This is a genomic window from Sinobaca sp. H24, from assembly GCF_023845525.1.
Genome location: NZ_JALBWT010000030.1, coordinates 1 through 55,725, shown reverse-complemented (window position 1 = coordinate 55,725; position 55,725 = coordinate 1). Strand labels below are relative to the sequence as shown.

60 protein-coding genes and 9 pseudogenes (1 of these 69 only partly in view) are annotated in these 55,725 nt (G+C 45.0%); 53 read left to right on the top strand and 16 right to left on the bottom strand.

Going from position 1 to position 55,725, the window contains the following annotated elements; genetic code table 11:
• The 6 genes from MMY81_RS25500 to MMY81_RS25475 form a co-directional block, all read left to right on the top strand.
• Positions 1-1,766 carry the 3' portion of a sigma-54-dependent Fis family transcriptional regulator gene (locus MMY81_RS25500; RefSeq protein WP_252315030.1) on the top strand. 82 nt of this gene lie to the left of the window's left edge, so 1,766 of the gene's 1,848 nt are visible here — the last part of the coding sequence; its start codon lies beyond the left edge, outside the window; the stop codon is at positions 1,764-1,766.
• A 174-nt stretch (positions 1,767-1,940) separates the two neighbouring features.
• Complete coding sequence (locus tag MMY81_RS25495; RefSeq protein ID WP_252315029.1) at positions 1,941-2,507, top strand: DJ-1/PfpI family protein; 567 nt, start codon at positions 1,941-1,943, stop codon at positions 2,505-2,507.
• Between the two features lie 18 nt (positions 2,508-2,525).
• Positions 2,526-3,557, top strand: a complete 1,032-nt coding sequence (locus MMY81_RS25490; RefSeq protein WP_252315028.1) for an amidohydrolase family protein — start codon at positions 2,526-2,528, stop codon at positions 3,555-3,557.
• Entirely contained in the window at positions 3,550-4,251 is a 702-nt protein-coding gene (locus MMY81_RS25485) for an iron-sulfur cluster assembly protein (RefSeq protein ID WP_252315027.1), read from the top strand. Before MMY81_RS25490 ends, MMY81_RS25485 begins: the two co-directional genes overlap by 8 nt.
• 25 nt (positions 4,252-4,276) lie before the next feature.
• Complete coding sequence (locus MMY81_RS25480; RefSeq protein WP_252315026.1) at positions 4,277-5,302, top strand: NAD(P)-dependent alcohol dehydrogenase; 1,026 nt, start codon at positions 4,277-4,279, stop codon at positions 5,300-5,302.
• A 148-nt stretch (positions 5,303-5,450) separates the two neighbouring features.
• Positions 5,451-5,663, top strand: a complete 213-nt coding sequence (locus tag MMY81_RS25475; protein WP_120193854.1) for a hypothetical protein — start codon at positions 5,451-5,453, stop codon at positions 5,661-5,663.
• A 41-nt stretch (positions 5,664-5,704) separates the two neighbouring features.
• On the opposite strand, the gene MMY81_RS25470 is transcribed toward MMY81_RS25475, so the two are convergent.
• The 4 genes and pseudogenes from MMY81_RS25470 to MMY81_RS25455 all read right to left on the bottom strand — a co-directional run bounded on the left by MMY81_RS25470 (position 5,705) and on the right by MMY81_RS25455 (position 9,803).
• Entirely contained in the window at positions 5,705-6,070 is a 366-nt protein-coding gene (locus MMY81_RS25470) for a SpoIIAA family protein (protein ID WP_252315025.1), read from the bottom strand.
• A gap of 224 nt (positions 6,071-6,294) precedes the next feature.
• Positions 6,295-7,314 carry a glucose PTS transporter subunit IIA gene (locus MMY81_RS25465; RefSeq protein ID WP_252315034.1) on the bottom strand — a complete coding sequence of 340 codons (1,020 nt, stop codon included), beginning with the start codon at positions 7,312-7,314 and terminating at the stop codon, positions 6,295-6,297.
• 75 nt (positions 7,315-7,389) lie between these two features.
• Positions 7,390-8,330 (bottom strand): annotated as a pseudogene (locus MMY81_RS25460) (PTS transporter subunit EIIC); the annotation flags it as partial.
• Between the two features lie 147 nt (positions 8,331-8,477).
• Positions 8,478-9,803 carry a 6-phospho-alpha-glucosidase gene (locus MMY81_RS25455; RefSeq protein ID WP_252315024.1) on the bottom strand — a complete coding sequence of 442 codons (1,326 nt, stop codon included), beginning with the start codon at positions 9,801-9,803 and terminating at the stop codon, positions 8,478-8,480.
• Positions 9,804-9,952: 149 nt separating this feature from the next.
• On the opposite strand from MMY81_RS25455, the gene MMY81_RS25450 reads away from it, so the two are divergent.
• Positions 9,953-10,765: a MurR/RpiR family transcriptional regulator gene (locus tag MMY81_RS25450; RefSeq protein ID WP_252315023.1), complete on the top strand. Its 813-nt coding sequence runs from the start codon at positions 9,953-9,955 to the stop codon at positions 10,763-10,765.
• 39 nt (positions 10,766-10,804) lie between these two features.
• Here MMY81_RS25450 and MMY81_RS34535 read toward each other — a convergent pair whose 3' ends face one another.
• On the bottom strand, positions 10,805-11,386 hold the full coding sequence (locus MMY81_RS34535; protein WP_308215477.1) for a phospholipase D-like domain-containing protein: 582 nt from the start codon (positions 11,384-11,386) through the stop codon (positions 10,805-10,807).
• Positions 11,299-12,261, bottom strand: a complete 963-nt coding sequence (locus MMY81_RS25445) for a phospholipase D-like domain-containing protein (RefSeq protein ID WP_308215476.1) — start codon at positions 12,259-12,261, stop codon at positions 11,299-11,301. Before MMY81_RS25445 ends, MMY81_RS34535 begins: the two co-directional genes overlap by 88 nt.
• Before the next feature lie 168 nt (positions 12,262-12,429).
• Here MMY81_RS25445 and MMY81_RS25440 point away from each other — a divergent pair, with 168 nt between their 5' ends.
• The 3 genes from MMY81_RS25440 (at position 12,430) to MMY81_RS25430 (ending at position 14,105) form a co-directional block, all read left to right on the top strand.
• The gene (locus tag MMY81_RS25440; RefSeq protein ID WP_252315022.1) at positions 12,430-13,287 is read left to right on the top strand and encodes a YusW family protein; all 858 of its coding nucleotides are present in this window, start codon (positions 12,430-12,432) and stop codon (positions 13,285-13,287) included.
• A gap of 261 nt (positions 13,288-13,548) precedes the next feature.
• Complete coding sequence (locus tag MMY81_RS25435) at positions 13,549-13,734, top strand: hypothetical protein (RefSeq protein WP_252315021.1); 186 nt, start codon at positions 13,549-13,551, stop codon at positions 13,732-13,734.
• An 11-nt stretch (positions 13,735-13,745) separates the two neighbouring features.
• Entirely contained in the window at positions 13,746-14,105 is a 360-nt protein-coding gene (locus MMY81_RS25430) for a flavodoxin family protein (RefSeq protein WP_252315020.1), read from the top strand.
• A gap of 43 nt (positions 14,106-14,148) precedes the next feature.
• On the opposite strand, the gene MMY81_RS25425 is transcribed toward MMY81_RS25430, so the two are convergent.
• A complete protein-coding gene (locus MMY81_RS25425) occupies positions 14,149-15,897 on the bottom strand; it encodes an amidase (RefSeq protein WP_252315019.1) in 1,749 nt (582 codons plus the stop codon).
• Positions 15,898-16,167: 270 nt separating this feature from the next.
• Here MMY81_RS25425 and MMY81_RS25420 point away from each other — a divergent pair, with 270 nt between their 5' ends.
• Positions 16,168-16,632 carry an NUDIX domain-containing protein gene (locus MMY81_RS25420; protein WP_252315018.1) on the top strand — a complete coding sequence of 155 codons (465 nt, stop codon included), beginning with the start codon at positions 16,168-16,170 and terminating at the stop codon, positions 16,630-16,632.
• Between the two features lie 41 nt (positions 16,633-16,673).
• Here the strand turns inward: MMY81_RS25420 and MMY81_RS25415 are convergent, their stop codons facing one another.
• The gene (locus MMY81_RS25415) at positions 16,674-17,033 is read right to left on the bottom strand and encodes a SpoIIAA family protein (RefSeq protein WP_252315017.1); all 360 of its coding nucleotides are present in this window, start codon (positions 17,031-17,033) and stop codon (positions 16,674-16,676) included.
• A gap of 103 nt (positions 17,034-17,136) precedes the next feature.
• Positions 17,137-17,295, bottom strand: coding sequence for a hypothetical protein (locus MMY81_RS25410; RefSeq protein WP_170146933.1), 159 nt, complete (start codon positions 17,293-17,295; stop codon positions 17,137-17,139).
• Between the two features lie 146 nt (positions 17,296-17,441).
• Here MMY81_RS25410 and MMY81_RS25405 point away from each other — a divergent pair, with 146 nt between their 5' ends.
• The 4 genes and pseudogenes from MMY81_RS25405 (at position 17,442) to MMY81_RS25390 (ending at position 22,025) form a co-directional block, all read left to right on the top strand.
• A complete protein-coding gene (locus MMY81_RS25405) occupies positions 17,442-17,999 on the top strand; it encodes a DUF4256 domain-containing protein (protein WP_252315016.1) in 558 nt (185 codons plus the stop codon).
• Positions 18,000-18,255: 256 nt separating this feature from the next.
• On the top strand, positions 18,256-19,473 hold the full coding sequence (locus MMY81_RS25400) for a LysM peptidoglycan-binding domain-containing protein (protein WP_252315015.1): 1,218 nt from the start codon (positions 18,256-18,258) through the stop codon (positions 19,471-19,473).
• 173 nt (positions 19,474-19,646) lie between these two features.
• Positions 19,647-20,943, top strand: a pseudogene (locus MMY81_RS25395) (acetamidase/formamidase family protein).
• Positions 20,944-21,047: 104 nt separating this feature from the next.
• On the top strand, positions 21,048-22,025 hold the full coding sequence (locus MMY81_RS25390) for a ring-cleaving dioxygenase (protein ID WP_252315014.1): 978 nt from the start codon (positions 21,048-21,050) through the stop codon (positions 22,023-22,025).
• Positions 22,026-22,395: 370 nt separating this feature from the next.
• Here MMY81_RS25390 and MMY81_RS25385 read toward each other — a convergent pair whose 3' ends face one another.
• The 4 genes and pseudogenes from MMY81_RS25385 to MMY81_RS25370 form a co-directional block, all read right to left on the bottom strand.
• Positions 22,396-24,024: an L-lactate permease gene (locus tag MMY81_RS25385; RefSeq protein WP_252315013.1), complete on the bottom strand. Its 1,629-nt coding sequence runs from the start codon at positions 24,022-24,024 to the stop codon at positions 22,396-22,398.
• A gap of 35 nt (positions 24,025-24,059) precedes the next feature.
• Positions 24,060-25,021 (bottom strand): annotated as a pseudogene (locus tag MMY81_RS25380) (L-lactate dehydrogenase).
• 161 nt (positions 25,022-25,182) lie between these two features.
• Positions 25,183-26,028, bottom strand: coding sequence for a TVP38/TMEM64 family protein (locus tag MMY81_RS25375; RefSeq protein WP_252315012.1), 846 nt, complete (start codon positions 26,026-26,028; stop codon positions 25,183-25,185).
• A gap of 120 nt (positions 26,029-26,148) precedes the next feature.
• Positions 26,149-26,934: an SDR family oxidoreductase gene (locus MMY81_RS25370; RefSeq protein WP_252315011.1), complete on the bottom strand. Its 786-nt coding sequence runs from the start codon at positions 26,932-26,934 to the stop codon at positions 26,149-26,151.
• A 173-nt stretch (positions 26,935-27,107) separates the two neighbouring features.
• Here MMY81_RS25370 and MMY81_RS25365 point away from each other — a divergent pair, with 173 nt between their 5' ends.
• The 11 genes from MMY81_RS25365 (at position 27,108) to MMY81_RS25320 (ending at position 32,846) form a co-directional block, all read left to right on the top strand.
• Positions 27,108-27,455 carry a lmo0954 family membrane protein gene (locus tag MMY81_RS25365; protein ID WP_252315010.1) on the top strand — a complete coding sequence of 116 codons (348 nt, stop codon included), beginning with the start codon at positions 27,108-27,110 and terminating at the stop codon, positions 27,453-27,455.
• 12 nt (positions 27,456-27,467) lie between these two features.
• The gene (locus tag MMY81_RS25360) at positions 27,468-28,079 is read left to right on the top strand and encodes a PspA/IM30 family protein (protein WP_252315009.1); all 612 of its coding nucleotides are present in this window, start codon (positions 27,468-27,470) and stop codon (positions 28,077-28,079) included.
• A gap of 62 nt (positions 28,080-28,141) precedes the next feature.
• Complete coding sequence (liaF, locus tag MMY81_RS25355; RefSeq protein WP_252315008.1) at positions 28,142-28,864, top strand: cell wall-active antibiotics response protein LiaF; 723 nt, start codon at positions 28,142-28,144, stop codon at positions 28,862-28,864.
• Complete coding sequence (locus tag MMY81_RS25350) at positions 28,861-29,907, top strand: sensor histidine kinase (RefSeq protein WP_252315007.1); 1,047 nt, start codon at positions 28,861-28,863, stop codon at positions 29,905-29,907. The genes liaF and MMY81_RS25350 overlap by 4 nt, the downstream gene beginning before the upstream one ends.
• The gene (locus tag MMY81_RS25345) at positions 29,900-30,538 is read left to right on the top strand and encodes a response regulator (RefSeq protein ID WP_252315006.1); all 639 of its coding nucleotides are present in this window, start codon (positions 29,900-29,902) and stop codon (positions 30,536-30,538) included. Before MMY81_RS25350 ends, MMY81_RS25345 begins: the two co-directional genes overlap by 8 nt.
• A gap of 66 nt (positions 30,539-30,604) precedes the next feature.
• Complete coding sequence (locus MMY81_RS25340) at positions 30,605-31,072, top strand: ROK family protein (protein ID WP_252315005.1); 468 nt, start codon at positions 30,605-30,607, stop codon at positions 31,070-31,072.
• A gap of 27 nt (positions 31,073-31,099) precedes the next feature.
• Entirely contained in the window at positions 31,100-31,306 is a 207-nt protein-coding gene (locus MMY81_RS25335) for a hypothetical protein (RefSeq protein WP_252315004.1), read from the top strand.
• On the top strand, positions 31,252-31,497 hold the full coding sequence (locus MMY81_RS35850) for an ROK family protein (protein WP_374562822.1): 246 nt from the start codon (positions 31,252-31,254) through the stop codon (positions 31,495-31,497). Before MMY81_RS25335 ends, MMY81_RS35850 begins: the two co-directional genes overlap by 55 nt.
• A 152-nt stretch (positions 31,498-31,649) precedes the next feature.
• Positions 31,650-31,937: a hypothetical protein gene (locus MMY81_RS25330; RefSeq protein ID WP_252315003.1), complete on the top strand. Its 288-nt coding sequence runs from the start codon at positions 31,650-31,652 to the stop codon at positions 31,935-31,937.
• A gap of 94 nt (positions 31,938-32,031) precedes the next feature.
• Complete coding sequence (locus MMY81_RS25325) at positions 32,032-32,244, top strand: hypothetical protein (protein ID WP_252315002.1); 213 nt, start codon at positions 32,032-32,034, stop codon at positions 32,242-32,244.
• Between the two features lie 452 nt (positions 32,245-32,696).
• Complete coding sequence (locus MMY81_RS25320; RefSeq protein WP_252315001.1) at positions 32,697-32,846, top strand: hypothetical protein; 150 nt, start codon at positions 32,697-32,699, stop codon at positions 32,844-32,846.
• Between the two features lie 41 nt (positions 32,847-32,887).
• Here MMY81_RS25320 and MMY81_RS25315 read toward each other — a convergent pair whose 3' ends face one another.
• Complete coding sequence (locus MMY81_RS25315) at positions 32,888-33,247, bottom strand: hypothetical protein (protein ID WP_252315000.1); 360 nt, start codon at positions 33,245-33,247, stop codon at positions 32,888-32,890.
• Positions 33,248-33,310: 63 nt separating this feature from the next.
• On the bottom strand, positions 33,311-33,535 hold the full coding sequence (locus MMY81_RS25310; RefSeq protein WP_252314999.1) for a hypothetical protein: 225 nt from the start codon (positions 33,533-33,535) through the stop codon (positions 33,311-33,313).
• A 200-nt stretch (positions 33,536-33,735) separates the two neighbouring features.
• On the opposite strand from MMY81_RS25310, the gene MMY81_RS25305 reads away from it, so the two are divergent.
• The 24 genes and pseudogenes from MMY81_RS25305 (at position 33,736) to MMY81_RS25205 (ending at position 52,223) form a co-directional block, all read left to right on the top strand.
• On the top strand, positions 33,736-33,888 hold the full coding sequence (locus MMY81_RS25305; protein ID WP_252314998.1) for a hypothetical protein: 153 nt from the start codon (positions 33,736-33,738) through the stop codon (positions 33,886-33,888).
• A 196-nt stretch (positions 33,889-34,084) separates the two neighbouring features.
• Complete coding sequence (locus MMY81_RS25300) at positions 34,085-34,264, top strand: hypothetical protein (RefSeq protein ID WP_252314997.1); 180 nt, start codon at positions 34,085-34,087, stop codon at positions 34,262-34,264.
• Positions 34,265-34,274: 10 nt separating this feature from the next.
• A complete protein-coding gene (locus MMY81_RS25295; protein WP_252314996.1) occupies positions 34,275-34,595 on the top strand; it encodes a PAS domain S-box protein in 321 nt (106 codons plus the stop codon).
• Entirely contained in the window at positions 34,592-34,819 is a 228-nt protein-coding gene (locus MMY81_RS25290) for a hypothetical protein (RefSeq protein WP_252314995.1), read from the top strand. Before MMY81_RS25295 ends, MMY81_RS25290 begins: the two co-directional genes overlap by 4 nt.
• Before the next feature lie 49 nt (positions 34,820-34,868).
• Positions 34,869-34,973 carry a sigma 54-interacting transcriptional regulator gene (locus MMY81_RS35845; RefSeq protein ID WP_374562800.1) on the top strand — a complete coding sequence of 35 codons (105 nt, stop codon included), beginning with the start codon at positions 34,869-34,871 and terminating at the stop codon, positions 34,971-34,973.
• A gap of 1 nt (position 34,974) precedes the next feature.
• Positions 34,975-35,115 (top strand): sigma 54-interacting transcriptional regulator, encoded by a 141-nt coding sequence (locus MMY81_RS35840; protein ID WP_374562820.1) that lies wholly within the window; start codon positions 34,975-34,977, stop codon positions 35,113-35,115.
• An 11-nt stretch (positions 35,116-35,126) separates the two neighbouring features.
• On the top strand, positions 35,127-35,558 hold the full coding sequence (locus tag MMY81_RS25285; protein WP_252314994.1) for an AAA-type ATPase lid domain-containing protein: 432 nt from the start codon (positions 35,127-35,129) through the stop codon (positions 35,556-35,558).
• Positions 35,559-36,000: 442 nt separating this feature from the next.
• A pseudogene (locus MMY81_RS25280) lies at positions 36,001-37,143 on the top strand (acyl-CoA dehydrogenase family protein).
• Between the two features lie 11 nt (positions 37,144-37,154).
• Positions 37,155-37,682, top strand: coding sequence for an AMP-binding protein (locus tag MMY81_RS25275; RefSeq protein ID WP_252314993.1), 528 nt, complete (start codon positions 37,155-37,157; stop codon positions 37,680-37,682).
• A complete protein-coding gene (locus MMY81_RS25270) occupies positions 37,630-38,781 on the top strand; it encodes an AMP-binding protein (protein ID WP_252314992.1) in 1,152 nt (383 codons plus the stop codon). The genes MMY81_RS25275 and MMY81_RS25270 overlap by 53 nt, the downstream gene beginning before the upstream one ends.
• Before the next feature lie 28 nt (positions 38,782-38,809).
• Positions 38,810-39,276 (top strand): annotated as a pseudogene (locus MMY81_RS35835) (3-hydroxyacyl-CoA dehydrogenase family protein); the annotation flags it as partial.
• A 12-nt stretch (positions 39,277-39,288) separates the two neighbouring features.
• A complete protein-coding gene (locus tag MMY81_RS35830) occupies positions 39,289-39,642 on the top strand; it encodes a 3-hydroxyacyl-CoA dehydrogenase family protein (protein ID WP_374562818.1) in 354 nt (117 codons plus the stop codon).
• Between the two features lie 17 nt (positions 39,643-39,659).
• Complete coding sequence (locus tag MMY81_RS25260) at positions 39,660-40,439, top strand: enoyl-CoA hydratase/isomerase family protein (RefSeq protein WP_252314991.1); 780 nt, start codon at positions 39,660-39,662, stop codon at positions 40,437-40,439.
• A 12-nt stretch (positions 40,440-40,451) separates the two neighbouring features.
• Positions 40,452-40,913 carry a PaaI family thioesterase gene (locus MMY81_RS25255; protein WP_252314990.1) on the top strand — a complete coding sequence of 154 codons (462 nt, stop codon included), beginning with the start codon at positions 40,452-40,454 and terminating at the stop codon, positions 40,911-40,913.
• A pseudogene (locus tag MMY81_RS25250) lies at positions 40,858-41,717 on the top strand (3-hydroxyacyl-CoA dehydrogenase family protein). The gene MMY81_RS25255 and the pseudogene MMY81_RS25250 overlap by 56 nt, the downstream one beginning before the upstream one ends.
• Positions 41,714-42,852 (top strand): annotated as a pseudogene (locus MMY81_RS25245) (acyl-CoA dehydrogenase family protein). Before MMY81_RS25250 ends, MMY81_RS25245 begins: the two co-directional pseudogenes overlap by 4 nt.
• The gene (fabG, locus tag MMY81_RS25240) at positions 42,852-43,628 is read left to right on the top strand and encodes a 3-oxoacyl-ACP reductase FabG (RefSeq protein ID WP_252314989.1); all 777 of its coding nucleotides are present in this window, start codon (positions 42,852-42,854) and stop codon (positions 43,626-43,628) included. The pseudogene MMY81_RS25245 and the gene fabG overlap by 1 nt, the downstream one beginning before the upstream one ends.
• An 11-nt stretch (positions 43,629-43,639) precedes the next feature.
• On the top strand, positions 43,640-44,827 hold the full coding sequence (locus MMY81_RS25235) for a thiolase family protein (RefSeq protein WP_252314988.1): 1,188 nt from the start codon (positions 43,640-43,642) through the stop codon (positions 44,825-44,827).
• A gap of 36 nt (positions 44,828-44,863) precedes the next feature.
• Positions 44,864-46,834 carry a TRAP transporter permease gene (locus MMY81_RS25230; protein ID WP_252314987.1) on the top strand — a complete coding sequence of 657 codons (1,971 nt, stop codon included), beginning with the start codon at positions 44,864-44,866 and terminating at the stop codon, positions 46,832-46,834.
• Positions 46,835-46,914: 80 nt separating this feature from the next.
• Positions 46,915-48,032 (top strand): annotated as a pseudogene (locus MMY81_RS35825) (AMP-binding protein); the annotation flags it as partial.
• Entirely contained in the window at positions 48,030-48,509 is a 480-nt protein-coding gene (locus MMY81_RS35820; protein WP_374562816.1) for an AMP-binding enzyme, read from the top strand. The pseudogene MMY81_RS35825 and the gene MMY81_RS35820, both read left to right, overlap by 3 nt.
• A 24-nt stretch (positions 48,510-48,533) precedes the next feature.
• A complete protein-coding gene (locus tag MMY81_RS25215) occupies positions 48,534-49,538 on the top strand; it encodes a TAXI family TRAP transporter solute-binding subunit (RefSeq protein ID WP_252314984.1) in 1,005 nt (334 codons plus the stop codon).
• A gap of 224 nt (positions 49,539-49,762) precedes the next feature.
• Positions 49,763-51,148: an acetamidase/formamidase family protein gene (locus tag MMY81_RS25210; RefSeq protein ID WP_252314983.1), complete on the top strand. Its 1,386-nt coding sequence runs from the start codon at positions 49,763-49,765 to the stop codon at positions 51,146-51,148.
• Positions 51,149-51,281: 133 nt separating this feature from the next.
• Entirely contained in the window at positions 51,282-52,223 is a 942-nt protein-coding gene (locus MMY81_RS25205) for a 2-hydroxyacid dehydrogenase (protein WP_252314982.1), read from the top strand.
• Between the two features lie 45 nt (positions 52,224-52,268).
• Here MMY81_RS25205 and MMY81_RS25200 read toward each other — a convergent pair whose 3' ends face one another.
• The gene (locus MMY81_RS25200) at positions 52,269-52,658 is read right to left on the bottom strand and encodes a hypothetical protein (RefSeq protein ID WP_252314981.1); all 390 of its coding nucleotides are present in this window, start codon (positions 52,656-52,658) and stop codon (positions 52,269-52,271) included.
• 236 nt (positions 52,659-52,894) lie between these two features.
• Here MMY81_RS25200 and MMY81_RS25195 point away from each other — a divergent pair, with 236 nt between their 5' ends.
• From MMY81_RS25195 to MMY81_RS25185, 3 genes and pseudogenes are all read left to right on the top strand, one after another.
• Positions 52,895-54,256 carry a sodium-dependent transporter gene (locus tag MMY81_RS25195; protein WP_374562794.1) on the top strand — a complete coding sequence of 454 codons (1,362 nt, stop codon included), beginning with the start codon at positions 52,895-52,897 and terminating at the stop codon, positions 54,254-54,256.
• A 298-nt stretch (positions 54,257-54,554) separates the two neighbouring features.
• On the top strand, positions 54,555-55,520 hold the full coding sequence (locus MMY81_RS25190; protein WP_252314979.1) for an AAA family ATPase: 966 nt from the start codon (positions 54,555-54,557) through the stop codon (positions 55,518-55,520).
• Positions 55,517-55,725: pseudogene (locus tag MMY81_RS25185) on the top strand (DUF58 domain-containing protein); the annotation flags it as partial. The gene MMY81_RS25190 and the pseudogene MMY81_RS25185, both read left to right, overlap by 4 nt.

Here is a 55,725-nt window from a genome sequence, read left to right as displayed (position 1 = left end):
TGAACTCATTACATTTCGAAGAATTGAGACAATCGCATAGAGAGCTGTTGGATGTTGCTTCTCCTGTCGTCAATGATCTGCATGAAATCGTAGGAGGGACCGGCTTTCTTACGATTCTGACTAGTGAAAATGGAGTGATTTTAGAAGTGCTCAATGATACAAGTACGAAATGGTTTACGGAAACGTACCAACTTCGGCAGGGACGTATATGGCGAGAAGAAATAATTGGCACAAGTGCGATAAGCCTTGTTGTCCATACTGCTGAGCCCCATCAGGTCGTAGGAGAAGAACATTACTGGAAGCTGCTTCATAATATGACCTGCTCTGCTTCGCCAATTACAACCAGCGAAGGGCTGATCATTGGTATTTTAAATGTGTCAGGGCCTGTACAGGAAGTACATGGGCACACCCTTGGAATGGTGCTGGCAGCGGCTAAAGCTATTGAAAGGCAGATAGAACTCAATCATACAACGCTGGAAATAAGCAAAACCAATCAAACGTTAAATGCTCTTTTGAATGTAGTGGAAGATGGGGTGTTATTAATCGATCAGGCTAAGAGAGTGGTAGAAGCCAATGAAGCTGCTCGTACTATTCTTCAGTCTAAGGACAAGATATTGGGCCGGTCCGTCTTTGAACTGCTGGAGCATCCCAAACTACGTGAAGCGGCAGCGCAGTCCATTTCTTTGAAAAATGAAGTGATGACAGCTAAATCAACAAATCGTTCCTGTATTGTACAGGTAAAGCCAACGAACATCGCCAACGACAATTCCCCGCTGGTTGTCACATTTCGGGAGGTCCGACATATCAGGCAGCTGGCCAAAACTCTTCAGCCGCCGGAAGCTTATATTTCCATGAATGAACTTCGCGGCACGAGCAGGGGAATCGAAATAACGAAAGAAAAAGTGAAAAAAATTGCTGCTTCCGACGCTACTACCTTAATTATAGGGGAAACAGGAACGGGAAAAGAAATTGTTGCTCAAAGCATCCATAATATGAGTGATCGTCAGGGCGGCCCCTTTATTGTGATTAACTGTGCCGCACTGCCGCGTACTCTACTGGAAAGTGAACTGTTCGGCTATGAATCGGGAACATTCACAGGGGGAAGCAAAGAAGGAAAGCCGGGGAAATTTGAAATTGCCAACGGCGGTACGATCTTTTTAGATGAAATTGGGGAAATGACTCTGGATATGCAGGTGATTCTCCTAAGGGTGCTGCAGGAACAGCGTGTGACCCGCCTTGGTGGAAACCGCTCGGATCCCGTTGACATCCGGGTGATTTCTGCTACTAATAAGCCGCTCAAGCAGGCAATAGCGTCCGGGGAATTTCGGGAGGACTTGTACTACAGGCTGAATTTATTAAGAGTGGAAATACCACCGCTTCGGGACAGAAAAGAAGATATTCCGGAACTCGTGCAGTGGTTTATGCATAAACATTCGAAAGGCATTGAAGAAGAAAAAACATTCAGCCGGGAGGCTATGGAATTTCTAAATAATCATTCCTGGCCGGGGAATATCCGTGAGTTGGAAAATATTATAAAACGCAGTCTGATTATGAGCGTAGAAAACAATATTTCAAAAATAGAACTGTTGGATATTATAGGAGAAGACCTGGAGGATAATGAAAAAATAGAAAGTGTAGATGATTATCAAAGAGAAGCATTTTGGAAAGCATTTCATCAGGCAGATGGCAATCTGAGTAAAACAGCAGACATTTTAGGGAAAAGTAGAGCCACGATATACAGGTGGCATAAAAAATATTCTAACTAAAATGTCTTATAATGAGATGTTGATGTAAAAAAATGAGAAAGAAATGACTCGAAAATAAGAAAAATATCCCGACATAAGGTTATTTTATTTTGGCACGGGTCTTGCATTATAAAAAGAATAATAACGCTTCCAATATTTTTGTAAGCGTTATCAAAAATAATGGGAGGGATTGTAATGTCGAAGAAAGTACTCATTGTCACTGGAGATGCTGTCGAAGCCTTGGAAGTATTTTATCCCTATTATCGTTGTTTGGAAGAAGGAATAGAAGCAGAGATTGCGGCACCGAAACAAAAGAAATTAAATACCGTTATTCATGATTTTGAAGACTGGGATACGTATACGGAAAAACGTGGCTACGGAATTGAGTCTCATTTGGCTTTTGAAGACGTGAAGGTGGAGAAATATGATGCGTTAATTATACCGGGAGGCCGGGCGCCGGAGCATATTCGGATGCATGAGCCGCTTCTGAAAATTGTCACACATTTTTTTGAAACGGATAAACCCATTGCAATCATGTGTCATGGAAGCCTTTTGCTGACGCCGATTGCCGACGTTGTCAAAGGCAGAAAGATGACCGCTTATCATGCATGCAAACCGGAAGTGGAAAGTATGGGAGCAGAGTATATAAATGAAATGGATTATGTAGACAAGAATCTCATATCAGGACACGCCTGGCCCGATCTGCCGGCGATCATGAGAGAGTTTATGAAACAGGTAAAGCAGGCCCCCGTCACATCCTAAATTTATGGAGGGATTATTATGTATCGTACCAAAAAAGGAGAAGAAATATTTGTTATTGATGCGCATATTGCATTGTGGGATGCCAGCGACCAGAATCAGCGAAACGAGCACGGCAGAGAGTTTATCGACTGTTTCTATGACTACCATCGCAATCTGACGCCTCCAGAATATCATTGGAACCGGGAGGACTTTTTGAAATACAGTGATAAAACACTCGTTAATGACGTATTCAACCGGGGCTATGCGGATATGGCTATTTTTCAGCCGGTCCCGTTAACCGATTTTTACAAGGAACCGTTTGGCAGCCTCGAAAAGAATGATAAGCTGGCCCAACAATATCCGGGACGCTTTATTGGCAACGGCAGTTTTGACCCTCGGGATAAAGAGAAAGGGCTGGAAGTACTTGAAGAAGAAGCCAAAAAATATAATCTGAAAGGTGTAAAGCTATATACAGCCGAATGGCGGGGAGATTCAAAAGGATATAAACTGTCAGATCCGTGGGCAGTTAAATATTTAAAAAAGTGTGAAGAATTGAATATTAAAAATATTCATGTCCATAAAGGGCCTACGGTAACACCGCTTAACCGAGACGCCTTTGATGTAGCAGATATTGACGAAGCCGCCAGCACGTTTCCAAACTTGAATTTTATCGTCGAGCACGTAGGACTGCCAAGATTGGAAGACTACTGCTGGATCGCAACTCAGGAGAAAAATGTATACGGGGGATTGGCTGTAGCGATGCCGTTTGTTTTTGCGAGACCGAGATATTTTGCCCAAATTATCAGCGAGCTGTTGTTCTGGACCGATGAGAACCGGATTCTATTTGGAAGCGATTATGCTATCTGGGAGCCGGGCTGGCTGATTGAAAAATTTATGGATTTTGAACTGCCGCAGGATATCGTGGATGAAACAGGGGCGGTGCTGGATCTGAATGTGAAAAGAAAAATACTCGGGGAAAATGCAGCACGGCTGTATGATATCGATATTTCAAAACAAAAAGAAATTATTCAAAAAAGCCCGACTGCTTCAAGAGGTGAGCCGATTGCTTAAAATCAATGAAGTATATACGTGTCTGGATAATGTATATGACCCGGAACTGGATCAATCACTTGCATCACTCGGTTTTGTGGAAAATGTTGATGTAAAAGAGCAGATAGTGAAAGTTGATTTTAGGCTGCCGACCTACTGGTGTTCTCCGAATTTCGCTTATATTATGGCAGAAGATATTATCAAGGAAATAAAAACACTTTCCTGGGTGAAAAACGTGAAGGTAGAACTGGTTGACCATTCGGAGGCAGACAAAGTAAGCCTTGGTGCTACAACAGGCCTTTCTTTTGATGAAATGTTCCCGGATATGTCAGATGGGAGCGGGCTTCAGGAAGTGCGTGATATATTCAAGCGCAAAGCTTTTTATGCCAGACAGGACCGATTGATCCGCTATCTGCTGAAAAACGGCTGGACCAAAGAGTCGATTCTGTCTATGGATCACGACGTGTTAAACGCATTAGCCGAAGACGATAAGCAGACACGGGAACTGGCAGAACGCTATGTGGATATCCGCCACTATTTTCAGCTTGGCCCTGAGAATCGAGTGATGACTACTCATGAGGGCAAGGTCATAGACAGGCAGCAAATGGACTCTTACCTGCTGCACACCCGAAAAGATCGAATGACGATGGAGTTCAACAGTCACTACTGCCAGGGGCTTCTCCAGACGAGATATGATTCAAAGCGCTTAGCATAATACTATTCCGGGAGTGATAAAACCAATGAAAGCATGGAGACTAAAAGAGTTTAATCAACCTCTAGTACATGAAGAAATAGAGGATCCCGAAATTACCGCTCCGACGGATGTGATTATTAAAATAGGAGGAGCCGGTGTCTGCCGAACGGATCTGCACTTAATTGAAGGCATATGGGACCGTGCGCTGGAAACGCCGCTGCCTTTTACTATCGGTCATGAAAATGCCGGCTGGGTGCACAAAGCGGGGTCAAGTGTTACGATGTTTGAAGTGGGCGACCCGGTGATTGTCCATCCGGTCGCAAGCTGCGGCAAATGCCTGAGCTGCAGGTCCGGTGAGGATATGCACTGTGACAATCTGGTGTTCCCTGGGTTAACCGCAGACGGCGGATACGCGGAATATTTAAAAACATCAGAGCGGGCATTGATTAAACTGGAAAACGGGGTAGAACCAAAAGACGTTGCTCCTCTAGCTGATGCAGGAATCACCGCCTACCGTGCGGTTCAAAAAGCTGCTCCTTTTGCCAGGCCGGGAACGAAAACCCTGCTGATCGGTATGGGCGGCCTGGGTCATATAGCGGTTCAGCTGATGAAGGAATTTGGTGCAGGTGATATTATTGCACTGGATACAAATGAAGAACGGCTGAATATGGCAATGGAATATGGAGCCGACGAAAAAATTCTCGCAGATGGAAACCATTTAGAAGCAGTGCGTCATCTAACAGAGGATATCGGACCTGATATTATTATCGACTTCGTAGGAGAAGATGATACCCATAAAGAAAGCATGGAAATGCTGAAAAAAGGTGGCCATTACTTTGTAGTAGGCTATGGGGGAGCACTCCATGTCCCGTCTCTTGATGTGATTAACAATGAGTTAAACATTATTGGAAGCCTGGTCGGGAACTACACACAGCTATATGAATTAATGAAGCTTCATGCGAAAGGGAAAGTGAAGCTTCATTCTACCTCTTATCCAATGAGTGAAGCGAATGAAGTGCTGCAGATGCTTGAAGAAGGGAAGATAAATGGCAGAACAGTACTGGTGCCATGAGAATAATGTGATTTGCAATAAGCTGTTTTCAGAAACTTTGAAGACAGCTTATTTTTTTCTGTGTACAGTCTGAATATAAAATAAATAAATTTTTTCTTGAAATAGAACAAATGTTCGTATATGCTGTATAAAAAGGAGGAAGGCAAAAATGGATTCTGTCATGATGAAAGGGTACCGCCTGAGAAAAGACGGCTCCTACCCGATGATTGTATCGAACAAAGCCATTATTCCCCATGCGAAACATTACGAATTCGACGAAGTACTGATAGCGGTCAGCCGCGAAGATCTGGAGCATCTGCAGTTTTCAATGGAGCGGGACAACTTTTTTAAAAAGCAGAGCCGGACGTATCTGTCGTTGTAAAAAGCAAGAAACAACACAGCGGGACCTCCGCTGTGTTATTGTTATTCGCCTTGCTCTTTGATCCACGCCCAGGCAGCCCTCATGTCAGCTTTATCAAAATGCTTCACGGTAATGCCGGGAAGGATATTACCGGCATTTACAGCAGTCTCCATCCACTTTTTATCGCTTAGCACTGCAAATTTCTGAAACTGTCCCCAGCGTTTGGCATCAAACATATTGCCTTCGATAAGTCCTTTAAGAGTCGTTTTATCAACATCGTTAAAAATAACGAATCCGTTAAACGGCTGATCACTGCCAAACTGCTTTTCTACGAACGCATCGAGGTTTCTTGCATCTTCTCCGGTAATCGTTCCTTTTACTTCCACAGCCACCGTGTGTTTATCTTCGCTCGGAAGAAATGTAAACATCGTATCATCTCCTCTATTTTATTAGTCTGCTTATTACAGGCGTTTCCCTCAAGAAAAATAACCAAACACCGAAAGCGAGTAACGATCGAAAAAAAGTATAATGAAGAAATGGCGGAAGTGAATGTAAAAGAAACGATAACGAGTATAGGATAAAAGAACATAACCGCAGCAAAGACCCCTTCCAGAAGTACGCAGCTTCTAGAAAGGGTCTGTTTATTTTTTCGTTATTGTACTGGTTCAATAGACAAAAATACGTTGTTTCCTGCCTTGACGAAAGAGGGAGGATTAGAAGCTCCAATGAAAAATTTATCTCCATTTAATAAGATGATAGGAGTAACAGGATCATACCCCTGATTTTTAATAAAAGTAAGATCCATTTCAGCTAAGAGATCCCCTTGCTGAACATGCTCTCCTGCAGCCACATGAAGAGTAAAGCCTTTACCGTTTAATTCTACTGTATCAAGGCCCATATGAATCAGAAATTCTGCCTGCGTGTCGGAGCGGAGGAGAATAGCATGACTCGTCGGAAAAACCTCTACAATAGTTCCGTCAACAGGAGAAACAACCTGGCCGTCTGTTGGTTGAACAGCCATGCCATCCCCCATCATTTTTTGTGAAAACACATTATCGGGTATATCTTCTAAAGCAACAATAGTTCCGGTTAACGGAGAAATAATCGTGCTGCTTTGCAGGGCAGAATCAACAGCCGCTGCAGGTTCTTCCTGATGGGAGTCAGCTGAATCATCATGTTTTTCTATAATTGAAAGGATTTGGTTTTTTAATGTGTCAGATGTTGGGCCAAAAATAGCCTGCACCCCTGAACCGACTTCCAGTACGCCTGCAGCTCCAAGTGCCTGAAGTCTCGTTTTATCAACAACTCCTTTATTATGGACGCCAACACGAAGTCTGGTAATGCAGGCATCCAGGTTGTTAATATTCTGCTCTCCGCCAAGGGCAGCCAGTACTTCCTGCGCCTTTCCACCGGAATGAGCTTCTTTTGATCTGGACTGATAATCCTGTTTAGTGTATATTCGATTGGATTCTTCGCCGCCGCGGCCCGGAGTCAGCAGATTCCATTTCTGAATAGACCAGCGGAAGACAAAATAATACGTTAGAGCAATAGGAAGGCCTATTAAAGGCACGTACCACCATGGTTCTCCTACACCCGGCAGAACACCGAATAAAATGAAATCGATAATGCCTGAACCGCCGGCGTAGCCAACATTTACGTCTAGGATATACATAGACATAAAGGAAAGACCTGCCATCAAAATATGAAATACATAAAGCAGTGGAGCAACAAATAAAAATGTGAATTCTAATGGTTCAGTAATACCAGTGAGAAAAGCTGTAGCTGCGGCAGTAAATAAAAGACCGCCGACGGCTTTTTTGTTTTCAGGTTTAGCCATATGGTACATAGCAAGTGCCGCAGCAGGAAGGCCGAAAAGAACGAAAGGAAATTTTCCTGCCATAAAGCGTCCGGCTGTTATTTCCACAGCTTCATTCATCTGCCTGTCCGCCAGCTGTGCCATGTACATAGCGGTGTCTCCTGATACTACGGAGCCGGAAAGGGTAGTATACATTCCACCGACTTCAGAGAAGCGAATAGGAATATAAAAAATATGGTGAAGGCCAAATGGTATTAATCCACGTTCTACAACGCCATAGATAAACATATAAAAAGGAGGTGTATTTTCTCCTGATAAAGAAGCGCCTAATGAATAAATGGCGTCTTGAATAAGAGGCCAGACAAGAGAAAGAATCAATGCTAGTCCTATCGAATAAGCTGCTGTAATAATAGGCACAAAGCGAGCGCCTCCGAAAAAAGAAAGTACCTCCGGCATTTTAAAGTCATGGTATTTGTTATAAAGGGAAGCGGCTAGAAAACCCATTACAATCCCCCGAATACTCCTACCTGAAGCGTAGGGACCCCGAGTTCAAGAACGTAGCCGGGCTCTGATATATTATCAGTAGATATGCCCAGTACAATACCGATAACAGTATGCATAATCATGTAGCCGACTAATGCCGAAAGAGAAGCAGCAGCTTTACCACCTGTCCAGCTTCCGGCAATGCCGACGGCAAACAGCACACCCAGATTTCCAAAAATAGCATTTCCGGCGCCTATCATTAGTTCAGCAGTCGTCTGCCAAAAAGAAGAGTCAAAAAATGGTAAGTACTCTGTTAAATAAGGAGATTGAATAGTCGTGCCTATTCCAAGCAGAAGGCCGGCTGCTGGAAGCAGGGAAATAATAACCATAAACGTTTTACCAATACGCTGGAAAAAATCAAAGTTAAAAATATTTTTCATTTTTACCTCTCTTTTCTTACTGGATTTTAAGAAAACGTATTCATTAAAAGAAGAAAAAGCAGGGAGTAGAATAAAAAATACTCCCTCACATAATATTTAACGTAGTTCCGGCCAAAAACCCTGGTTAGCTTCAATAAGCGCATCCAGAACTTCTCTTGCTTTTGAAGCCGAAACAATCGTGCGATTAAGCGTTAAAGCTTGAAGTGCTTTAGCGTACGATCCTTCCATAAAAGCTTCTGCAGTTAATCTTTCATAAGCATACTGTCCTTCAATCAATCCTTTATAAAAAACAGGAATATCACCCACTGCATATGGGCGGGGACCATTTGCATACAAGGAAGCGGAAACTTCTACCATGGCATCATCCGGCAGATTACTGACAATACCGTTGTTTTTCAAAATAACAATAAAATTATTTCCTTTATTATGCGCGATGGATTCAGCTACAATCAAAATAAACTCACCATGAGCATCATTAACAATAACATTGGAATCCTTTGCTGTTCCCGTTTCTGAAACCCTGCGACAATCATCAAATACTCTTTTCTCGCGTCCATTTTGTACTTCATTAGTTCTGGTAAAAGAAGGATTGAGTTTTTGGAGCACTTTATCTGGATACAAATAATATTGAAGGTATGTGTTTGGCAGATAATCTGGAAAATCACGCACCATCTGTTCCACCATGGCATACGTATCAAGCCATGACTGATCGCGCTGTTCATGATCAGCCGGCCGGAATCCTCCATCGAGGATGGTCTCACGGAGAAGGGGAAGAAGGTCTTTTCCTTCAGGATCATATAAATTTGTGAACCAGCCGAAGTGATTCAAACCGAAATACACGGGATCAAAATCGCGTTCATTCATATTAAGCAGCCGGCCATAGGAGCGCAGCAGATTTTCAGGCTGATCGCATATGTTTAGAATACGCTTATCTTCCGGAAATGCATTCTGCAGGGCAACGGCAACAATAGCTGCCGGGTTGGTATAATTTAAAATCCATGCTTCTTTATTGTGCTTTCGAACGTTTTGAACAAGCTCTATCATATCTTTAATGGAACGCATGCCGTATGCAAAACCGCCGGGACCGCATGTTTCCTGACCGATCAGCCCCATTTCCAAAGGGATTTTTTCGTCCTGCTCCCGCATCGTGTAGCCGCCCGTACGCATTTGTACAAATACAAAATCAATAGATTCGGTAAAGGCTTCATCTTTAGAAGTAGTATAATGAAAATCGATTTCCGGATAGTCTTCGCGGAACAATGTTTTGGCAAAATCGCCTATAACCTGCTGTCTTTCTTCATTTACATCGTACATAATTAATTTTTCAATCGGAAATGTTTCCTGCCGGGCGCAAATACCTTTAAGCAAACCGGGAGTCCAGGTGCTCCCGCCTCCTACAATCAATACTGTATATTTCTTCATCCTGCTCATCTCCCTGTCATTTCTTGTAATCGCTTTATCGAATATAGTGTCATCGTAGAGCATAAAAGAGTATAATTTGAAAAAGTTTCATTTTATAAAACTTTTTCATAAAGGAACGACAAGTTAAAGACATAAAAGGATGAGAGAAAATGTATAATTTTTTAGCTAAATTGTTAAACTTTATTGAATCTTCGACAGATCATACGAAGTCAGAAGTGATTATTGCAGAATATATTCTACGGAATGTGCAGTATATTCCGGACATGTCGATCTATGAATTGGCTGAAGCCTGCCATACGTCGCCTGCTACAATTACCAGGTTCTGCCACCGGTTTGAAAATATATCGTATAAAGAATTGAAAGAATATGCGCGGACTTTTATTGAGTTTAACCATACGGAAGTGGCATTTGAGAATATAGAATCACAGGTAAGTATGGATCAGATTGCTAACTATTATGATGAATTGCAGCAGGCGCTTGAAGAGACACGCCACATGTTTCAGTCAAAAGACGTGCTTGAGGTGGTGAAAATTATTCATGCATCGCAGAAGATCTCTTTTTTCGGTGTTACTTTTTCTCATTTGCTTGCAAGAAACGCGCAGTTTAAATTTATACGTCTTGGAAAAACAGCGCTGGCCTACAGTAACCATGAAAATCAACTGACAGAAGCAGAAAATGTAACAAGCAGAGATGCGGCTATTGTCATTTCTTTTTCAGGAGAAACCCGTTTTATTGTCAGGCTCGTAAAAGAACTAAAAAAACGAAATGTACCAATTATTGCTATCACAAGCAGTTATACGAGTACTCTTGGCAGGCATGCAAAACACGTCATACCAGTCAGTGAGAAAACGCTGGAGCATTATAAGTCTCCAATATTAGAAGAAATTACTATGCTGAGCGCGATTAATTCTATTTATTTGATGTATTCTTCCTTTCTGCATGCTAATCGAAGCCGTAACTAAAAAAACAGCCTATCTGCTTTTACGCGGAAAGGCCGTTTTTTATAAAATAGGACTCAGCAGCCTGGCAAATCCTTCTCTTGCTTTTATATGCCAGGCGCGTCTGTTGTATAGGTCTTTTGTGAGCATGCGGCACTGGGCGGCGTCTGTTTCAAACAAGGACTCCAGCTCGAGCGCTAGCTTGTTGTGGTACACAACAGCATTCACTTCAAAGTTCAGGCGGAAGCTTCTGGCATCGAGATTAGTCGTTCCTACGGTGGAAGCTTCGCCGTCAATCACAAGGGTTTTTGCATGCAGAAATCCGCCGTCATATAAATACGCCTGCGCCCCGTAATCAAGCAGTTCCCCCAAAAACGACCACGAGGCCCACATCACAAAGGGGTGGTCCTTTTTACCGGGAATCATAATATGCAGCTCCACGCCGGAGAGAAGCGCCATTTTGCAGGCATCGATGAAGCTTTGATCCGGAATGAAGTAGGGGGTCTGGATATAGATCCGGTGTTCGGCTCTTAAAATCATATGAATCATCGCATTTTTTAAATGCTCCGTGCGGGAGTTTGGTCCGCTTGCAACAATTTGTACTGCCGCCGTGTCTTCAATTGCATGCGGAGCAAATTCAAACACCACTCCTCCGGATCCGGCCGTTCCGAACCGGCGTAATGCCAGTCCATAATAAAGCGCTCCTGAATCTGATAAACGGCGTCTCCTTCCAGACGAAGGTGGGTGTCGCGCCAGTAGCCGAATTTCTCGGCTTCCCCGAGATACTCCGTTCCCACATTAAAGCCGCCGATGTAGCCGATTTTTCCATCGATAACGCAGAGCTTGCGGTGATTGCGGTTGTTAATCCGCAGATTAATATACTTAAACAGGGACGGGAAGAAAACACGGACTTCTCCTTTATAGGAGGCGAGCTCTTCAAAATCAGAGGACTTCAGGTGCATCGAGCCGATGCCGTCGTAAAGAATCCGGACTCTCACGCCTTCCCTGGCTTTTTCCGTTAAAATATCGAGAAGCTTCCGACCCAGCGGATCCCGCTTAATAATAAAATATTGAATATTAATCTCAGTCCGGGCCTTCTGCATGTCCTCCATCATCTTGTTGAATTTCTGATTGCCGTCATGAAGCAGGGAAATTCGGTTATGAAAGCTGATCAGGGCTTTGCTTCCGCGAAGGTTCATCGCAGCGAGTGAATCGTATTTTGAGCTCGTGTGAATCTTCAGCTTTGCCTTATCGTCGGGAGAATCAAGCTGCGTAAGCTGGGTGTGAATATGTCCGGAATGATAGGCCTGTTCTTCCCGGGTCAGACGGTAGAAGTTTTCTTGTTTCATCTGCCGTCCTAAAAATAGATACAACAGGAAGCCGATAATAGGCAGAAAAAACAGGATAAGCAGCCATGCCCATGTAGAACCGGCATCCCGGCGCTCATTAAAAATAAGAAAAATGGCTAATACGAGGTTAACGAATAAAAGAATATTGACGCTCCAGGAAAACCAGTCCATCCTCATTTCTCCTTTATCAGTTGTCTCATAATATTATTGTATTCTATTTAGGAAAGATATGTACTTTTATTATGTAAAGGCCTTTCTCATTAAATTCTAATCTTCATCTCATAGCAGGTTAATCCAATAAAGATACAATATCCTTATACAACAAAGGGGGTATTTTACATGAAAAAAGCAATAGTAGGATTGTCGGCTGTATTTCTATTGGCGGCCTGCGGGGATGACGTGGTAGATATGGAAGAGGAGTCCTCGGGCAGCGGAGAACAGTCCGTACAGGAGGAATCAACAGAAGCGGACAGCCAGGCAGATGAGGAAGGTTCAACCATGGAGCAGGAAGAATCGGCAGAACAGGTGGACTCTGCGGCTGAAACGCAGGGACAGGCATCGAATGTACATGAGTTTGATCTGCACCTGGAGTTCTTAAACGATGAAGAGTGGGAATATGAATACGAGCGCGATAACAGCCAAGGCATGGAAGTGGACCGGGACGGCGAAGAAGCCATTTTGGGAGCTGATGCGGAAGCTGAAATCAAAGGACTGCTCGGAGAGATCAATATTACAACGGATCGTCCGCTGCTCGACATGAAGCAGGAAGTACTGGAGGCGCTGGATGTGTCCGAAGATGAGTTGGAGGACATGGATCTGGAAATCGAATATGACGGTGGAGAAACAATCGAATTTGATCATGAAACTGCAGGTGGAGGAGACACCGGTACTGCACGACAGCTGGATATGGACATTGAGCTGACAAACGGCGGCAGCTGGGAATACGACTACGAAGCCGATGAGCCTGAAGCTGAAATAGAGCAGGGTGATGGAAGAGAGATAGAAGGAGAGGAAGCAGTATCAGAAGCAGAGGCACTGCTTGATAATATTTCTATTACGATGGACTATTCTATCGATGAAATGAAGCAGGAAGTGCTGGATGAGCTCGAACTGAACGAAGAAGACGTGCAGGATTTTGATATAGACGTGGAATATGAGAATGGGGAATCCGTAAAGTTTAAGCATGATAAAGAATAAAAAAGGTCCTGCAGGATGGTGTATGCCGCCCTGCAGGCTTTTTTGTTGTACAAAATATATTCAAAAGTAAAACAAAGACTAAAGAACTAAAAAAAGTAAACTAAAAGAGATTAAATACCTATAAAAAGAGAGAAGATTTAGTTTTTTATCCGAATAAATGGTAAAATAGAGAAAAGACAAATAGAGATAGAGGAAAAAATGGAAGTGCTGTCGTCCTAATGCAGCAATAGACAGCAGGGGTAAAAAAAGGAGGAAAAGGTATTGAAAATCAGTGTGGTTTATGGAAGTGCAGTGCCGCTTGAAAACATAGAAATGCTCACGCGCCATGTGATTGAAGGAAAGCCAGACGTAACGGAAATTTATTTAAGAGATTATCACATGAAAATAGAGATCAGATACAGCAGTCGGGAGAAAAAGATGAATATATCCAGATTATTGACCAGATAACAGGGAGCGATGTGCTTATACTTGCTATGCCTATGTACTGTTACGGCATGTCGGGATTAATGAAAACATTTGTCGACAGATGGCCGCAGGTTGATGAAGAAGAGCCTTCCAGACATTTTATGAAAGCGATGCGTGGAAAGCAGGTATATTTAATTATTACAGGAAAAGACGATCCTCGTAAAAAAGCGCTCCCGATCATCCAGCAGTTTAACTATATCTGCCGGGCGGCAGGCATGGTCTTTAATGGATATCTGATTGGGGAAGCAGTCAATCCGGGGGATATTGAAAAAGATAAAGAAGTGATTAATCAGGCTAGAGCGTTGAACGAGCTTCTCGGTCAAAAACAGCAGTCCAATGAATTAACTTCATAAATAAACCCCTTGAACCAGGCTGGCTGGTTCAAGGGGTTTGTTATTAGGCGTTTGTATGCCGGCGTCTGTTTCTCATCCACAGGAGGCCGCCAAGTCCTGCTGCAGCAAAACCGCTCATCATCCATGCGGCATAGTGGGAGGCAGTTTCCGGAAGGGCGCCGCCTTCTTGTACGTCGAGCTCTGGTGTTTCCCGGTAATCGGTGGCCTGCTCGTAGTCGTACGCCATGCCGATAAGATCTGCTTCACTCCACTCTTCTCCAAAAAAGGCAAGGGAAAATGGAGAACCGCTTTCGTAATAGCCGGCCGGTACGGTAACAAGCGGAAGGCCGCTGATATTAATTTCCGGCACCGTGGTGGCTTCAATATTTGCTTCCTGATCGGCCAGAGGTGGAATTTCTTCTGCCATCTGCGGGTATACAAAGCCGTCGAGATCCTGTTCTTCCATCACGTTATTGATGATCTGGAGATACTCTGCTTTCGCTTCCTCGAATTCACTCTGATCCGGCATCGTTTCCGGATCTTCGAGCGTTCCTTCAAAGTCCACACCGCGTTCCACTAGAAAACGAAGCGGTCCTTCTTCTGTCCAGGGCACTTCTCCGGCTTCTTCAAATACATCATTTACGTTTAATGATTCATTTCCAGGATCCAGGTCCTGCAAGTAGTTGTTTAGGTCGTAAACAAAAGCATCATAGCCTACGTTTCCTGTTTCCTCAGTGAAATCCGCAAGTCCGCTGCCTTCAAAAGGATCACTGATCACTTCAGCTCCCTGGGCTTCCAATTCTGCGACAGAGCGGTCGTACAGCTCCTGCGTTTCTGCGCTGAGCTCTCCATCTTCCCGCCACTCGGCGCCGTACAGGCCGATTCTTTTACCTTCCAGAGTTTCATCATCTAATGACGCAGTATAACCATCTTCTGGTACATTGCCGGCTGCAGCTTCCGTTTTTGGATCTCCTTCATCCTCCCCTGCGATAACGTCAAGCATGAGAGCGGCATCCTCTACGGTACGGGCATGAGGACCGAGAACATCACGTGTTCCGCCGGCAAGGGGCGTTACGCCTGTTGTCGGTACAAGGCCGAAAGTAGGCTTGACGCTGGCTAACGCCTGGGCTGCGGCAGGGTTTTGAATGGATCCGCCGGTTTCTTCAGCGATTCCCATCATGGCAAAATTGCCGGAAACCGAAGCGGCGGTGCCGCTGCTGCTTCCGCCGGGTGCCAGACGTGGATCGACAACGTTAAACGTATCGTCGGCCCAGCTTGTAGAGGCATTGGTACCCGAAGCGCTGAACGCCGGTATGTTGGTTTTTCCAATGATAATGGCACCGGCTTCTTTTAAATCTTCCACAACCGGGGCATCAGATGTGGGGGCAAGCTCAATGCCTCCGGCTTCCTCGCTCAGCGGGGCCCAGCCGAATGTGGTAGGGAAGCCTTCAACGTCGACGGCTTCTTTAATAACGATCGGTACGCCGGCGAGCTCCCCCAAAGGCTCTCCGTTTTCACGCATTTTGTCTATTTCTTCTGCTTCTTCCAGGGCATCAGGATTCATAAAGGTAAAGGCATTGTACGTTTCTTCATAGGTGGCAATGCGGTCTAAGTAGGATTGAACAACTTCTTTGGAGGAATACTCTCCCGATTCAAAACCCTGCTTTAATTCATTGGCAGTAATTTCTTCAAACGCGAAGCTTTCCTCTGCAGACACGGAGGATAGTGGACTAAAAGCGATGGATGCTCCAAAAGCAGTGGCTAAAGCGGTAAGGGATGCTTTTTTTGCAAAAACGTTGACGGGCTTTTTCATCAAATCACGTCTCCTTTAGTATGAAATAGGTAAAAGCATCACTTCTTTTTCATCCTATTTCGGGAGGCGAACGAGTACAAGGAATCTGTTAGATAACCGGACAGCCTTTCTGCTTTCTTTTGTAGATCGGCAGAAGGGATAGACCCACTCATTTTATTGGGTCTATGGTTGTGTATTCGTTTTCTTTTTATCTAATTGTTATGAAAAAGAAGGAATATACAAAAGAATATGGAATGTAGGTAAATGCATAATAAGAGGAGGGCGACAATTATGGCTGCGTCTGAATACTATGACAGCCTGCGTGCTGAGATAGGGGCAGAGTTGATTTACATGCCGAGTACAGCGGCAGTTATCCGCAATGAAAATAACGAAATATTATTCCTGCAGGCTGAAAACGGGGAGTGGGATCTTCCCACCGGCGCAATGGAACCGGGAGAGACGCCTTCTCAGGCACTAATCCGGAAAGTCTGGGAGGAAACGGGGCTTCATGTGCAGCCCATTCAGCTGCAGGGAGTTTTCACAGGAAAGGATTTCAGGCATACATACGAAAACGGTGACCAGGTGGAGTATGTCATGCTCTGCTTTGAGTGCGTAGTGCGGGGAGGACGTCTGGACGGAGGCTCGATCGCCGCGGGCACGGCTGCTTACTATTCCTCCTGTAGTATTCCGCAGCTGGTGCTCCCATACCCGGATTCATTGTTTGCCGATTTTGACCACGCAGCTTCTTTTTTCTAAAATAAAACCCCCTCATCCTAATATAGAAGAGGGGGTTTCATTTAGGCTTCCTGGATCCAGTCCCAGGCTTTGTCGGTTTCATCTTTATCGAAGTGCTTCATCGAGAGGCCGGGCATCAGGCCGCCTGCTTTTGCGGCGAACTTCAGCCACGTTTTATCGCTGAGAATAGCAAATTTATCAAACTGGTCCCGGCGTTTTTCGTTAAAAGTACTTCCTTCTACTATTTGTTTCAAAGAGGTACGATCCACTTCGTTAAACACAACAAACACGTTAAACGTACTGCTGCTTCCAAAGTTTTCTTCTACGTGATGGTCAAGCTGTTCGGCATCTTCTTGTGTAACTGTTCCTTCAATCTCTACTGCGATCGTAGAGGGATCCTCTGTATAAAGCAGGGTATACATAGCAAAATCTCCTTCTATCTTGTTCTATCTCTAGTATTTCCGAATTCGGTATATATTAAACGAAAACAGCGGAAATAGCAACTATAGAAGGAGCCGGCGGCGTTTATTTGTCAGTATTTCTTTTTTTCCGCGAATAGGAAAAATCGATCCAGGCATTAATAAAAAAGACCGCAGCAATATACAGCACATTGGAATAAACGAGAGCACAGGCGATACCGGCAATCATAACGGCGAGTTTGAGTTGAAAAGGCTTTGTTGTCATGGGAAAGCCCCCTTTTGAATATAGTTCAAGCATAAACGATATCGTCGATTTCAACCACATACAGCGCTTTCCACAGTATAATAAAAAGAAAGCAGGAAGAAGCGGCGCATTACTATCTAATGTAAACCACAGGGAGGTCTGTCTATATGGCGGAAAAACTATCATTGGAGCAGAGAGAAGAACTGCTGGGAACATTGAAGGCCCGGTTTGAGAAGCACAGGAACCGGCATGAAGAAATAAACTGGGAGGATGTGCAGGTGAAGCTTGAAGCGAATACCGGAAAGCTCTGGTCGCTCTATGAAATGGAAAGAACGGACGGCGAACCGGATGTAGTAGGCTATGACAGCAAAACAGGAGAATATATCTTTTATGATTGTTCAGCGGAAAGCCCAAAAGGCCGCAGAAAGCTTTGTTACGATCGTGAAGCGCTGGAGGCAAGGAAAAAATACAAGCCGGAAAACAACGCAGTTGATCTGGCTGCATCCATGGGTATTGAGCTTTTAACAGAAGAACAGTACCGGGAACTGCAGAAGATAGAAAGCGTTGATTTGAAAACATCGAGCTGGGTACAGACGCCCGCAGCCATTAGAAAGCTGGGCGGAGCGCTCTTCTGCGACCGCCGCTATGACACTGTGTTTGTGTATCATAACGGAGCGGATTCCTACTATACCTCAAGAGGCTTCCGGGGATTACTGAAAGTGTAAATCCATATTTCACATTGCAGGATCCGGCTGTTACGGCCGGGTTCTTTTTTTATGAAGTATTTATTTGCTTACAAAGCGGAAGCGCAGCTGTTTAATCTAATCCCACAGAAAAATATTTATGATAAAAACCTAAAATATACATACAATATATTAACTTTCGGGAGTATAATAGAACTACATAAACCGAGTAGGTACAAACTCTTTTTTTACATATGCTAATGCCCCTTAGCATAAATAATAGAAGAGGTGAAGGGTCATGTGGATCAAGCTGTTGAAGGTCGCTGCGGTGTTCTTTCTGCTGTTTGTTACCCTGTTTTCGTTTACGCCTCCCGCTGATGCTGCCAGCTCCCAGTATGTAACAAAAGGAAATACCTCAAGTAAGGTTGTCGCGTTAACCTTTGATGATGGAGCGGATGGAACTAATATTCCCAAAATTCTGAATACCTTGTCCGCAAACAACATTAAGTCTACTTTTTTCCTAACCGGATCAGGAACGAACGATCATCCTCAGGCTATTCGAAATATAGCTGCTCAGGGGCATGAGCTGGCCAACCACTCCTACACTCATCCGGATTTCACCAAACTGACCGCCACGCAGATGAAGAGTGAACTCAGCCGTACGGAGACTATTGTAAAAAATACAACCGGGAAATCGACAAAGCCTTTATTTCGGGCACCATTTGGTTCCACTAATTCCTCCGTATTAAAAGCAGTGGGAGATGCAGGGTATACGCATACGATCCACTGGAACATTGATACCGTGGACTGGAAGGGCAATTCCAAAACTGACATTACCAACCGGGTCGTAAAAAACATCGTGCCGGGTTCCATTGTTCTGATGCATACCGGTGCAGGGGCATCAGGAACTCCAGGAGCACTGCCGGAAATCATCAAGCAGCTTAAAGCAAAGGGGTATAAATTTGTAACCGTGTCCGAACTGTTGAAAATCAAAGCGTCCACGCCGCCGGCCGATACAGGCACCACGTATACCGTGAAAGCCGGCGATACGCTGTACAGTATCGCTAATCGGTATAAAGTGAGCGTATCCCAGCTCGTAAGTGCAAATAAGCTGAGCAATGCAGGAATTATCCGTGTAGGACAAAAACTTGTGATTCCAGGGAAAGTAACACCCCCATCAACCGGGACAGGTACCACGTATACAGTTAAGGCTGGGGACACGCTCTACAGCATAGCTAATCGATATAATGTAAGCGTATCCCAGCTTGTAAGTACAAATAAACTGAGTAATTCCAATGTGATCCGTATTGGACAGAAGCTGGTGATTCCGGGAAAAGATGCTGCACCTGTTAAACCGGCTCCAACGACCTCGGTAAAACACATCGTTAAATCAGGAGACACGCTGTACAGCCTCTCCCGCAAATACGGTACGACTGTCACTAAAATCAAAACAGCCAACAAAATAGGGAGCAGTAATGTAATTCATGTCGGTCAGGTTCTTACTATACCGAGATAATTAGACGCCCTGTCCTTTGGAGGACAGGGCATTTGTGCATGTTTATAAAAGTAGTACCTTCTTTTTTGAGGACGAATTTGTGTAAAGAAAAGGACTATCTGCCGCAGAGAGCGAATAGGTAAGTGTAGTTACTTTTCATAATAAATATACTTATGGCAAAGGAGCGGGTAAAAATGGCAGCAAAGCAGACGGTATATGTTAATGAATTCACGGATGGGGTGCTTGATCCGGCGAAAGAGATGGAATATAAAGTGAAGGATGGAGGACACATTATCGCCAATACAGCACCTGGATGCTGGGGACCGATGATTACCCCGGCTCTGCGGGGAGGACATGAAGTAACAAAGCCCGTGTATGTAGAAGGCGCAGAAGTGGGGGATGCGATTGTTATCCGGATCCAATCGATTGAAGTGACGTCGGCCGCCACGGCTTCCGGGAATGATAAACCAGTAGACGGCCGTTTCGTTGGAGATCCATTCGTGGCAGTGAAATGTCCGGGGTGCGGCACTATGCGTCCGGAGACTACCATTGACGGCATAGGCCAGACCGCTGTCCGCTGCAATACGTGCGGCGAGGATATCACGCCATTTGTCTTTACGAATGCGTATACGATGGCTTTTAATCAGCAGAAAACAGTAGGGCTGACGCTTCCTCAGGAAGCAGCGGAAAAAATCGCAGGCAGCGCGAAAGAATATATGAATACTCCCGAACACTCCATCCAAAACCCGGTCGTTACGTTTGCGCCCCATGAATTTGGTTGGAGCCATGGCAAGACTGCGCCCATTTCTGGGCCAGCTGGGTACCACACCTTCCCGGGCATTGCCAGATTCTCACAATGCCGGCGATTTTGGCCAGTTTTTAATTGGGGCGCCGCATGAGTTTGCCGTAACGGAAGAAGAATTGGAGGAGCGTACCGACGGCCATATGGATATTAACCGGGTGCGTCAGGGTGCCGTAGTGATCTGTCCGGTAAAAGTTCCGGGTGGAGGAGTATATCTGGGAGACATGCATGCGATGCAGGGGGATGGAGAGATCGCCGGCCATACGACGGATGTATCCGGCATCGTTACTCTTGAAGTGCAGGTAATGAAAGGACTTAACATTGAAGGACCGATGCTGCTTCCGGTCACAGAAGACCTTCCTTATCTGGCCAAACCTTTCTCCGATCAGGAAAAGCAGGAGGCCCTTGCCTTAAGCCGCGAATGGGGGGTAACAGAAATGGAAGAATCGTATCCGATTTCCTTTGTCGGAACGGGAGCTGATTTAAACGCAGCTACGACCAATGGAATGGAGCGCGCTGCCAAACTGTTTGGCATTGACGTGCCGGAGGTTATGAACCGCTCGACTATTACCGGATCGATTGAAATCGGACGTCATCCTGGAGTCGTAACGGTAACATTTCTGGCTCCGCGTCCTTATCTGGAAACAAATGGCCTGCTGCCGCTTGTCAAAGAACGATACGGCAGCTGATCAAGGAAGCCCACGGGCTTCTTTTTTTCAGGACTGATTTATTGGAAGAAGAAAAAGAGTAGGGTACTATAGAGAACGGATAGATAAATAAGGAGTTGAAATCGATGAAAGAATTAACAGGAATGCATCACGTTACGGCTATTACAAGCAGTGCAGAGAAAAACTATGAGTTTTTTACGTATGTTCTCGGCATGCGCCTCGTGAAAAAGACAGTAAACCAGGATGACATAAAAACCTATCATCTTTTCTTTGCCGATGACAAAGGCAGTGCCGGGACAGATATGACGTTTTTTGATTTCCCGGGTATACCGAAAGGCCAGCACGGCACCAATGAAATTGCCAAAACGTCTTTCCGCGTGCCGGATAATAAAGCGCTTGACTACTGGGTGGGTCGTTTCGAACGCCTGAATGTTAAACACCACGGAATCAAAGAGCGTTTTGGGAAAAAGAGGCTGGCGTTTACAGATTTCGATGATCAGCAGTATGAGCTTGTGTCTGATGAAACAAATGAAGGCGTGGCTGCCGGCACACCATGGCAGAATGGTCCGGTTCCGCTGGAGTATGCGATTACCGGCCTCGGCCCGATTTATGTAAGAGTAGATAATGTGAGCCAGTTTAAAGAAATGCTGGAGAAGGTCCTGATGTTCCGTGAAATCGATCAGGATGGCGCCTTTCATTTATTTGAGACAGGAGAAGGCGGAAACGGCGCACAGATTATTGTAGAGTACAACGTCATTCTTCCCCCGGCCCGCCAGGGGTATGGAACGGTTCACCATGCGGCTCTGCGTGTAGATGACCGCCCGGCACTAGAAGAATGGATCGGCAGGCTCGATCAGTTCGGCTTCCAGCACTCCGGTTACGTGGACCGCCATTTCTTTAAATCGCTGTACACTAGAGTAGCGCCGCAGATTTTATTTGAATTTGCGACAGACGGACCGGGCTTTATGGGAGACGAACCATATGAAACGCTTGGGGAGAAGCTGTCGCTTCCGCCTATGCTTGAATCGCAGCGGGAAGAAATCGAAAAAATGGTGCGGCCGATTGATACGGTACGAAGCACCAAAGATATGACAAAAGAATAAGCATAAAGGCCACTGCCAAAAAACTTATTTTGTAGATGTCATTTTTCATTTATATTAGAAAAAATATCCATCAAAAACCTCGTATTCCTGTTGAAAGGAATACGAGGTTTTTTCTGTTACCCTAATAATCTTTTCTGTTAAAAATGAAAGCTGCTGCAAATTCAAGAAAGATCAGGCGGTGACTCGAGCAGAAGAGCCATCGGTGAAGCTAAAGAGGCTGCTTTTCCTCTTTAGCTTAAGGCTAGGCCTGCCGAAAGCTTCCGCCTGATCCTGTATCTATCTTTTTATCAGATCACCATATAAAAGTCTCGTTTTTTAAATGGACTTTTTGGAAAGCATCTTTGTTTCTAAATATTGTGTATCCCATGTCTCATGTGGTAAATATAAATGAAAGTATAAAAGTAAGCAGACAGACGATAAACAGAAGGGCGAGGCTGTAGCGGAGCGTAAATTTAAACAGCTCGGATTCTTTGCCTGTCTGTTGAACAGCGGCAGTAGCAATAGCAATAGACTGCGGGGAAATCAATTTACCCATGACGCCGCCTGCAGTATTTGAAGCAAGCAGAAGAGCCGGGCTCGTCCCGATTTGATTGGCTGTAACAACCTGGAGACTTCCAAACAGGGCATTGTTATTAACGACAGAACCGGTCAGAAACACGCCGATCCAGCCAAGTACTGGGCTTACAAAAGGAAAGAACATCCCTGTCTTCGATAAGGCTAATCCCATAGAGGCACTGAGTCCTGCATAGTTGGAAAGGTTCGCAAAAGCCATAACAAGACAGATGGTCAATACAGGAAGCCACAGCTCTTTAATCGTCTTTCCCAGGACCCGCATGGTCTGAAAGCCATTTAGAGATGGAAAAAATGTGCTCGTCAGCAGAATAGATACGAAAATAGCGGTTCCGGTTGCAGATAAAAGATTCACGCTCCATACTGCATCCATGGCCGTTTCCACGGCGGCAATGGGAGGAAGCTGCATCACCTGCTGATGAAGAGCCGGCATCTGGACGGCTAATGTAGTGGAAGCAAATCGTCCGCCTTCGGCAAACAAGGCCTGAAAAGAAGGCAGGCTCCAAACGGCAATAACCGCCGTTAAAATGTAGAAAGGAGACCAGGAGACGATAATTTGTTTAAAGCTGTAGTGTTCCTTTTCAGGAAGCACTTCTGCACCGGGTTCCCGGTAAATGGTTTTCGGCTGCCACGTACGGAGAAACACAGCAAGTGCAACCATACTGAGCAGAGAGGATAAAATATTGGCAAGCTCCGGCCCCATAAATACAATCGTCACGACCTGGGCAAGAGTATACGTACCGCTCACAACGAAGAGAGCAGGAAGGATTTCCTTTACCCCTTTCCGGCCATCAAGAATGAATATAAGAATAAATGGCACGGCAAAGCTGATGCCGGGAAGGATCCAGGCGAGCATGCGGGAAAGTTCCAGTGTTTCCAGGCCCCCGACCTGAGCGCCGGTAATAACCGGAATACCAATAGCGCCGAATGCGCCTGATGCAGCATTGGCGATCAGGCAGAGTCCGGCCGCTTTTAAAGGCTTAAATCCTAGCGTCACCAGAAGGGCGGCGCTGATAGCGATAGGAACACCAAATCCGGCAGCCCCTTCAAGAAAGGCGTTAAAGCTGAAGCCGATCAGGAGAAGCTGGAGGCGGTGATCCTGGGAAATGTTAGCGATACTGCCGCGGATAATATCGAATTTACCGGTTTCTACGGCTATTTTATAAAGCCAGACGGCCATAATGACGATATAGCCGATCGGCCACAGCGCTCGTCCAAAGCCCAAAATCACAGCTGAAAGAGCGGTAGCCGCCGGCATATCAAAGAAAAGAATGGTAATACCTGTACATGCTGCAAGAGATAAGGCAGCCGCATACACTCCTTTCATTTTGAAGACGGTCATTGCAAGCAGGAAAAGAAGGATAGGAAGAAACGCGATCAGCGCACTGATCCATTCATTGCCAAAAGGGTCATACTGCTGGTACCACATGAAAGGTCATCTCTCTTCTATAATTTGTAGTGTAATTAGTTAGTAAGATTTTTGACAGCTGGTTCCAGCGTATCCTTGAGCGTTTTCATGCTGTGGTCAAACTGCTGCTGTTCTTTTTCGGTAAGCGCCAGCTGTACGACTTCGCGGATGCCCTGACGGTTTACAATCGTCGGCACGCCGGCATATACGTCTTTTGCTCCGTATTCCCCATCCAAATAGGCGCTTACGGTAAGAATGCAGTTTTCGTTCCCCAGAATCGCACGCGTGACGCGGGCCAGACTCATTGCAATACCGTAGTAGGTAGCCCCTTTTTTCTGGATGATATGGTAGGCGGCATCGCGGACGTTTTCGAAAATTTTGTCCAGGTCCTCTGCCTTGTAGGCTGGATTGGTTTTTATATACTCAGTGATGGGCACACTGCCGATTGTCGCACTGCTCCAGACGGGAAGTTCGGTATCGCCGTGCTCGCCGATTACGTCGGCATGGACGTTGCTTGCAGATACGTTAAAATAATCGCTCAATAGAAATCTAAAGCGCGCCGTATCAAGCGTCGTACCACTGCCAATTACACGGGAGGCCGGGAAACCGCTGAACATTTTAACAGCCTGGGTAAGAATATCAACCGGGTTGGTGGCGACAAGGAAAATACCGTCGAAATGATTTTCCATTACCTGGTCGACCAGTGTTTTAAAAATTTTCATTTTTTTTCCACCAGATCAAGGCGGGTTTCGCCGGGCTTCTGGTTGGCGCCTGCGCAGATGCAGACAATATCTGCTTCCTTGCAGTCGCTGAAATCGCCGTACCATGTATTTGTAGGAGATGGAGCAAATGCTTTTCCGTGATTTAAATCCATTACGTCTCCGATTGCTTTTTCTTTGTTTACATCAATAATAACCAATTCCTCGGTAATTGCCTGATTAATTAAGGCAAAAGCATAGCTGCTTCCAACAAGACCTGCACCAATCAGTACTACGCGGTTTACTTTTTCTTTTTTCATCGTATCCATATGAATCACTCCTTTTTAGTAATCATGTGAATTACTTCACAAGTTAATTGTGCAACATTTCACAAACTTTAGCAAGAGGTATTTTTGCTTTTTTTCTGTTTTTGAAAATGGCAGAATACGAGGGGTGGATGGATAAAAAACACGCGGGTCCATTAAGGGCTGCCTCCTTTTCTATGAATAAAGGACGCTGTAACGGAAGAGGAAGAAGAAAGAATCGTGCTGTTACGTTTAAAAATATCACAATTTTTAGAAAATAGATATCCAATAATAGGAAACTTCTGTATGACCGTGTAAAAAAAGCCGTCCGGCACACCCGGGCGGCTTTCGTTATGAGGCAGGAGGATTCTGTTTAGGGTTTTATTAAGTACGGCTTCCGCCGCTGCCCGCTTCTTAAACCAGCGGTAAACAAAATAAAAAATCAGGAGAAACACGCCGTACACCATCGCTGCATAAAGAAGCTGTGACGGGTTGGTCGTAACGAGTGTTCCAATCGTTGCAAATAAAATCATCGAGGGGATTTTGCCGAGCGATGAAGCAACGGCGTAAGGAAGAAGCCGGATGCTGCTTAAGGCGGCATAGCAGTTAACGATGATGCTTGGAATAACCGGAATCAGCCGGGTAACAAACAGAGTAAAGAACGCATTTTTTTCAAAAAGCACTGTGATCCGCTCCAGAGCAGCATATTTATTAATGATGCGGCGGCCAACGTCCTGAAATCCATAACGAACGAGTAAAAACATTAAAATGGAAGCCATCGCAGACCCAAACCAGACAAGAAGCGAACCGAGAACCGCTCCGTAAGCGGCGCCGATAACCCCGCCGATAATAGGGTAGGGAATAATCGGAAACAGGGAAAACAGGACGGCGGCCCCCGCTGTTAAAAAGAAATAGTCCCGGCTGTTTACCTGCAGCCAGTTGTATAAAGATCCTCCATATTGATATATGAGCCAGAACACCCCAACATAAAAAAGCAGTACCACTATCCGTCTCAGCGCCATAACCAAACCCCCGAATAACCATTTGTCTCTACTGTACTCAATAAAAAGAAGGCTGGCAAAAAGAAAGTCCTGCCAAAAAAAAGTACCGGCTGCAGGCCGGCACTTTTTCATTCTATAGGGTTATACGCGTTCTTCCCACTTGTCTTTTTCAGTCTGTTTCATCGTGTCTTCTGTTTCCTGTGGATGCGCGGTACGGAAGGCATGGTGATCGGATTCAATCACTTCCACCATTTTATTGATCATGTCTTCCGGATCATACTGCTGATCAAGAATAGTTTCTGTTTCTTCAATCGAAGAGCGTTTGGTGAAGTTTTCTTTTTCATCATACCATTTCCATTTTTCTTCAAACATACGGTCGTTAAATCCTGTTTCAAACGGGCCGGGATTAATGGTGGCAACCTGCACGCCGAATTCTTCAAGCTCTGCTTTCATCGTCTTCGCAATTGCTTCGATAGCGTGCTTGGAGGAGCTGTATGCGCCGAGGTAAGGCATCGCTACAATACCAACGATAGAACTAAGGAAAATGATCTTGCCCTGCTTTTTGTTCACGAATTTTTTTGCCGCAATCTGGGCGTTTTCCAGCGTGCTGAAGACGTTTGTTTCGTATACTTCACGCACCCGGTCCACTGGAATTTCCGAAATCGGGCCGCCTTCACCGATCGCTGCATTGGCGACAAATACGTCATAATCGTATTCTTCGATCAGCTGCTGATCGCGTCTGCTCGTCACATCAAGCTTAATCACTTCCAGTTTGACGCCTGCCGCATCGGCTGCTTCGCGAAGGCTCGTTACCTGGGAAATAATTTCAACCGCCGCAATCACATGATGGCCTTTTTTTGCCAGACCAATTGCTGTGCCTTTTCCAAGACCGGTTCCTGCTCCTGTAATAAATATGGTTTTACTCATTTGAATATCCTCCTTCATAGTCAAGCTCATCTAAACAGAGTACCCGTCCAGGCACATTCCGAAACTATGTAGAAATACGCCTGCAGGCTTAGACATAAATATGCCGGAGGCTGCTGATGCAGACCGAAAATGAATCGTAAAATAAAGCTAACGAAAGGAAAGGAGGAAAGAAAATGAAAAAATTTGGATTGATTGTTCTTGCCCTGTTCGCGGTGATTGTTCTGCTTGCCAACCTCGGTCCGCTCCTGCTGCTGGCACTTGGTGTGTTCGCGGCTTATGCCGCCTACGTACAGTATCAGAAAAGCTTCAGCACAGGAGGCAGGATACTCTGGGTTCTCCTGGGGATTACCGGTATTGTACTCGCAGTATCCAATATTTATGCCATTCTGGGCGCGTTGGCCGCTTGGCTTTTATACTGGTGCTGGGAAAAGTACAAAGGGCTGAACGAAGCCCGCAGCTTTAAAGACCACGATGATCCATTTTCAAGCTTTGACCGGGAATGGTCCAGACTTCAAAAATAAAGGAGGATAAACATGAGCACTCTATGGATGAAAATGAAAGAAACGATGGATACGGAAATGCAGCACTGGCAGGAGAAAAAGGAGAGACATAATCCGGCCGAGTCGCTGCAGCATTACATTAAGCAGGCCGAACGGGAAACCGAAAAGACGGCAGTCCTTGTAGCGAGACAGCGACAGCTTGTCGACACGTTTACGAAAGAACATGAGGAAGCCTCTGCTATGCTGGAAAAACGCACCTATCAGGCCGAGGTAGTAAAAGAAAAGGGCAATGACGAATTCTATGCGTTTGCGCTCCAAGAAAAAGAAGAATATGAAACCCGCACCGAAAAGCTGGCAGCCATGAAAAAAGAAACAGAAAAACAGCTTGAAGAGATCGAATCCAAATATGAAAGCATGAAGCATAAAGTCAAAGATATGCACATCAAGCGGCTGGAATTAATGGGTAAAGAAAATGTGTTCCGGGTCAATTACAATAGCCGGAAAGTGTATAATGAAGAAGAAAATGCAGCGGCCGATCACTTCTCCGACATGGAGCGGTATTTGGACGGGCTGGCCCACTGGGAAAAGGATGACGAGGAAAAACAGTCATTTGACGAGCGGGTGGCAAGGCTTGAAGAGAAATAATCAAAGGGGGGCAGCGGGTCCCCTTTTTTTCTACATAACAGCGTGAAGAAAGGAGAACGGCGATGCTTTCCAGAATTTCAACAACAACGATAAACACAGTCGGCCTGATTGCTGTCATTCTTTTAGCCATAGAGCTGTTATTTACAGACGGCGGTATTATTTTTTCCCTGTTATTTTTTGCCGTTCTTCTTTTTTTAGGTAAAAAATTTATGAAACGAACGCTTGGAAAGGTGGTCTTCTGGATAGGCGCTGTCGGTTTGGGACTGTCGGCTCTCAGCACGATTTCGGTACGGTTTGCCATTGTGGCATTCTTAGTGCTTCTGCTTATCCAGAACCATAAAAAACGGGAACAGCCGGATGAACTGGTTCCTTCATTTTTAACAGAAAAACCGGACAGGCAGAGGGAAGCCGAGCGTCCACTGCTGAAAAATAGATTTCTGGGCAAGGAAAAGACGCTGGAGCAGCCCTACGGCTGGAAACACATTAATATAACCGGAGGCGTCGGAGACCGTATTATTGATACAACGAACACCGTTCTCCCGGAGGAAGCCGTTATTGTCATAAGGCACGGCATGGGCAAGGTAACGATCTATGTGCCGTACGAAGTGAAGTTCAGCCTGTATCATAGTACGGTATTCGGCCATGTATTTTTGCCCGGTATGGAAAAAGAGCGCTTGTTTAATAAATCGATGATTTATCATTCTGAGGAAGAGGAACCGGAAGCGGTACATCTGCAGATTTTTACTTCCATTTTGTCCGGAGATCTGGAGGTGAAACGCAGATGACCCTGCTGATGAAACAGATAGTTATAGGTATTGCGGCATCGCTGCTTATTGGGCTGCTGATTTTGATTATGACCTTCCGGGTATTTGAGCCGGTATCGCTGCGCATACTATGGGAGGCAAGGATAGGGGATCTCCCCTATGCATTTATGGTGCCTGCTGTGCTCGTTACAGCGGGGGCGGTACTGGGCCTGATTTCTGGATTATACTGGCAGCATAAGTGGCAGAAAGCAATTATAGAAGCTTCTTCGTTAGTCAGAGGGGAAAGACTTCCAAGACAGGATCAGGAGGCACTGCCCGAGCTCAGACAGCTTCAGAAGGCGTTCAGGGAGCTGGAGACGCAGGCGGAGCTTCAGGCAGAGCGAAGCCAAAAGCTCGCAACCGAACGGGCGGAGGAAAGGCAGCAGAGTCTGCAGGAAGTTATTGAACAGGAACGCACCCGGATTGCCAGGGAGCTTCATGATTCCGTCAGCCAGCAGCTTTTTGCGGCATCTATGATGGTTTCTGCTATTACTGATGAGGAAAAGGAGATAGCGGATACTTCCAAAAAACGCTGGAGGCTCGTAGAAGATATGATTATTCAGTCCCAGGTGGAAATGAGAGCGCTGCTGCTGCATTTAAGGCCGGCCGCCCTCCAGGAACAGTCGCTTCAGGCGGGGGTCATTAAACTGGTGGAAGAGCTGAGGGAAAAAGTGCCGCTTGATATTCATATTAAGACAGAAGAATTTCCGATTGAAAAAGGAGTTGAAGATCAGCTGTTCCGTGTCGTGCAGGAAGCGGTATCCAATACGCTTCGCCATGCCAGAGCGCATACCCTGCACGTGCTGCTGATTGAACGAGATCAAACGATTATTCTTCGTATCAGCGATGATGGGATTGGATTTGAAGCGGCAGAAGCACGCACAGACAGCTACGGGCTGACCAACATGAAAGAGCGTGCAGAAGAAGTCGGCGGGCGCTGTAAAATTGTGAGCGTTCCCGGTGAAGGAAGCCGGGTGGAAGTAAAAGTACCGCAGCTGCGGAGGGAGGATCAAAGCGTTGATTAGAATACTGTTTGCAGATGATCATGAAATGGTACGGATCGGCGTCACTGCCTATTTATCATCCCAGCCCGACATGGAAGTAGTAGCAGAGGCGTCCAGCGGAAGAGAGGCAGTGGCAGAGGCATTCAAGCACCGCCCGGACGTCATTCTAATGGACCTTGTCATGAAAGATATGGACGGCATTGAAGCAACAAAAGCCATTATGGATAAATGGCCGTCTGCCAGAATTATTATTGTTACAAGCTTTCTGGACGATGAAAAAGTGTACCCGGCTCTCGAGGCGGGAGCTATGAGCTATATACTTAAAACCTCCAAAGCCGGCAGAATCGCCGATGCGGTCCGGGCGGCATGCAGCGGAGAGTCAATTCTCGAACCGGAAGTGACCGAGAAAATGCTGCATAAGATGAGAAAACCCGTACAGGCTGATCTTTATGAACAGCTCACTGCGAGAGAACAGGAGGTACTTCAGCTGATGGCGGAAGGAAAAAGCAACCAGGAAATTGCCGACCAGCTGTTTATTGCGCTGAAAACCACCAAGGTTCATGTAAGCAATATTCTTGGCAAGCTTAGCGTCCATGACCGCACGCAGGCGGTTGTTTACGCATTCAAGCATGGGCTGGTAAAAGAAGAATGATTGGCTGTTGATAAAACAGAATATATGCAGCAGGGCATTCTTACAACATAGAAGGGAGGGATCATAGTGCCGGACATTCTAGTATTTGATATAGGCGGAACCTACGTTAAGCACGGGATTGTAAATGAAGAAGCAAAGATGAAAAAGAGTGATAAATACCGGACGCCTGAAACATTGGAAGAGCTGATCCACTCGATCAGGCAAATATGGGATAAATCCGGAGCAGTCCAGGGAGCCGCCGTGAGTGCGCCGGGCGCAGTTGGGGAGGATGGAGTAATTTATGGGACCAGTGCGCTTCCTTATCTTCATGGACCAAACATTAAAGCCGCTGTGCAGACGTCCCTTGGATGCCCGGTATACTTAGAAAACGATGCAAATTGTGCAGCCTATGCGGAAGTCTGGAACGGGGCAGGCGCCGATAGGGAAAATATTATTGTCATGACAATAGGAACAGGAATAGGCGGCGCGGTTATAAAAAACCGCGAACTGCATAAAGGGGCTCATCTGCCGGCGGGGAGTTTGGATATATGCTGACCAACTGGAGCAGCCCGACTCAAAAACATGGAGCGAAACAGCATCCATGGAGCGCTTGTGGATAAAGTAAATCAAAAAAAATCACCGGCCGGCGATGCCCTGACGGGGCAGGATGTATACCGGCTTGCAGAGGAGGGGGACGCGGTCTGTAAGGAGGCAATAGCCGATTTTACCGCGATCTGGCAGCAGGCATTTATAATATCCAATACGTCTATGACCCTGAAGTTATATTAATTGGAGGGGGCATCAGTGAAAGAAAGAGTGCAGTAGAGGAAATACAGCACGCAGTAGACAAGCTGGTACACTCGATACCTGATGCCACAATAACGCCTAAAGTACTTCCGTGCAGCTACCGTCAGCATGCGAATATCATAGGAGCGCCTACGGCTTTTTTAATCATCGGTAAAGGGAGAGGCTGTAGATGAAACAAGACGGCTTAAACATCGGTTTTTCCGGCGGGGTTTACGGCCTCCTACTACTGCCTGGGAGGCTACCGAAGGCTGGTGGAGCTCGGACTTGACCACAAGGTACAGGGCATTACATCGGTTTCGGCGGCAGCATTACGGCAGGGGCTGTTATGAAAGCTCTTGCAGACGGTCCTTTTAAAGATGTAAAAGACTTTGATAATAGAGTAACCAAACCTATGACAGACGTGGGTTTGGTTAATATAAGGCGGAAGCTTTTCTGGAAGCTGCTGCGCCGGCCGCATAAGCTGTGGGCTCCCCGTCTGAACTTAAGCATGATGTTTCCGGACATGCTGGAAAAAGAGCTGTATGGAAATATAAAGATGAATGAACTTCCCCATGCTCCGCTCTGGAACTGTAACGCCGCCCTGCCTCAATACAATGAAGGGCTTTTATTTTAATGCTTTTTCAATGGAGGGAGAGAAGATAGGACGGAGTAAAAATATAGATAACATTTCCGTGGCCTTTGCCGTAGCGGTGTCCGCAGCGTACCCAATGATTTTTGCACCTGTTCGTCTTTCCACAAAAGGACTTGCTTTTATAGATACAGATGGAACATCCAGCTATCCGTATGTACTTCCTGAATACCTCTATCTCACGGATGGCGGGGTATTTGATAACTTAGGAAAAATAGTATTCTCCAGGAAGAGGGCGATTTTATTACGATGGACGCCAGCGACAGAAACCGTATTTGGCCGCGGGGTATAAATCGACCTTTCCCACGCGTACCCTGAGGATACTCAATATAAGTATGAGTGAAATGATCTATTTAAGAAGAGAAATATTAAGTAAAGAACACGGAGACGTGGGATTCAGCTTATATTAGAGGAAAGTACAGAAGAGTTCATTCAAAAACAGAAAAGTTTCCCGCCGATCCAACGACTGACATGGGATTATAAGAAATACGAACGGGTGGAAGAGCTTGCGGGTTACCTGCGGACAGATCTGGATGCATTTAATGAAGTGGAAATGAGTGTGCTGCAGTGGATCGGTGCTGTCAGAAGGATGCGGCCTTGAAGTCGCTTTATCCAGAGAGATCCCAGCCGGAAAATGGAAAGAAACTCCTGTATTTCCTTTTGAGGATATTCGTTATGTAGAAAATGTTAAAGGAAGGAGAAAAGCGGGTACTTTGGTAATAATGATACAAAGGGGAAGGAATAATGAAAAAACCTATAGTAATGGCAGCGGGTGCTGTCATGGCCGGTATGGCCTCTGTTTACCTATCCTGGAATGAAAAGCGGAAATTTGAGCGGGATCTACAGCATGCTCATCACGATTACCAAAAGCAGCAGAAGAGGATCTGCAGGTAATACAGAAAGAGTTGAAAAAAGAAGAAAAATAAAGCGCCCTTTTATTTACGTGTAAACGTAATAACCGGGGCGCTTTCCTGTTCTGAAATATCCACCTGATAGGCTGTAAAAAGCTTATGCAGGCCGGTGAATCCTTTCAGCTTTATTACAAATACAATGTCCTGGACAGATACAGTTATTCCGGTCACCTTTTTCACCGTATGGCGCGGCGTCCAGCTCGTATCCAGCGTATCAGCTTCTTCTTTGCTTATATTCTGAAAAGGCAGCACCTTTTTAAATTCCTCGGCCAGCTCGCCTTCTATTGTAAAATAGGGAGACTTCTTTCGGCGGGCTTTGTTTAATTTGACGGCCGTTTCAGGATGGGTAATGGGTGCTTCTTTCGTCCGGCTGCGCAGTATCATCGTCGAGATATGTGTAAAGGCCGGTCACTACATATTTGAACCCTGTTCACGCATTTTTCCGGTTCAAACCCATACACCTTTTTGTTCATTTGAATAATAGGTGGAGCCGTAGCGAAGCTTCTCTGACGTAAGAAAAGAAATCCGTCCGGGAAGCATAGGACCGTCTTCAAATGAAAAGACCCCTTCTTCATCAAAGGATCCTTTTTTCTGCGTCTGGGGCCTGAACAGTCTTGCCACCACCTGGATAGAATATGTTTTTTCAGGAACTTTAAAAAGCAGTGCCTTCATGGTGAGCCATCTCCTTTGTTTCTATACTATATATCTGCTTCCCTTTCTCTTCGTGTTTGTAACCCGCTTCCGTTGAATCCTCTCATGTGAATGTTCAGAATATTTTGTTTGTAAATAACACAAAGCTTCGGTAAATAAAGCTAAGAAGCCACTATGAACGTGAATGAATAAAGCTGTTCTTATAAAAGGAGGAATAATAAATGGTGAGCACGGAAAAGCAGAAGCCAACTCATCCGGACCGCCTGAAAAAGACAAACAAAGTCCTCTATATGGGAGGATACACCGAAGAGCGCAAGGAAACGACCCGCGAGTTGATGGAAAAGTATTTTTTCAAAAAAGGGAAACGAATGTAGAAGAAACACTCCATAAAGAGGAGTGTTTTTATTTGTCTCTAATCAATCTACCAGAATATTTGAAAGCGGATTCATTTATAAGGCAGTATTACGTTATACTATAAAGAAGTTTTCCGCATAAAAGGTGAGGCTGAAAATTATCCAGCAGGTTTCGAACTATTTTAATAAAGACTACATGTTAGAAGGGAGTCTCTATATGACAAACTTAAATAGTATACCTCTTCCCTGCCTATTGGTATCTAAAGATGGAATAGTGATGCAGGCAAATGATGAAGCATCCGGCTGGTTTGATGAGACATCCTTGGAAAATAAATGTTGGAATGACTTAATAGTATATGAAAAACAGCTGACAGTAAATGGTCTTTCGGAAAAATAAGAGCAATAAAGTGCTTTTGCATAAAGTAATAAATTCCGAAGAATCTGCGTATATTTTGTTTTTTCTGCGGAAAAGACTATACGGCACTGCTGAAGAAACGGAGCAGTTACGGCAATCAAACAGGGCACTGGATGCTATTATAGAAAGTTCATATGATGGCATATATATTACGGACAATAAAGGCAACACGTTAAAAACCAATTCGGCAATTGAGCGGATCACTGGTATCCCAAAAGAATACTACATAGGAAAAAACATTCATGATTTAATCAATAGAGGAATATTAAAAGAGTCTATAAGCGATAAAGTGATCAAACAAAAGGCACAGTGAACATAGTCCAGGAGAATTTTAATAAAAAAGAAACAATGCTGACGGGAAACCCTATTTTTGACGAACACGGGGAAGTAGAAAGAATTGTGACTAATATCCGCGATCTTTCCGAATTAAATGAACTGCATAATGAGTTAAACAAAGCGAAAAAACTGAATCAAAAATATGAAAAAGAAATTCAAAAGCTTATACAGGTATCGAATCGTGATCCTAGTATTATTTAAAAAGCAATAAATATTAGAACTTTTTGAAGCGGCGGACAGGCTTGCGGACGTGGACGCCACTATTTTCATAAGCGGAGAAACAGGTGTTGGTAAGGAAATAGTAGCAAAACACCTTTATAAAAAAGCGACAGAGCAGAGACAGGTAAGTTTATAAAATAAACTGCGGCGCGCTTCCGAAAGATTTACTGGAGGCAGAATTATTTGGATACGAGCAGGGGGCCTTTACGGGAGCCGGAAAAAAAAGGAAAGCCGGCGTATTTGAGCAGCAGGGACCAGGGCGTACTTTTTTTGGATGAAGTGGGGGGAGATGCCTGAAAATCTGCAGGTGAAAAATGCTGAGAGTTCTTCAGGAAAAAGAAAATACAGCGAATTGGAGGCCACTAAAACACTTCAGGTGGATACGAGAATTATTACAGCTACGAATAAAGATTTAAACAAATGGTGGAAAAAAGGAGAGTTTCGGGAGGATTTATATTACAGACTGCATGTGATTCCACTAAATGTACCACCATTAAGAGAAAGGAAAGATGATATTCTCCCTCTTGTTCATTATTTTCTGCATGAATATAACCAAAAGTATAGTATGTCAAAAGTGATTTCAAAAGATTTAAAAAATTATTTTTATAATTATTATTGGCCGGGAAACGTAAGAGAGTTATCAAATATGATCGAACGACTTGTGTTGACCGTACCTTTAAAAGAATTAAGCATTAATGATCTGGCCGGAAGAATATCATAGAGAGTCAACTTCCATGCAGTCATCAGAAGGAATGTCATTAAAAGAAGCAGTCGAGCAGGCTGAAATACAGCATATTAAAAAGAAGCACTGAATAAGTGTAAAACGACATACGATGCCGCGGTTTATTTACAACTAGTCAGGCAACGATCGTAAGAAACTTCAAAATATAATTTATCCACTTAAATAATAGATTAATTCATATTTGGATCATCATTCATTTTTGAATTTTATGTATTGTAAGCACTTACATTGGAAATTAATTCATTTTTGAATGATCTGCATTATAAAAAGAGGAAGCTGGAGAGTCCAGCTTCCTCTTTTGGCGTTAAACAAAAAAAGACAAGGCGTCAGAAGAGGGTTTTTCATCATTGTTCTTCTTATTGTGCAAAGTTGGCATAATAATTGCTTTAATAAGACATAGATAGAAAAAGGAGGGCTTATTTTGACAGTAATTGCTGAAGAGGTAGCGCAGATGAAAGTAATGATTCGTAATTTTGTGGAAAACGAAGTGGAGCCACTTGCCCAGCAGATAGAAGATGAAGATCGGATTCCGGAACATCTAGTAGAAAAAGCAAAAGAGCTCGGGGTATTTGGTATTAGCATTCCGGAAGAATACGGCGGCATTGGTCTTGATGCAACAGGCAAAGCGATTATATTAGAACAGCTTGGGCGGACACATAATGGATTTGTTTCTTTAATCAGTGCTCATACAGGGATAGGAAGTACCGGGCTCGTGAAAATGGCAGGAGAAGAATTAAAGCAGAAATACTTACCGCGTATGGCAACAGGAGAGTTGTTAGGGGCATTTGCTTTATCGGAGCCGGGTGCCGGATCTGATGCTACCAATTTATCCACCCAGGCTGAAAAAAAGGGAGATAAATGGATCTTAAATGGGATGAAGCATTACATTACCAATGGTCCTATTGCCGATGTAGTAACGGTATTTGCTCTGACAGACCGTGAAAAAGGAGCTAAAGGCGGAATTACGGCATTTCTAGTGGAAAAGATTTTCCCGGTTACATTGTAGGAAAACAGGAAAAAAAATGGGCTCCGCGGCTCTTATACGTGCCAGCTTATTTTTGAAGATTGTGAAATTCCGGAAGAAAATGTGATCGGCGAGGTTGGGATGGGTTATGTGAATGCTCTTCGTATTCTTGCAGAAGGACGCATTGGACTTGCAGCCAGAGCGGTCGGCTCTTGTGATAAGTTAATCGAAATGTCCGCCACTTATGCGAAAGAAAGAATTCAATTTAAAAAGCCTATAGCTGAAAATCAAGGCATTCAATGGATGCTTGCTGATATGGCAACAGAAACGGAAGCCGCCCGTCAGCTTACATTAAAAGCCGCTTCTTTAATTGATGAAGGCAAAAAAGCGATCAAAGAAGCTTCGATGGCTAAAATGTTCGGTTCCGAAGTATTTAACCGCGTAGCGGATAAAGCGGTCCAAATCCATGGAGGCATGGGATACATTGCGGAGTATCCAATTGAAAGATTTTACCGGGATGCAAGAATAACAATGATCTATGAGGGGACAAACGAAATACAACGAATTATCGTAGCGAAGCAGGTATTAAACGAAGTGTAAGGAGGGGAAGCATGGAAGTTCAGCCGTGGCACCGCTTTTATGGAGAAGGGGTACCGGCAGAAGTAGAAATTCCAACGATGGAAGTTTTTAAACTGCTGGAACGCTCTTATAAAGATTATCCAGAATATACAGCTATTATAGATGGCGAACGAATATGGTCCTATAAAGAGCTTTACGAAGATGCCGTCTGCCTTGCGGCTTCTATGAGAGAAGAAGGCTTTAAAAAAGGCGAACGGACAGCACTGATGCTCTCGAATTCGGCTGAATATATTATTTCATACTTTGCCATCCAGAAACTCGGCGGCATTGTTGTGCAGGTTAACCCTATGTATCAATCGTCGGAAATTCAGTATCTAATAGAAGATTCCCAGCTGTCCTGGTTCATTTTACATGAGCAGCAAAGTCCGAAGTTTTCTTCTCTGGACGTGTCGGATATTCACTTTGTGTATGTCCGTCCATCTGGAAGGGAAGCTGCAGAATCCGGGCATGATTTTTTGGTCGATGATCAACAGACCTTTCCTGCCGGAAGAAGTGCCTGAAGTGGAGATTGAGCCACGGGAAGATGTCTGCATTTTACAGTATACAGGCGGCACGACAGGTCGCAGCAAAGGCGTGATGCTTACTCATTACAATATTATAGCTAACGTGTATCAGACGTTTACCTTTACAGTAAGAGATTTAAAAATACCGGGAGAAAAAGTACTGGCGGTAGCTCCTTTTTATCACGTATATGGATTAACTACGGTCTTAAATGTAAGCGTATTCAGAGCGGCAGCTATTATATGTGTGGAACGTTTTGAAGCAAAGAAATTAATTGAAATTATTAAGCGGGAGCGCCCGACGATGTTTTCGGGAGTTCCTACAATGTATATCGGCTTATTAAATGAGCCCGAAGCTACCCCGGAAGTGATGGGCAGCTTGAAAATATGTATCAGCGGATCGGCGCCAATGCCGCTCGAACGAATGAATGAATTTGAACAAAAAACTAAAGCCCCCATAGTTGAAGGGTACGGACTGTCCGAGTGTTCCCCGGTGTCTCATCGAAATCCGATGGGAGAAAAAAGAAAGCCCGGCAGCATCGGACTGCCTATTCCGAATACTGAGGCTAAAATAGTAGACCAGGAAAACCTCCATCGGACACTAAAGACCGGTGAAGTCGGTGAACTTCTCGTTCGGGGGCCTCAAGTGATGAAAGGCTATTGGAGAAATAAAGAAGAAACGGCCAAAACGTTATATGACGGATGGCTGCTTACGGGAGATCTCGCAACAATGGACGAAGATGGCTATTTCTACATTGTTGGCAGAAAAAAAGATTTAATTATTGCCAGCGGGTTTAATATTTACCCCGCTGATATTGAGGCGGTATTGTATGAGCACCCGGCAGTATTGGAAGTCTGCGTGTTCGGCATCCCCAACTCTTATCGGGGGGAAACGGTGCATGCAGCCGTCATTCCAAGAAAAGACATGGTGTTTAACAAAGAAGAGCTGATTGCTTTTTGTAAAGAACGAATGGCTGCTTATAAAGTGCCAAAACAAATCAGTATCCGGAAGGAACTTCCTAAAACGACAGTAGGAAAGATTTTGAGAAGAAAGTTGATAGAAGAAGAAGTTAAAAAAGAGGTTCAAACGAAGGGGTGATGTAGTGACTATCCAACATGTCAGTGTAATGGGTTCGGGAGTAATGGGTTCGCAGATAGGTCTGGTTGCTGCTTTAGCAGGGTTTAACGTTCATATTTATGATGTGAAACAAGAACCCTTTGAGAAAGCTCAGCAGGAACTGCTCAAACGGCTGGATCGACAAGTAGAAAAAGGAAAGCTTGCTCTGGAAGACAAGGAGGCTGCCTGGGACGGATAACGTGGACAACCGCTTTGGACGAAGCGGTGGAACAGACCGATTACGTTATTGAGGCAGTGGTGGAAAATGTAGAAATCAAACGTTCGTTGTTTGAACAAATCGACAAGCTGGCGCCGGGTCACACTATTTTAGCAACGAACAGTTCTACTATTGTCAGCTCTAAAATAGCGGACGCGACAAACAGAGCCGACAAAGTGTGCAACTTTCATTTTTTTAACCCCGCGTTAGTGATGGAAATGATAGAAGTCGTAAAAGGACCGCATACTTCCCAGGAGACGGCAGATCTTTCGATGGAGCTTGCCCGTGCTTTTGGGAAAACACCTATTCTGCTCAAAAAAGAAATATCAGGGTTTATAGCTAACAGAATACTCGGAAAATTGATGAATGAGGCACTGTATTTGTACGAAAATGAATATGCTACCGCCGAAGAAATTGATTTAGCCTGCACTAAAGCGTTAAATCATCCAATCGGTCCTTTTGCGCTTATTGATCTGACCGGCCTGGATGTTCACTATCATGTGCGCAAGCAGCGTTATGAAGAGTCGGGTGATGAAAGTGACAAACCGGCTGGAATAATAGAAGAGAAAGTGAATAAAGGAGAGCTGGGGCGCAAGACCGGAAAAGGTTTTTACAGCTATACGTAAAGGGGGAGTGGGATACATTGGAACATTCTAATATGATTCTTTCACAGGAAGGGCAGCTGGCTTATCTTACGATAAACCGCGAATCGGTACGGAATGCACTGGACCAGCCTACATTGGAAGAAATGGTGGAGAAGCTGGAAGACATAAAGAAGAACGATTCCGTAAAATGTGTCATTTTTACAGGAGCTGGTGAGAAATCATTTGCTGCCGGAGCGGATATAGGGAAACTGGCTGAAAAAAATGCACTGGATGCGCTGAATCCGGAAAATATGCAGAAAGTATACGATTATATTGAAGCCTTTCCGAAGCCGACCATCGCTATGATTAATGGATACGCGCTGGGAGGCGGCTGTGAACTGGCTATGAGTTGTGATATTCGAATAGCTGCGGAACACGCAAAGCTGGGACTGCCGGAATTGAATCTTTCCATCATACCTGGTGCCGGGGGCACGCAGAGGCTGTCGCGGCTCGTTGGAAAAGGAAAAGCGATGGAATGGATTATGACAGGAAAAATGATTAAAGCAGAAGAAGCCGAACGTTTCGGACTCGTCAGCCAGGTAGTCCCTGCCGAAGTTCTGAAACAGACGGTCGAAGAACTTGCTGAAACCATTTTATCCAAAGGGCCTCTTGCTTTGAAAATGGCAAAGCTTTCGATTCATGCAGGGTATGAAACAGACCAGAAAACAGGCTTGTTAATTGAACAGCTTGCGCAGGCGGTTCTATTTGGGTCCGAAGATAAAAATGAAGGAACGAACGCCTTTTTGGAAAAAAGGAAACCTGATTTTGCAGGAAAGTAGGAGGCCGTGCCGATGAATGATGTATCCGCTATTGAACAACGTTTCAATGAAAGTCCTTTTTTTCAGCATATCGGGTGTCATTTATTTACCGGTGAGAACGGAGAAATGGAAATTCATCTTCCAATAACTCCAGAATTGATTAATGCCAATGGCAGCCTGCACGGCGGCGTGTACGCCACGGTGATAGATAATGCTATGAGTGTCGCACTGCGCCGGACGGTGCCGGCAGACATTATTACAGTTACGATGAACGTTCATTTTTTAGCAGCGATTAAAGACGGAACATGTATAGGAAAAGGAAAAGTAATTCAACAAGGGTACAAGCTGGCTGTCTGCGAAGCAGTGATGGAGGATCAAAACGGAACACTGCTGGCTACCGGAAGCGGAACCTTTAAAATTTTAAGAAAGGGGTCCGGACATGAAAACGATCGCCATAATCGGCGCTGGAACGATGGGGAGAGGGATCAGCTTTGAAACGGCAAAAGCCGGAATGACGACGATGCTGCAGGACGTTTCTGATTCCTCTCTCCAGGAAGCCGCTGACTACACCGACTATTATGCCGGTAAATCAGTTGATAAAGAAATACTGAGCGAATCGGAAGCGCAGACGCTTCGGTCCAGAATTCATTATACGAACTTCTTGTCAGAAGCGGTGAAGCATGCAGACATCGTTATTGAAGCAGTCTTGGAAAGAATGGATCTAAAGATATCCATTTTTCAGCAAATAGATAAATACGCACCTGCAGAAGCAGTGATTGCGTCTAATACATCAACAATGAGCCCTACAGAAATGGCAGCGCAGACAGGACGGCCGAAGCAGTGTCTGGCTATGCATTTCTTTAATCCGGTTCCCAAAATGAAATTAATTGAAGTGATTAGAGGACTGGAGACATCTGATGAGACGGTTCAGAAGGCAAAGCTTCTGGCAAAGGCTTTACACAAAACGCCGGTTGAGGTGAATGAGTTTCCCGGCTTTGCAGTGAGCCGGATGAACTGTCTGATAGGCAATGAAGCGATGACGATGGTAATGGAGGGGTAGCATCCATTGAAGACGTAGATACCTCGATGAAACTCGGTTTGAATCATCCCATGGGGCCGCTGGAACTGGCTGATTTAGTCGGCCTGGATACGAGGCTCCGCAATATGGAGTACCTGCATCAAACGCTCGGGGAAAAATACCGTCCCTGCCCGATATTAGTGAAATATGTGAAAGCCGGCAGGCTTGGGAGGAAAACAGGACGCGGGTTTTATGAATATGAGAAAGGAGGGAAAGCATGAATTTTGAATTAGATGAAGACATCCTTCTATTCAAAAAAAATATAAAAGACTTTATCTCAAAAGAGGTGGATCCGCAGAGCCATATTATTGAAGAGAATGACGCTATCCCTGACGGGCTGTTTAAGCAATCCTGCGAGATGGGCTTGTTCGGGATGAGCATTCCGGAGAAGTATGGCGGGCTGGGGATAGGCATGGTAGGAAAGTGTGCTTTATATGAAGAAATAGGAAAAACACATAACGGCTACACGACACTTGTCGGAGCACATACCGGCATAGGCTCAGTTGGGATTGTTGAAATAGGAAACGAGGCGCAGAAGGAAAAGTATCTGCCCGATATGGCCTCAGGGAGATCCATCGGGGCGTTTTGCTTAACAGAGCCCGCTGCCGGCTCCCATGCTACCAATTTAAAAACGACAGCTGTAAAAAAAGGCAGCAAATATGTTTTAAACGGCACAAAGCATTATATTACAAACGCGCCAATCGCTAATATATTTACGGTCATGGCGGTTACGGATTCCTCCAAAGGAGCAAAGGGAATTACCTCCTTTATTGTGGAGAAAAGCTTTCCGGGAATATCGATTGGTTCGAATGAAAAGAAAATGGGATTAAAAGGATCTTATTCAGCAGAAGTAATCTTTAAAGACTGCGAAGTTCCTCTGGAAATGTTCTCGGAGAAGAAGGAGAAGGGTATATCAACGCCCTGAAAATTCTTGCCAACGGCCGGGCCGGGCTGGCAGCAAGAAATCTCGGGTCCTGTCAGAAGTTAATTGATTTATCAATGGCTTTCACAGAAGAAAGAGAGCAGTTTCATGTGCCGATCATTGAGCATCAGGCGGTCGCCCATATGGTAGCGGAAATGGCAATGGAGAGTGCGGTCTTTCACCTACCGCATTGCGTGGATGGTGGATCAGAAAAAGAAAGTAATAAAGGAAGCCGCTATGCTGAAATTATTCGGATCAGAAGTGTATCAGCGGGTTGCAGACAAAGCGGTGCAGGTGCATGGAGGAATTGGATATATCAGGAGTATCCTATCGAACGGTATTATCGTGATGCCCGAATCACCCGCATTTATGAAGGTACTTCTGAAATTCAGAAAAACATTATCAGCGGCCAGCTTCGAAAGGAGTACAGCTGATGGAGCATTCTTCCAGTCAATCATTAGAAGGCCATGTGGCTTATGTGACAGGGGGCGGAAAAGGTATTGGACGCGCAATAGCCGAGCGGTTTGCAAAAGAAGGAGCGCATGTCTGCATCATGGACCGGGACTTCGGGGTAATTGAAGAAGCGGTTACCGCTATTGAAAGTCAGGGAGGTTCAGCAAGCGGTCATCACTTAGATGTAAAAATCCAAAAAAAAGTAGAAGAAGTGTTTCAGACCGTGGAAGAACGGTATGGACCTGTTTCTATATTAGTCAATAATGCAGGAATCACAAAAGACCAGCTTCTTTTTCGAATGAGCCAGGAAGAATGGTCGAGCGTTATTGGCGTACATCTGAATGGAGCCTTTCATTGCACGCAGGCAGCGCAGAAACAAATGGTGAAAAACGGCTATGGAAGAATTATTACGATCTCTTCTGTTTCGGCACTCGGGAACAAAGGTCAGGTGAATTATGCCACAGCTAAAGCAGGGCTCCAGGGATTTGTGAAATCGGTAGCCCTTGAGCTGGGACCGTTTGGGATTACGAGTAATGCTATAGCTCCTGGTTTTATCGAGTCAGATATGACGAAAGCGACAGCGAGTAGGCTGGGGGTGCCGTTTGCGGAATTCGTACAGGAAAAAACAAAGGTAATTCCGGTGGGGCGGAGCGGAAAACCGGAGGACATTGCCGGCGCAGCCGTGTTTTTTGCAGGAGAAGAAAGCTCATTCATATCAGGACAGGTTCTCTATGTCGCAGGCGGGCCTAAAGCATAAGGAGGGAAAGAATGAAAAATGATCCAGTAGTGATAGTCAGTTCCGTAAGAACCGCTGTAGGGAAATATGGAGGCTCTCTGAAGTCTCTCGATTCGGGGTATTTAGCTTCTATTGTTATTAAAGAAGCGCTGAACAGAGCTTCTTTAACACCAGAATTAGTAGACGAAGTAATTCTGGGAGAAGTGCGGCAGACGACGAAATCTTCCAATGTGGCCAGAGTAGCCGCCCTGCGTGCAGGCATCCCAGTGGAAGCACCGGCATTTACAATTAACAGATTGTGCGCCTCATCCATGCAGGCCGTGGGATCCGGCGTACAGCAGCTTATGACCGGACACGCCGAAATAGTGGTGGCCGGCGGGACGGAAAATATGAGCGATGCGCCTCATTACCTTCGTAAGGCCAGATTTGGAGACGGCCCCCCTGCTTTGGTGGATCCGAATTCAGAAAATGGGCAGCAGCCTATCGAAACGTACGGTCCGGATTTAGGAATGGGAATGACAGCGGAAAATGTAGCAGAGCGTTATCATATCAGCCGCAAAGAACAGGATGCGTTCTCTCTGGAAAGTCAGCAGAGAGCAGCGGCAGCTCAGGAAAAAGATATATTTCAAGAAGAGATCACAGCGGTGGAAGTCCCGGGCAGAAAAAGCACTACGATTTTTAATAAAGACGAGCATCCAAGGCCATCCACTACTGCGGAAGCATTGGAAAAGCTCCGGCCGGCCTTTAGGAAAGGTGGAACCGTTACGGCAGGCAATGCCTGTGGAAGAAACGATGGAGCATCTGCCCTGATTATGATGAAAGAGTCTAAAGCAAAAGAACTTGGAGTAAAGCCGGCGGCTAAAATCATCGACTGGACAGCGGCAGGGGTAAGTCCGGAAATTATGGGAATGGGACCGGTGCCTGCTGTACAGCGTTTATTAAAAAAGACAGGCAGAACCCTCGATGAGATAGGCCGAATTGAGTTAAATGAAGCATTTGCCTCACAGGCACTTGCTGTGATGAAAGAATTAAATCTTCCCCAGGAAAAAGTAAATGTTAATGGCGGAGCGATAGCTCTGGGGCATCCACTGGGAGCAACAGGCGCCAGAATATTAACTACATTAATCCATGAGATGAAACGAAGTGAACAGCATTTAGGAATAGCGACTTTATGTGTAGGCGGCGGCCAGGGAATGGCAATGATGGTTGAAAGTATATAAAAAGCAAGATAGCACAGGCATAGAGGGGAGAATAAAATGACTTCTCACGAAGAAATAGATATAGATACACCGGAAAAAGAAAGAAGTGATTTAGAAAAAGCGTTGGATAAAGAAACAGACTGGACTTCTCTTTTTCGAATGTGGCGTCTGTTTCTATCAGTCATCAGTATAGGGCTTGCGGTATACATTATTTACTCTGCTGCATTTGGCGGGATGCCTGCCTGGCAGCACAGAGCGGTTTTTACCTCTATTGCGCTGCTGTTGTGCTTCAGCTATGTACCTTTCAAAAAAAACAGAAAAGGGATGCATCCTCTGTTTGACATCGTACCGCTTATTTTATCCGGTTTCCTGGTAGTCTTTACGTTTCTGGCCTACCCGGATATTACGTTTAGAAGCAATTCTATGTACTGGTACGACATTACAGCAGGATTTGTCATGATGGGATTAATTGTAGAAGGAGTAAGGCGGACTATCGGTACTGCCATGGCTGCTATCACTTTATTCTTTATTGCTTACGTATTTATAGGACCCTGGTTCCCGGGTCTTGCAGGGCATCCAGGCTTTGGAACGGAACGTTTAATTAACACGATGTTTATTTCCACAAACGGTATCTTCTCTGATCCAATATATATCGCTTCGACTGTGCTCATTATGTTTTTATTATTTGCTTCTATTCTTCTGCGGACAGGAGCGGGACAGTTTTTTATTGATTTTGCTTTCTCCCTGACCGGTCGAATCCGCGGCGGTCCGGCACTCGCTTCAGTGTTGTCAAGTGGAATGATGGGAACCATTACTGGAAATGGGGTAGCCAACGCCACAATGACGGGCCCATTTACGATTCCATTGATGAGAAAGGTTGGTTATTCCAGAAATTTTGCAGGCGGAGTAGAGGCAGTCGCTTCGCAGGGCGGACAGATCATGCCGCCGATTATGGGGGCAGCCGCTTTTATCATGGCAGAATACACAGGCATTCCTTTTATACAAATTGCCGGTTATGCGCTTGTACCAGCTGTATTATATTTCTTTATGGCGAGTGTAATGATTTATCTTCAGGCAAGAAAGCAAGGTCTGGAGGGAATGTCTAAAGATCAGCTTCCTAATTTTTGGAATGTAGTTTTAAAAAGAGGTTACCTGATTCTTCCTTTAGTGTTGATTATAGCTATGATGGTTCAGGGATACAGCCCGATGCGCGCTGGAATGTGGGCAATCATATCCCTTCTTCTCATCAGTTTAATCCGTAAAGAAACGAGATTATCTTTTTTGAAAATACTTGGTGCAATAGAAACAGGAATTAAGAATTCAATTGCGACTGTCATGGCCTGTGCCGGCGCGGGAATCATTACGGGATCTGTTATAATGACCGGCCTGGGAACACGATTTTCCAGAATGGCGGTCGACCTCTCCGGTGGAGAACTGTTGCCTATGCTTTTACTCATAATGACAGCTTCTATTATTTTGGGAATGGGGATGCCGACTGTATCAGCTTATGTCATTCTCGCCACTGTTGCAGTAGGAAGTCTTACGCAGATTGGCGTGCCGGTGCTGGCTGCGCATCTATTTGTTTTCTACTTTGGAATATTTTCAGGAATCACACCTCCTGTTGCCATCACTTCCTATATTACGGCAGGGATTGCAGGCGGCCAGCCTATGCAGACTTCTTTTCAATCTTTAAGAATAGGTATTGCAGCTTTTCTGCTGCCGTACATGTTTATCTACAACCCAACACTTCTTCTTGAAGGAGACAGTCTGCTGACGATTATTTTAGGGATTACGACAGCTACAATAGGACTTTTAGCTTTTGCCTGCTTTATTCAAGGTCATGCTGTGACCCATGCGTCTTTATGGCAGCGTTTGCTGTTTCTCACCTCGGCTGTAATGCTGGTCGTACTTGACCCGATTACGGATGCAATTGGTGTTGTCCTCTTTGTCGGTCTCCTCGTTATTCAATGGCAAAACAGAAAAGCAAAGACTGTTATCCATTCAGAAGAAAAGCGTGCTTCTTACTAATTCATTATTTGCACGTCAGGGCGGGAGTCCTTTGAACGAGAAGGTTTCCCGCAGCAGAACAGGAAAGGAGAAGCAGATAAATGAGAACAAAACCCTGGTTAGCATGTTACCCGGACGATGTGGAATATGATATTGAAATTCCCCAAAAATCACTTTTTTCTATGCTGGAAGAGTCTGCTCTCCAATTTCCAAAAAAAGAGGCAGTGATCGAAGAAGATGTTCGCTGGACGTACGAAACTCTTTATCAAAACGTAATTGATCTGGCGGACAGTCTTAAGAAAATAGGATTTAAAGAAGGAGACAGGGCTGCTCTTCTCTTCCTCAATACAAAAGAATACATAGTCACCTATTTTGCTGTGCTGTACGCAGGGGGACTGTGGTCCAGGTGAATCCACTTTATACAAGAGCAGAAACGACCGGGATATTTAGAGATGCTGAGCCCCAATGGGCATTCGGAACAGCGGACCAGGAGAAGAAAATGATGGAAGCATCCGCTGGTTTATTGACAAAATGTATTTTTTCAAACAGCAGCAAAGCAGGTTCTGCAGGTCTTGAACGTTTAATAGAGGATGGCAAAGGCCCATTATCAGATCCGCCTGTATATGATCCGGACACAAAAACAGCCGTTCTGCAGTATACAGGAGGCACGACAGGGCTGCCGAAAGCAGTGATGCTGACCCATCAAAATATTTTCTCTAATATATATCAAAATGTTCATTTTACAGTAAAAAATATCAGCACGGAAAAGGAAAAACTGCTTGGAGTAAGTCCTTTTTATCATGTGTACGGGATGACAGCCGTTCTCCTGCTTGGTATTTTCAGAGGTTCCGCCGTTATATGCGTTCCGCGGTATCAAACGGAATCCTTTTTAAAGCTTATAAAAAGAGAAAAACCAACGTTGTTTTCTGCCGTTCCAACAGTCTATATTGCTATGCTTCAGCATCATCTTGCTGTGCCGGAAACGATGCAGTCATTGAAACTATGTATGTGCGGATCGGCGCCGATGCCGGTGGAAGTAATGGAACAGTTTCAAGAAAAGACTGGGGCCATCATTCTGGAAGGATACGGCTTATCTGAAACGTCGCCAACGACACACCGCAATCCTGCGAGCGGCAAAAGAAAAATAGGAAGTATAGGTATTCCAATTCCTAATACAGACTGTATGATTGTCAGCCGGGAAGGTGAGAACACAGAGATGGCTGCCGGAGAGGTAGGAGAACTTCTCATAAAGGGACCCCAGGTGATGAAGGGCTATTGGAACAGAGAAGAAGAGACAAAGCATGCCCTGCGGAATGGGTGGCTGTATACCGGCGACTTAGCCAGAATGGATGAGGAAGGCTATTTTTATATAGTTGGAAGAAAAAAAGAACTGATTATTGCAAGCGGTTACAATATTTATCCTGTTGAAATTGAGCAGGTGTTATACACTCATTCTCAAATAAAGGAGGCTGTCGTATTTGGAGTACCTGATACGTACAGAGGAGAGACCGTATATGCCGCCGTAACGTTAATAAAAGGTGCGCAGACGACCCCTGAAGAGTTAAGAGAGTGGTTAAAAGAATACGTAGCTGTATATAAAGTACCGGCAAAAATTGAAATTAGAGATAGTCTTCCCCGAACCAGCGTAGGTAAAATACTGCGGCGCAGGCTGAGTGAGGAAAAGCATAATATATAAAAATAAGGAAATGGGGAAAGCGATATGAAAAAATGGAGATACCTTATTGGACTGACAGGAATAGCGGTACTGACAGGCTGTGGCGGTGGAGGCGAAAGTGGAGGTGACGATTTAATGCACTCCCATATATCCGGACCAACTGCCTCCGGCTGGTATCCCTTGTCTACACTAATGACTGATATATGGATGGACGATATTGAAGGAGCCAGTGTAACGGTTGTTGAAGGCGGAGCAATCAGCAATATCAGAGATGTAAATGATGGTTCTGAAATGAAAACAGGAATGGCTTTCGCCTCTGATTTTGCTGATGCCGTCGAAGGAAGAGGAGCATTTGAAGGAGAGCCACAGGAAAATATTAAAGGAATTGCTGTTTTATACCCGACTCTTTGGAACTTTGCTGTTCTGGACAGCAGTCCATATAACTCTATTGAAGAAGCGCTCGAAGGCGGGGCAGACATTGTACCCGGGCAGGCTGAAGATGCCAGTTCGCAGACAGCAGAAAGAGTGTTTGAAGCAATGGGATACACTATTGAAGATATTGAAGCAAATGGGGGAAGTGTAACATACAATGGATATGGAGATGCCAATAATCAAATGAGAGATGGCGGCATCGATATGGTAGTGCAGGGAGGGTCTCCTTACGTTACAGGATTAAACGAACTGGACTCAACGAATGCTATTAAACCACTCCCGATTCCAGATGAAGCTTTGGAAGAACTGGAAGCAGGGGACTATGGATATGATATAGACATGAGTATTCCTGCCGGATCCTACTCGAATCAGGAAGAAGACGCTCCAACAGTGTCGACCATGGCTATGCTTATTGTTCATGATGATGTGGAAGATGAAACGGTGTACGAACTCACCAGGTCTCTGTGGGAAAACGAGGACCGTTTTGTAGAAGAGCAGCCTAACCGCGGAGAATATTTTGATATAGAAACCGGTTATCATGGCCTGGTGAATCCGGAAGAAAATATACACGCAGGAGCAAGGCAGTATTATGAAGAAGAGGGCGTAGTGGACGAATAAATCATCCGGCGGGGAATACTTCGTGTATAATATTTTATTACCGTACTGTAATGTTTTATATAATATAGTTGCTTCATAGCACTCCTGTAAAAAGGAGTGCTTTTTTATGCTCACAGTTATATTTAGTGACAGATTATCTTCCAGGCTGAAGGTTTTAGGTCATGCGACCTGTTACGATAATGAAGACATTTTACAAAAAAAGTGAGAAATGAGGGGGAGTACGTATGAGCGATCTGAAGAAAAAAGTGGGAGTAAGTTCTATGGCAGTACTAATGAGCCTTCCATTTGCAGCCGGCGTATCTGCAGAACAGGAATCATCATTTACAAAGAACACGATTACTCCAGAAGAAGCAGATGGAGATCATTACATACCATCTACGGTGGAAAATATTCAATGGGGCGATCTGCCGAATCTGGAAAGTGAAGCAGTGAAGACCATTCAATCCGGTGAAACGGTAACGTTTGATACTGTTTCGCATGAAGGGATTCTTGAAGACCAGGGAAGAGACCCTGTGGAGTTTTTTGAAGAGTATGGAATAGAAGAAGATGAAATTCTCGAAGAAGCAAAAGACATCGCTGCTTCTGATATTGATCATGATTTTGATGACCATGGCCCCCACGTTGTTACCGGTCCGGTGGCAATTGAAGGAGCGGAGCCCGGCGATGTGCTGAAAATTGAAGTGCTGGATCTGGAACCGCGTGTTCCTTACGGCGTTATATCCAACCGTCATTACAAAGGAGCGCTTCCCGGCGAGTTCCCGGAAAATGAGGGACCGCAGGAGGGAGCGGATGAAGATAATCCGGAGCTCTACAACAATATTTCCACATTCACCCCTATTGAAAAAGTAGACGGGGAATGGAGAGGCGAAATACCTGGAGAAGACGTTACCTTCCCGCTGGATCCGTTCATGGGAATGATGGGAGTAGCTTCTGCTACAGAAGAATACGTTAGTTCTGTTCCGCCTTCAGAAACCGGCGGCAACATTGATATTAATGAGCTGGGAGAAGATTCTTCTCTTTATCTGCCGATTCAGGTGGAAGGCGGTATGTTCTATACCGGCGACCCTCATTTTTCGCAGGGAGATGGAGAAGTGGCATTAACAGCTTTGGAAGGATCCCTGCGTGGAACGTTCCGGCTGACCGTTTTGAAAAATGGGGAAGACGCCATTCCGGGAGACTCTGAAGATTTCACCCAGCCATTTGGGGAAACAGATGATTTCTGGATTCCTGTCGGTCTCGATGAAGATCTTGATGAGGCGATGAAAGAAGCGACAAGAGAGTCCATCGATTTTCTGGACGAAGAATTTGGAATGGACCGGGCCAAGGCACTCGCTTATTTAAGTGCTGCGACTGATTATGAGGTATCGCAGGTCGTCGACCAGACTAAAGGAATTCATTCTTTAATCCGCAAATCGGATTTTGAAGAGAAGATAGCATTAAACGCTGCAGCAATGGCTGCGGCAGATGAGCAGGAAGAGGAAGAAACAGAAGAAGGCGGACTTCTTCCAAATACAGCCTCAAATATGCCGCTGTTTGCTTTGCTTGGAGCATTAACTGCCCTTGCCGGCGGAGTGTTCCTGTTCAAAAGAAAAAACCGCAGCGTCTCATAAATAAATAGATAATCAGAAAGGACTTTCTGCAAAAGCAGAAAGTCTTTTTTTAAGGGGAGAAACCAAAAAGCAGGAATTCGTGATCCCTTTATGGAAACCATTTATAGATAACAGAAAAAAGGAGAGAAAATAAATGCCGACAATTGTAGCGTATACAAAACCACCTGAACGGGTTCTGGCTTTTCTGGAACAACATGCGGAAGTGAAAATACGTCCTGCCCATCAGGATGAGGAAGCTTTTCTACAGGCTCTTCCAGAGGCTGATGGCTTAATTGGGGCGGGCTATCCGGTTAATGAAAAACTCTTGGAAATGGCGCCGCATTTAAAAGTAGTCAGCAATGTCTCCACCGGCTATGACAATTTAGATATGAAAGCACTGACGGCACGAGGCATTACGGCTACCAATACGCCATATGTATTGATTGATACAGTAGCAGATACAATTATGGGTATGATGCTGGCTGCGGCAAGAAGAATTCCTCAGGCTGATAGAAGCGTAAAAGAAGGACGCTGGAAAGACAAACGAGATGAATCTTTTTTCGGAGTGAATGTGCATCATAAAACGCTTGGGATTATTGGCATGGGGAAAATAGGCGAAGAAGTAGCAAGGCGGGCTTCAGCGGGCTTTCATATGGACGTGCTGTACCACAACCGCAGCGAGAAGCAGAATGTAGAAGCGGTGTATGCCGGTTTGGATGAGCTTCTTGAGGCCTCAGATTTTGTCCTGCTCATGACACCATTAACAGCGGAAACAAAGCATTTCATTCGAAGAGAGCATTTTCGGAAAATGAAAAAAACAGCGGTCTTTTTGAACGCTGCCCGAGGTGCTGTCGTAAAGGAGACTGACCTGATAGAAGCACTGGAAACAAAAGAGATACTTGCTGCAGGTATTGATGTATACGAACAGGAGCCGGTCGATCCTGATAATCCTCTGCTCGCACTGGACTCAGCTGTGACTCTTCCTCATATCGGCTCCGCCACTGCGGAAACGAGAGAAGCGATGTACCAGGATGCAGCTGAGCAGTGTGCAGCTGCGCTTGCAGGGAAGGTTCCGGAGCATAAAATAGAAGGATAAATGGTATCCGCCTTCTGCGGCATGCATTTTTTTAAATTGTACGTATCAGGAGGTGGACTCCATATTTACAAAATAGCTGTTGTTTCCAATAGTATAGTAGCTTGCGAGTTCAGCAAGCTTACGCTTTAGAACGGCATGCTGCATAATAATTTTTTCTTCGCATTTCCGGTATATAACGTTGAACAGCACAGCTCTGCTGACAGACAGTTCATCAATGGTAACATCAATGCGCAGACGGCTAAGTATTTGTTCAAGCTCTGAGGTGTCACGTTCCAGTTTGAATTGGCAGGAAGGCGTCCAGCTGTTGGAATAAGAAAAGGCGGAAGGGAAACGGACAGGGGAGACAGGTTTCGGTTCTGTATCAAGCAGGAGTCGGGAAAGGACATAACGTTCGGCCAGCTTAAGTGAACAGGGATCAATCGTACCGAATTCCATGAAATTCCTCCTATTCCAGGAAACTTATCTTTTATAAAAGTATACAACAAAACAAAAGTAAGTCATGGGTATAAAGAACCCAAATAAAACAGTAAATTGGATAGATATGTTAAAAATCAGAATTTATTCAGATTTGTTGCTGAAAAAGGGGCTCTAATGCTTTAATATAGAAAAGATAGAATGCGTTAATGAGATAAAGAAAGTTCTCAATAAGGCACATACAAAAAGGGGAGTAGATGAACGTGGCACTACATAACAACAAACCTCGGGAGCAGTGGGCTTCGAGGACCGGGTTTATCCTGGCGGCAATGGGATCGGCTGTCGGGCTTGGAAATATTTGGCGTTTTTCCTATGTTGCCGGTGAAAGCGGCGGCGGTGCGTTTCTTCTGATTTATTTATTGTGTATATTAATTATCGGTATTCCGATCATTATGGCGGAATTTACGATTGGACGCCGTTCCCAGCAGGACGTAGTTGGGTCGTTTGAATCACTGTCATCCGGAGGCGCGTGGCGGTATGCCGGACTGCTCGGCGTGACGGCCGCATTTATGATTTTATCCTTCTATGCTGTTATATCCGGCTGGATTATGCACTACTTCATTCAGTACTTGAACGGCAGCTTCTGGACGGCTCCGGCCGAAGGATATGAAGGCTACTTTGTATCTTTTACCGGCAGCTTTACACAGTCGATTCTCTGGCATTTTCTTTTCATGGCGCTGGTTATTATCATCGTTATGCTTGGAGTGAAAAAGGGTATTGAGCTTTCCAACAAAATATTAATGCCGCTTCTTGGTGTGCTGCTTATTGTACTGGCAGGCTACAGCTTAACGCTTGGAGGCGCAGCTGAGGGACTTTCTTTCCTATTCACGCCGGACTGGTCAGCTTTCTCTGACCCTGCGGTGTATCTTGCAGCCATGGGCCAGGCATTTTTCTCTTTAAGTCTTGGTATGGGAACGATGATCACATACGGAAGCTACCTTTCCAAAAAAGAACAGCTGCCGGGAGCTGCCTTCAGCGTTGCCGGACTGGATACCGGATTTGCCATTCTTGCCGGTGTAATGATCTTCCCGGCGGTGTTTGCTTTTGGTATTGATCCAAGTTCGGGACCGGGCCTTGTATTTATGGTTCTGCCGGATATATTTAATAACATTGCAGCCGGAGGTATTGTCGGCCTTGGTTTCTTCTTTCTGCTTGCTGCCGCAGCCTTGTCTTCTGCCATCTCTATTCTTGAAGTGGCCGTAGCCTTCTTCATGCGGAAGTTCGACTGGAGCCGGATTCGTGCCGCTCTTGTTATTGGAACAATTATTTTCCTAATCGGTATTCCTTCCTCACTTGGTTTTGGTCCTTGGGCAGGCGTAACGATTATTGGAGATAACGGCATATTGGATTCCATTGACTTTATTGCTTCTAACATCTTGCTTCCGCTCGGTGGACTGATTATTGCTTTGTTTGTAGGCTGGAGCTGGAAGACGGTGGATGCGCTTCGGGAATCCGATTTTGGACAGACTACTATCGGGTACATCTGGCTGTTTATCCTGCGCTTTATTGCACCGATTGCCATTTTGTTGATTTTCCTAAGTTCTATCGGATTGTTTTAATGAAAAAGGAGCCGACTCGAATACGAGACGGCTCCTTTTCTTTGTTTTTATAAAAGAACTATTAGAAGAATAATTCCTATTACAACACAGGCTCCTATAAATGTAAGGCATCCCCGGATCATCAAACCACTCCCTTCGGCCTTATGAGGTATTTATGGTACAGACACGACTTATATTCCCGGTCAGCCTCGGGCTGAAACAAGTGCCGTGTCGGGGTGATTCTATCTCTAGAACGCGTATATGTGATATTATAAAGAGGATAAAAGACAGTAATATGAAGCTGTAAAGTAATGGGGGAATGATCGTGACAGTTGAGCGCGCCGCCTTAAATAGAGTAATGGAAAACATAGAACGGGTTGTCGTTGGAAAAAGAGAAGAAATTGAACTGAGCTTAACAGCTTTATTAGCCAAAGGGCATGTTCTGCTTGAAGATGTACCCGGCGTCGGAAAAACCATGATGGTACGCGCAATTGCGCGTTCGATCGGCGCCGAATTCAAACGTATTCAGTTTACGCCGGACCTGCTGCCGTCCGACGTGACGGGGGTATCTATTTATAATCAAAAAACTATGGAATTTGAGTTTCGCTCAGGTCCGATTATGAGCCACGTCGTGCTGGCCGATGAAATTAACCGGACATCGCCGAAAACCCAGTCTGCACTGCTGGAAGCACTGGAAGAAAGCAGTGTGACGGTGGATGGAAAAACAAGAAAGCTCCACGAACCTTTTTTTGTGATGGCTACGCAGAATCCAATAGAGCACGGGGGAACCTATCCACTGCCGGAAGCCCAGCTGGACCGTTTTCTTTTAAAGATGAAAATGGGCTATCCGACGGGAAGTGAAGAGCTTGAAGTGCTGAATAGAGTAGAGCAGCGCCATCCGATTGAAGAATTGGAACATGTTCTTTCCCTGGAGGAAATACTTTCGATGCAGCACGCAGCCGGCCGCGTGTTTGTGGATCAATCCATCAAACAATACATTGTAAATATTGTAAGGGAAACAAGAGAGCATGCTGAAGTTTATTTGGGAGTGAGCCCAAGAGGATCGATCGCTTTAATGAAAGCTTCACAGGCCTACGCGTATCTGCAGGGACGGGATTTTGTCGTTCCGGATGACGTGAAATACCTGGCTCCTTATGCGCTTGTGCACCGGATGATGCTCCGGTCTGATATGCAGGTCATGGACAGGCAGGGAGCAGACGTGATAAAAGATATTCTCTCCAGGCTCCGCGTGCCGACATCTGCGTCAGAAACGGTAATTAAATGACGAATGCCTGGTACGGGGTAATCAAATATGCAAAGCTTCTGTTTGTGCTTGTGCTGGCAGGAGCTTTATATGCGTACGCTATGTTTCAAGGCGGTTTCGTGTCCTGGTTTTTGTTTTACAGTATTCTGACGGTTATTTTATTCAACCTGCTGTTTGTCCTGTTTCCGCTCCGCTGGATCGATATAGAGCGGACTTGCAGCAAAAA

What these genes read in the sequence shown, in the direction of transcription:
- MMY81_RS25495 (WP_252315029.1), top strand. Translation starts at nt 1,941, where the DNA reads ATGTCGAAGAAAGTACTCATTGTCACTGGAGATGCTGTCGAAGCCTTG.
- MMY81_RS25490 (WP_252315028.1), top strand. Translation starts at nt 2,526, where the DNA reads ATGTATCGTACCAAAAAAGGAGAAGAAATATTTGTTATTGATGCGCAT.
- MMY81_RS25480 (WP_252315026.1), top strand. Translation starts at nt 4,277, where the DNA reads ATGAAAGCATGGAGACTAAAAGAGTTTAATCAACCTCTAGTACATGAA.
- MMY81_RS25475 (WP_120193854.1), top strand. Translation starts at nt 5,451, where the DNA reads ATGGATTCTGTCATGATGAAAGGGTACCGCCTGAGAAAAGACGGCTCC.
- MMY81_RS25470 (WP_252315025.1), bottom strand. Translation starts at nt 6,070, where the DNA reads ATGTTTACATTTCTTCCGAGCGAAGATAAACACACGGTGGCTGTGGAA.
- MMY81_RS25465 (WP_252315034.1), bottom strand. Translation starts at nt 7,314, where the DNA reads ATGTATATCCTAGACGTAAATGTTGGCTACGCCGGCGGTTCAGGCATT.
- MMY81_RS25455 (WP_252315024.1), bottom strand. Translation starts at nt 9,803, where the DNA reads ATGAAGAAATATACAGTATTGATTGTAGGAGGCGGGAGCACCTGGACT.
- MMY81_RS25450 (WP_252315023.1), top strand. Translation starts at nt 9,953, where the DNA reads ATGTATAATTTTTTAGCTAAATTGTTAAACTTTATTGAATCTTCGACA.
- MMY81_RS25445 (WP_308215476.1), bottom strand. Translation starts at nt 12,261, where the DNA reads ATGGACTGGTTTTCCTGGAGCGTCAATATTCTTTTATTCGTTAACCTC.
- MMY81_RS25440 (WP_252315022.1), top strand. Translation starts at nt 12,430, where the DNA reads ATGAAAAAAGCAATAGTAGGATTGTCGGCTGTATTTCTATTGGCGGCC.
- MMY81_RS25425 (WP_252315019.1), bottom strand. Translation starts at nt 15,897, where the DNA reads ATGAAAAAGCCCGTCAACGTTTTTGCAAAAAAAGCATCCCTTACCGCT.
- MMY81_RS25420 (WP_252315018.1), top strand. Translation starts at nt 16,168, where the DNA reads ATGGCTGCGTCTGAATACTATGACAGCCTGCGTGCTGAGATAGGGGCA.
- MMY81_RS25415 (WP_252315017.1), bottom strand. Translation starts at nt 17,033, where the DNA reads ATGTATACCCTGCTTTATACAGAGGATCCCTCTACGATCGCAGTAGAG.
- MMY81_RS25410 (WP_170146933.1), bottom strand. Translation starts at nt 17,295, where the DNA reads ATGACAACAAAGCCTTTTCAACTCAAACTCGCCGTTATGATTGCCGGT.
- MMY81_RS25405 (WP_252315016.1), top strand. Translation starts at nt 17,442, where the DNA reads ATGGCGGAAAAACTATCATTGGAGCAGAGAGAAGAACTGCTGGGAACA.
- MMY81_RS25400 (WP_252315015.1), top strand. Translation starts at nt 18,256, where the DNA reads ATGTGGATCAAGCTGTTGAAGGTCGCTGCGGTGTTCTTTCTGCTGTTT.
- MMY81_RS25390 (WP_252315014.1), top strand. Translation starts at nt 21,048, where the DNA reads ATGAAAGAATTAACAGGAATGCATCACGTTACGGCTATTACAAGCAGT.
- MMY81_RS25385 (WP_252315013.1), bottom strand. Translation starts at nt 24,024, where the DNA reads ATGTGGTACCAGCAGTATGACCCTTTTGGCAATGAATGGATCAGTGCG.
- MMY81_RS25375 (WP_252315012.1), bottom strand. Translation starts at nt 26,028, where the DNA reads ATGGCGCTGAGACGGATAGTGGTACTGCTTTTTTATGTTGGGGTGTTC.
- MMY81_RS25370 (WP_252315011.1), bottom strand. Translation starts at nt 26,934, where the DNA reads ATGAGTAAAACCATATTTATTACAGGAGCAGGAACCGGTCTTGGAAAA.
- MMY81_RS25365 (WP_252315010.1), top strand. Translation starts at nt 27,108, where the DNA reads ATGAAAAAATTTGGATTGATTGTTCTTGCCCTGTTCGCGGTGATTGTT.
- MMY81_RS25360 (WP_252315009.1), top strand. Translation starts at nt 27,468, where the DNA reads ATGAGCACTCTATGGATGAAAATGAAAGAAACGATGGATACGGAAATG.
- liaF (WP_252315008.1), top strand. Translation starts at nt 28,142, where the DNA reads ATGCTTTCCAGAATTTCAACAACAACGATAAACACAGTCGGCCTGATT.
- MMY81_RS25350 (WP_252315007.1), top strand. Translation starts at nt 28,861, where the DNA reads ATGACCCTGCTGATGAAACAGATAGTTATAGGTATTGCGGCATCGCTG.
- MMY81_RS25335 (WP_252315004.1), top strand. Translation starts at nt 31,100, where the DNA reads ATGGAGCGAAACAGCATCCATGGAGCGCTTGTGGATAAAGTAAATCAA.
- MMY81_RS25330 (WP_252315003.1), top strand. Translation starts at nt 31,650, where the DNA reads ATGAAAGCTCTTGCAGACGGTCCTTTTAAAGATGTAAAAGACTTTGAT.
- MMY81_RS25325 (WP_252315002.1), top strand. Translation starts at nt 32,032, where the DNA reads ATGATTTTTGCACCTGTTCGTCTTTCCACAAAAGGACTTGCTTTTATA.
- MMY81_RS25320 (WP_252315001.1), top strand. Translation starts at nt 32,697, where the DNA reads ATGAAAAAACCTATAGTAATGGCAGCGGGTGCTGTCATGGCCGGTATG.
- MMY81_RS25315 (WP_252315000.1), bottom strand. Translation starts at nt 33,247, where the DNA reads ATGATACTGCGCAGCCGGACGAAAGAAGCACCCATTACCCATCCTGAA.
- MMY81_RS25310 (WP_252314999.1), bottom strand. Translation starts at nt 33,535, where the DNA reads ATGAAGGCACTGCTTTTTAAAGTTCCTGAAAAAACATATTCTATCCAG.
- MMY81_RS25305 (WP_252314998.1), top strand. Translation starts at nt 33,736, where the DNA reads ATGGTGAGCACGGAAAAGCAGAAGCCAACTCATCCGGACCGCCTGAAA.
- MMY81_RS25300 (WP_252314997.1), top strand. Translation starts at nt 34,085, where the DNA reads ATGACAAACTTAAATAGTATACCTCTTCCCTGCCTATTGGTATCTAAA.
- MMY81_RS25285 (WP_252314994.1), top strand. Translation starts at nt 35,127, where the DNA reads ATGCCTGAAAATCTGCAGGTGAAAAATGCTGAGAGTTCTTCAGGAAAA.
- MMY81_RS25275 (WP_252314993.1), top strand. Translation starts at nt 37,155, where the DNA reads ATGGAAGTTCAGCCGTGGCACCGCTTTTATGGAGAAGGGGTACCGGCA.
- MMY81_RS25270 (WP_252314992.1), top strand. Translation starts at nt 37,630, where the DNA reads ATGATTTTTTGGTCGATGATCAACAGACCTTTCCTGCCGGAAGAAGTG.
- MMY81_RS35830 (WP_374562818.1), top strand. Translation starts at nt 39,289, where the DNA reads ATGGAGCTTGCCCGTGCTTTTGGGAAAACACCTATTCTGCTCAAAAAA.
- MMY81_RS25255 (WP_252314990.1), top strand. Translation starts at nt 40,452, where the DNA reads ATGAATGATGTATCCGCTATTGAACAACGTTTCAATGAAAGTCCTTTT.
- fabG (WP_252314989.1), top strand. Translation starts at nt 42,852, where the DNA reads ATGGAGCATTCTTCCAGTCAATCATTAGAAGGCCATGTGGCTTATGTG.
- MMY81_RS25235 (WP_252314988.1), top strand. Translation starts at nt 43,640, where the DNA reads ATGAAAAATGATCCAGTAGTGATAGTCAGTTCCGTAAGAACCGCTGTA.
- MMY81_RS25230 (WP_252314987.1), top strand. Translation starts at nt 44,864, where the DNA reads ATGACTTCTCACGAAGAAATAGATATAGATACACCGGAAAAAGAAAGA.
- MMY81_RS35820 (WP_374562816.1), top strand. Translation starts at nt 48,030, where the DNA reads ATGGCTGCCGGAGAGGTAGGAGAACTTCTCATAAAGGGACCCCAGGTG.
- MMY81_RS25215 (WP_252314984.1), top strand. Translation starts at nt 48,534, where the DNA reads ATGAAAAAATGGAGATACCTTATTGGACTGACAGGAATAGCGGTACTG.
- MMY81_RS25210 (WP_252314983.1), top strand. Translation starts at nt 49,763, where the DNA reads ATGAGCGATCTGAAGAAAAAAGTGGGAGTAAGTTCTATGGCAGTACTA.
- MMY81_RS25205 (WP_252314982.1), top strand. Translation starts at nt 51,282, where the DNA reads ATGCCGACAATTGTAGCGTATACAAAACCACCTGAACGGGTTCTGGCT.
- MMY81_RS25200 (WP_252314981.1), bottom strand. Translation starts at nt 52,658, where the DNA reads ATGGAATTCGGTACGATTGATCCCTGTTCACTTAAGCTGGCCGAACGT.
- MMY81_RS25195 (WP_374562794.1), top strand. Translation starts at nt 52,895, where the DNA reads ATGAACGTGGCACTACATAACAACAAACCTCGGGAGCAGTGGGCTTCG.
- MMY81_RS25190 (WP_252314979.1), top strand. Translation starts at nt 54,555, where the DNA reads ATGATCGTGACAGTTGAGCGCGCCGCCTTAAATAGAGTAATGGAAAAC.